This window comes from Bacillus sp. MM2020_4 (assembly GCF_011250555.1).
In the GTDB taxonomy this organism is placed as follows: Bacteria; Bacillota; Bacilli; order Bacillales; family Cytobacillaceae; genus Neobacillus.
Genome location: NZ_JAANMZ010000001.1, coordinates 230521 through 288191 on the forward strand (window position 1 = coordinate 230521; position 57671 = coordinate 288191).

A 57671-nucleotide genomic window follows, 5' to 3' on the forward strand; every position below is an offset into this window, starting at 1 on the left:
ATTCGTAAAACTTGTCGAATATTTGCTTATACATATAGAAGTATCAGATTGTATGGAGGTGGCATCAATGCCGTTAACGCCGTTAGATATTCACAATAAAGAGTTTAATAAAGGTTTTCGCGGGTACGATGAAGATGAAGTAAACGAATTTCTTGATCAGGTCATCAAGGATTATGAACTAGTACTCAGAGAGAAAAAGGAAATGGAAGAGCGTTTGAAAGATATGAATGAGCGTCTTGGACATTTTGTGAATATCGAAGAAACACTTAACAAATCAATCGTAATTGCTCAAGAAGCAGGAGAAGATGTAAAACGCAATGCTCAAAAAGAAGCAAAACTGATTATTAGAGAAGCGGAGAAAAATGCCGACCGGATTGTAAATGAGTCGCTATCGAAGGCAAGAAAGATTGCCCTGGAAATCGAGGATTTAAAGAAGCAGTCAAAGGTTTTCCGTACCCGTTTTAAAATGTTGATTGAAGCACAGCTTGATATGCTGAATACAGATGATTGGGATCATTTATTAGAATATGAAGTAGATGCAACAGAGTTGAAAATTCACCAAGAAGAAGATTCATTAGCTTGACGAATGGCGTTTTATTAGCATATAATTTTTAAACATAGTTATATAGAATGGAAATTGACGATGAAAGGGACAGTACAATTTTTCAAAGGCTTTATGAAGCGAGCCGGGGTTGGTGAAAGCCCGGTAAGGCCGAAGGATTGGAAGATCACCCTCGAGTTCCGGACCGAATCCTAATGATAAGGGCTGTAGGCTCTGGCGTGTTATTCACGTTACGAATGGTAAAGCGGATAGCCCGTTAAATATGGCTATCTATCAGGGTGGTACCGCGGGAATTAAAACCTTCTCGTCCCTTTTGGGATGAGAGGGTTTTTTTATTTGTCAAATGGTTATTCTGTTATGTATGAAGATGAAGAGGAATACAGGAGGAAAAGGAAATGGAATATAAAGATACGTTATTAATGCCGAAAACTGAATTTCCAATGCGTGGAAATCTTCCCCAAAGAGAACCTGAATTACAGGCAAAATGGGAAGAAATGAATATTTACCAACTGGTGCAAGATAGAACGAAGGGAAGGCCGATATTTGTATTACATGACGGTCCGCCTTACGCCAATGGGGATATCCATATGGGTCATGCCTTGAATAAAATTTTAAAAGACATGATTGTCCGCTATAAATCAATGAGTGGATTCCACGCCCCATATGTTCCTGGCTGGGACACACACGGATTACCTATTGAACAGGCATTAACGAATAAAGGTGTCAAACGCAAAGAAATGACGGTTGCTGAATTCCGTGAGCTTTGTACAAAATATGCACTTGAACAGATTGATAATCAACGTACTCAATTTAAGCGTCTGGGTGTTCGTGCTGATTGGGAAAATCCATACATCACCCTAAAGCCTGAATATGAGGCACAGCAAATAAAAGTGTTCGGTGAAATGGCGAAAAAGGGCTATATTTATAAAGGCCTTAAGCCTGTTTATTGGTCTCCTTCAAGTGAATCAGCTTTAGCTGAAGCAGAGATTGAATATCAAGACAAAAAATCAGCATCCATCTATGTTGGATTCAAGGTAAAGGACGGCAAGGGGGTACTTGATACCGATACACAAATTGTAATCTGGACAACGACCCCATGGACCATTCCGGCAAACCTTGGTATTTCTGTCCATCCGGATTTAACGTATGTGGTGGTTGCAGTTAACGATAAAAAGTATTTAATTGCAGAAGCACTACTAGAAGCGGTTACCAAGGAAGTTGGCTGGGAGGATACAGAGGTTGTTCAAAAGGTCAAAGGTGCAGAATTAGAAAGAATCGTTGCTGTTCATCCTTTATATGACCGTGAATCTTTAGTCATGTTAGGTGAACACGTAACTACAGATGCTGGAACTGGCTGTGTTCACACTGCACCTGGACATGGGGAGGATGACTTCTATATTGGTCAAAAATATGGTTTAGACGTCCTGTGCCCTGTAGATGATAAAGGTGTTATGACAAGTGAAGCACCTGGCTTTGAAGGATTATTTTATGATACAGCCAACAAGCCGATAGCACAGGCTTTAGAAGAGGCTGGGGCATTGTTAAAGCTTTCGTTTATTACACACTCCTATCCACATGATTGGAGAACGAAGAAACCGGTTATCTACCGTGCAACAGCTCAATGGTTTGCTTCTATTAAAGACTTCCGCGATGATTTGCTTGAAGCAGTGAAGGAAACAAAATGGGTACCTGCTTGGGGTGAAACAAGGCTATTTAATATGGTCCGCGACCGTGGTGATTGGTGTATTTCCCGTCAACGTGTATGGGGTGTACCTATTCCAGTGTTCTATGCTGAAACGGGTGAAGAGATTATTACGGATGAAACCATCGACCATGTATCAAACCTATTCAGGGAAAACGGTTCAAATATTTGGTTCGAACGTGAAGCTAAAGAATTGCTTCCTGAAGGATTTACACATCCAGGAAGTCCAAACGGGACATTTACAAAAGAAACAGACATTATGGATGTATGGTTCGATTCCGGGTCATCCCATCAAGCAGTGCTCCTTGAGAGGGAAGACTTAGTCCGCCCTGCTGACCTTTATCTTGAAGGATCTGACCAATACCGCGGATGGTTTAACTCTTCATTGTCAACTGCTGTTGCTGTAACTGGTAAAGCTCCATATAAAGGAGTTTTAAGCCACGGTTTTGCCTTAGATGGTGAAGGCAGAAAAATGAGTAAGTCACTCGGAAATACGGTGGTACCTGCGAAAGTGATGAATCAGCTTGGTGCCGATATTTTACGACTTTGGGTTGCTTCTGTTGATTATCAGGCAGATGTGCGTGTTTCTGATGCCATCTTAAAACAGGTTGCCGAGGTTTACCGAAAAATCCGAAATACATTCCGTTTCTTGCTTGGTAACTTAGCGGATTTTGATCCAACAGTAAATATGGTTGCCTATGAAAACCTGCGTAAAGTGGATCAATTTATGCTTGTAAAATTAAATAAATTGATTAAATATGTCCGCAATGCATATGAAAATTATGAATTTGCCGGGATCTATCATGCGGTCAATAATTTCTGTACTCTTGACTTAAGTGCCTTTTATCTTGATTTTGCAAAAGATGTTCTTTATATTGAGGCAGAAAATAATCATGAGCGCCGTGCAATTCAAACTGTTTTATATGAGTCATTGCTTGCTTTAACAAAGCTAGTATCGCCAATTCTTTCACATACTGCTGATGAAGTTTGGAAGTTTATCCCTAATGTTCAAGAAGAAAGTGTCCAATTAACAGACCTTCCGGAATATCAGGAGCTTGCTGATTCAGATGTTTTGGAAGAAAAATGGACGGCATTCATGAAGCTTCGCAATGATGTATTAAAGGCACTTGAGGAAGCCAGAAATCAAAAAGTAATTGGAAAATCGTTAACTGCAAAAGTTACACTTTATGTTACCGATAAATCAAAGACCCTTTTAGATACAATTGAAGAGAACTTGAACCAATTGTTTATCGTATCTGGATTTGAAGTGGCTGGAGCATATGATCAGGCTCCTGAAAATGCACTTAAATTAGATACAGCAGCTATCGTCATTACAAAGGCTGAAGGCGAAACATGTGATCGTTGTTGGATTGTGACACCTGAAGTGGGTCAAGACCCAGAACATAAAACCCTTTGTCCACGCTGTGCAGATGTAGTAAAAGGAAACTATTCACATCTAGCATAAGAAGAATGCCCTGAGTATAAAAGCTCAGGGTTTTTTGTCTTTATTATCCTCCACCGTTAATTGTTGTTGATGATGTCAAATGTTTTTCCGTGTTAGCCATTCGCGAACGGAGATAATAAGACAAATGACAAACCACGGAGGTAACAACTATGAATGCCTTGCAGGAAAAGCTGTTTTTGGAACTCCGTCAATCAAAGGAAGAGATCGAGAATTCGTTAAAAAGTAAACAAAGACAAAATTGGCTTACGATTATTTTAGAAGATGAACTAAAAGACCTTAATGCAGCTATTCAAAAGTTTGAAAATGGAAACTTTGGACAGTGTGAAATCTCCGGTGAATTGATACCGGAGGATTTATTAAAGATGATCCCCACTCTAAGGTCAATAAAGGATTCAGAGGATTTGGATTCTTATTGCAAAAAATCAGTATCCGTTTCTTTTTTATAAGGTAACATTGCCGTTTCGCGAAAAAGTATGCTAAAATGCATTAGAAGTATGTCAGGTTAAATGTTGTGGAGGTATTTCTTAGTGCTTTATTACTTAATCGCAATTTTTGTTATATTATTAGACCAAATTACTAAATGGTTAATTGTTAACAACATGTATTTAGGAGAAAGTATCCCCATCATTGATAATGTTTTGTATATTACTTCTCACCGTAACCGCGGTGCAGCATGGGGAATCCTTCAAGGTCAAATGTGGCTCTTTTATGTACTTACCATTGTAGTTATTGTGGCAATCTTGTATTACATACACAAAGCCGCAAAGGGAAAATGGTTATTAGGAGTATCGCTTGCATTTATGCTTGGAGGTGCTATCGGTAATTTTATTGATCGTGTCCTTCGGAAAGAAGTAGTCGACTTCATTCATACGTATATTTTCAGTTATAATTTTCCGGTTTTTAATATTGCAGACTCTGCACTAGTAATTGGAGTAATTTTGCTGATGATTCAAATGCTGCGTGATGAGAGAGAAACAAAGGAGAAAACGTATGGAGAAAATGGAACACACCATTCTTGAGGAACAAAAAGGAGATCGGATTGATAAGGTCATTTCTGCCCTTAATGATGAATGGTCACGGACACAAGTACAGCAATGGATTAAAGCTGGAAATATCCTTGTAAACGGACAATCCGTCAAAACAAATTATAAGTGCGGCCTGAAAGATGAAATTGAAATAACGATCCCGGATCCGGAAGAATTAGATGTATTACCTGAAAATCTTGATTTAGAAATTTATTATGAAGATAAAGATGTTTTAGTTGTTAACAAACCGAGGGGGATGGTGGTTCACCCTGCTCCGGGTCATTTGTCAGGAACGCTCGTTAATGGCTTAATGGCACATTGTAAGGACTTATCCGGTATTAATGGCGTATTAAGACCTGGCATCGTTCATCGGATTGATAAAGATACCTCAGGATTGTTAATGGTGGCTAAAAATGATCTGGCACATGAAAGTCTTGTGAATCAATTGGTGAAAAAAACGGTGACTCGTAAATATAAAGCTATTGTCCATGGGGTCATTCCCCACGACTATGGGACGATTGATGCTCCGCTTGGACGGGATACAAAAGACCGCCAAAGCATGGCAATAGTTGATAACGGAAAGCATGCAGTCACCCATTTTCAGGTACTGGATCGGTTCAAAGATTTTACATTCGTAGAATGTCAATTGGAAACAGGTAGAACTCACCAGATTCGAGTTCATATGAAATATATTGGTTTTCCACTTGCGGGAGATCCCAAATATGGTCCGAAGAAAACGCTGGATATTGACGGACAAGCATTGCATGCAGGTGTTCTTGGGTTTATCCACCCTAGAACAAACGAATATTTGGAATTTGAAGCACCACTTCCAGAGGATTTCGAACGATTGCTTGAACAGCTACAAAATAATCGTTGACGTATGCGTAAAATTACAGTAAGATAACAATAGTTTAATAAGCCTTTAATTCGGCCCCGTGAGGCTGAGAAGGAACGGTTAAAAGAATGGCTCTCCTTGTGCCTTTCTTGCATTATAACTTATCCACCTCTCACCTTCCGGCGAGAGGTTTTTATTTTTATAAAAAAGAGAAGGTGTAACATGACCCGTAAAGCACTTGTCCTTGATGAGCAGGCAATCGGAAGAGCCTTAACTAGGATTGCCCATCAAATTATTGAGAAAAATAAAGGAATCGATGATTGCATTCTTGTTGGGATACGAACACGAGGGATCTACATTGCTGAACGACTTGCGGCTAAGATTGAGGAAATTGAAGGAAAGACGATTTCTGTTGGGGAAATCGATATTACACTTTATCGCGATGATTTGACCAAAAAAACGGAGAATCAGGAACCACTTGTAAAGGGCTCGAATATTCCGGATGATATTAATAATAAAAAAGTGATCCTTGTGGATGACGTATTATATACAGGCAGAACGGTCAGAGCCGGACTTGATGCTCTAATGGATATCGGTCGGCCGGCTGTTATCCAACTTGCCGTTTTAGTAGACCGCGGGCACCGTGAGCTCCCAATTAGAGCGGATTATGTAGGAAAAAACATTCCCACTTCAAGCGAGGAAAAGGTTGTTGTTGAGTTATCGGAAGTGGATAACCTTGATCAAGTAAGTATTTTTGACAAATAAATAGCTGCCCTTTTAATTGCAGTCCCGTGAGGCTGACAAAGGGGAAAAGAGCCGTTGAATTTTTTCGTGCGCGGCATTTTCTGAACCCTCTTTGTACCTTAACGGACAATGAGGGTTTTTTTATTGAATAAAGCAGAAACTAAACCAAATAAAAATATAACAGGGGAGATTACCATGAATAACAAACCTATCCTAGACGTATCAGATAAACCAAAACTATCTCAGTGGCTTACTTTAAGTATCCAGCATTTATTCTCCATGTTTGGGGCCACCATCCTTGTTCCATATCTAGTCGGCTTGAGTCCGGCAATTGCCCTTATTTCAAGCGGGCTTGGCACTCTGGCGTTTATATTGATAACAAAAGGGAAGGTTCCGGCTTACCTAGGATCATCCTTTGCCTATATTATTCCGATCAAACTTCTTAATGAAGCTGGCGGGCCCGGTGCTGCAATGGTTGGGACATTCTTAGCCGGACTCGTATATGGAATTATCGCTCTTATTATTAGTAAGGCAGGATACCGCTGGATTATGAATCTGCTCCCGCCAATTGTAGTTGGACCTGTTATTGTAGTAATCGGCTTATCTGTTGCAAGTACAGCAGTAGGAATGGCTATGAATAACCCAGCAGGAAATTATAGTATGCTTCATTTCTCAGTTGCCTTGGTTACGCTAATTGCCACCATCATTTTCTCGATTTTTGCCAAAAAGATATTAAGCATAATCCCAATATTAGCTGGAATCATTATTGGTTACATTTACGCATTAATCGTCGGAATCGTCGATTTCCAACCGGTATTGAAGGCCGATTGGTTTGAAATGCCGGAGTTTGTCATTCCGTTTGTCACTTATAAAGTGAAAATCACTTGGGATATTTTCTGGTTAATGGTGCCAGTCGCAGTGGTTACCATCTCTGAACATATCGGCCATCAGTTAATCCTTAGTAAAGTAGTTGGGCGTGACTATATTAAAAATCCAGGCCTGCATCGCTCCATTCTTGGTGATGGGACAGCAACTATTATTTCGGCGTTGATTGGCGGACCGCCAAAAACAACGTATGGAGAAAATATCGGTGTTCTTGCCATTACTCGGGTTTATAGTGTATATGTTCTGGCAGGTGCTGCAGTTTTGGCTGTGATCTTCGGATTTATCGGAAAAATTACAGCGTTAATCCAAACGATTCCAACCCCGGTTATGGGTGGTGTATCGATCCTGCTATTCGGAATTATTGCCTCATCGGGGTTAAGAATGTTAGTCGATAGTAAAATTGATTTTGATGATAAACGAAACTTGGTTATCTCATCGGTTATTCTTGTCATCGGACTTGGCGGAGCTATTCTTAAGCTTCCATTTAAAGATATTCAAATTCAAGGAATGGCTTTAGCTGCTATCTTGGGGGTAGTGTTAAACCTTATTCTTCCTGGTAGACAACCGGTAAGTGATAATATGTTTGAAGAGGAAGTAAACGAAAACCAAAAAACTGCATAATGAGGAAACCTTTTAACTTAGTCCAGAGAGGCTTAGAAGGGTGTTAAGCTTGAACCATCCTGTTTGTGGGATGGTTTAGGCTGGAATCAAGGCACCCTGAATGTTGTTCAGGGTGCCTTTTTTATGCTAAAAACGGGAGGCGGAAAAGGATGATACATCATTTACTGACCACAAATGAATTGAAGATAGAGGAAATTTATCAACTACTTGAGGATTCTAGAAGATTTTCTGAAGGGATGGTCTGGAGGCCGGAACAGCAAATGTATGCAGCCAACCTCTTTTTTGAAGCAAGCACAAGGACAAAATGCAGTTTTGAAGTGGCGGAAAGAAGATTAGGCTTTGGGGTAATCCCGTTTGAAGTAGAAACCTCTAGTGTCCAAAAAGGGGAGACACTTTACGATACTGTCAAAACCTTGGAATCGATTGGAGTAAATGCGATCGTTATTCGCCATAAGCAGGATCGGTATTTTGACAATCTTGTTGGAAGAGTGAATATCCCGATTTTGAACGGCGGGGATGGCTGCGGGCATCACCCGACACAGTCGCTCCTTGACCTATTAACCATTCAGCAAGAGTTTGGACAATTTGAAGGCCTGAAAATTGCAATTATTGGGGATATCAGCCATAGCAGAGTGGCACGTTCTAATGCTGATGCGTTAACAAGACTTGGAGCAGAGGTTATTTTCTCTGGGCCGGAGGAATGGTTTGATTATCATAGTTTGAATTCAACAAAATTCAGGCCAATTGATGAGGCCATTAGAGAAGCGGATGTGGTAATGCTCCTTAGGGTTCAGCATGAACGCCATCAAAGGAAGGGAAGCTTCACCGCCTCCGAGTATCACCGTCAATATGGCCTTACGTTAGAAAGAGAGCGGCAAATGAAACCAAATAGCATTATTATGCATCCTGCACCAGTAAATCGGAATGTTGAAATTGCTGATAGTCTCGTAGAATGTGGGCGTTCAAGAATCTTTAAACAGATGGAGAACGGTGTATTTGTCAGGATGGCAGCCTTAAAACGCTCAATCGAAAGTTTACTAGGAGGGAATCAATATGAAACTACTTATTCAGAACGCAAAATACATAGCATCTAATGGACAATCGGATGTGACCGATCTTTTAATCGAAAATGGAATGATTACAAGACTTGAGAAGCAGATTCAAGCAGACGCTGACCGCAAAATAGACGCGGCCGGAATGATCGTCTCACCAGGATTCATCGACCTTCATGTGCATCTTCGTGAACCAGGCGGTGAGAAAAAAGAAACCATCGCAACCGGAACAATGGCAGCTGCAAAAGGCGGGTTTACCACTGTTGCCACCATGCCAAATACCCGACCGGTGCCTGACACCAAAAACAATATGGACGACTTACAAAAGCGGATTAAAGAGACGGCCAATGTTCGTGTTTTACCTTATGCTTCGATTACCACGAGACAATTGGGTCAGGAATTAACGGATTTTGAGGTTTTGAAAAATGCTGGGGCATTCGCTTTTACGGATGATGGGGTTGGTGTTCAATCAGCCAATATGATGCTCGAGGCGATGAAAAAAGCTGCCGCCATTAATATGACCATTGTAGCCCATTGCGAAGAGAATACTTTAATTAATAAAGGCTGTGTACATGATGGTTTATTCGCAAAACAGCATCATTTAAATGGAATTCCATCTGTATGTGAGTCAGTCCAAATTGCCAGAGATGTACTGCTTGCTGAAGTGACAGGGTGCCACTACCATGTTTGCCATGTCAGCACGAAGGAGTCCGTTCGAGTGATTAGAGATGCGAAGAAGGCAGGTATCCACGTGACTGCGGAAGTCACACCGCACCACCTAGTCCTCACACAAGATGATATCCCAGGACTTGATGCGAATTTTAAAATGAACCCACCGTTAAGGGATGTGGCTGATCGTGCCGCTTTAATTGAAGGACTCTTGGATGGAACAATCGATTTCATTGCTACCGATCATGCCCCGCACACGCAAGAAGAAAAAAGCGAAGGAATGGAGTTGGCACCGTTCGGAATTGTAGGATTTGAGACAGCCTTCCCGCTCCTATACACACACTTTGTGTTAAAAGGGATTATCTCTTTGGAACAATTAATTGGATTTTTAACGCATAAGCCGGCTGAAAGCTTTTCACTTCCATATGGAAAAATGGAAGTAGGAGCACCTGCTGATCTCGTTCTCTTAAATTTAGAGGCAGAGGACGAAATTAATCCCGCAAAATTTCTATCAAAAGGAAAAAATACACCATTCACTGGCTGGAAATGCAAGGGCTGGCCGGAGATGACAATTGTAAACGGCAAGATAGTTTGGGAAAAAGGAAGTGTAACAGCATGAAAGCACAGCTAATTTTAGAAGATGGAACGATCTTTATCGGAGATGGCTTTGGCAGTCATATGGATACGATTGGTGAAGTTGTTTTTAATACAGGAATGACAGGGTATCAAGAGATTCTATCAGATCCTTCCTATTGCGGGCAGATCGTTATGCTTACCTACCCGTTAATCGGAAATTACGGGATCAACCGTGATGATTTTGAATCCATTCACCCGGCGGTTAAGGGGTTTATTGTCAAAGAAGTAACGGATTTCCCTTCTAATTGGCGCAGTGAATTTACACTTGATGAATATTTTAAGATGAAAAGAATTCCCGGAATTGCTGGGATTGATACGAGGAAACTGACGAGGATTATCCGTCAGCATGGAACATTAAAAGGTGCCATTTGCAGTACCGATCGGGACCCATATGAGGTTATCAGCAGATTGAGACAGACAAAGCTTCCAATTGACCAAGTCAGAACAGTCTCAACAAAAAATCCTTATCCAAGCCCAGGTCGAGGTCATCGGATTGTTGTTGTTGATTTTGGGATGAAACATGGTATTTTGCGAGAACTGAATTTGCGTGGGTGTGATGTTGTTGTTGTGCCATACCATACAACTGCTGACGAAATTCACCAGCTAAGACCAGATGGAATCATGCTGACAAACGGACCTGGAGATCCAAAAGATGTACCTGAAGCAATTCATATGATAAAACAGGTGCTGGGGAAAATACCGATCTTTGGAATCTGCTTAGGGCATCAATTATTCGCGCTTGCGTGCGGTGCAAACACAATCAAAATGAAGTTTGGTCATCGTGGTTCAAATCATCCTGTTAAGGAATTGGCTACCGGCAAAGTGGCCATTACTGCACAAAACCACGGATATACAGTAGAGGAAGAATCATTACATCAAACGAGATTAGCGGTTACACATATAGCATTAAATGATGGATCGATAGAGGGCTTAAAACATTTAGATTATCCAGCCTTTACAGTCCAATACCATCCAGAAGCATCACCGGGGCCTGAGGATGCAAACAATTTATTTGAACAGTTACTAACCATGATTGATGCCGAGAAAGAGAAACAGGAGGGAAAAGCAGCATGCCAAAACGTACAGATATAAACTCCATATTAGTGATCGGTTCAGGACCCATTGTCATTGGTCAGGCTGCAGAATTTGATTATGCCGGCGCACAGGCATGTATCGCTTTAAAAGAGGAAGGATACCGGGTTATCCTCGTCAATTCCAATCCTGCGACCATTATGACTGACGCAGAGATGGCGGATGCGGTTTACATTGAACCATTAAACGTAGATTTCGTCAGCAGAATTATTCGTAAAGAACGACCTGATGCATTAGTCGCTACACTCGGCGGTCAGACAGGTTTGAACCTTGCCGTGGAACTTGCAAAATCAGGAGTTCTAGAAGAGTGTGAAGTTGAAATTTTAGGGACGAAACTTTCGGCAATTAATCAAGCAGAGGATCGCGAATTATTCCGCAGCTTAATGAATGAACTAAATGAACCTGTTCCGGACAGTGAAATAATCCATGAATTGGATGAAGCGAAGGCATTTGTTGAAAAAATCGGCTTCCCGGTAATTGTCCGTCCAGCCTTTACACTTGGCGGAACCGGCGGCGGGATCTGTCACGATCTCGAAGAATTAGAGGAGATTGTGACAAGCGGCCTAAAGAATAGCCCTGTACATCAATGTTTACTAGAAAAAAGTATTGCAGGCTTTAAAGAAATTGAATATGAGGTCATGCGTGATTCTGCCGATAACGCAATTGTTGTATGTAATATGGAAAATATTGACCCAGTTGGAGTTCATACTGGAGATTCCATCGTTGTTGCACCGAGCCAAACCTTAAGTGATCGTGAGTATCAGCTATTACGAAATGTTTCCCTTAAAATCATTCGTGCCTTAGGAATTGAGGGTGGATGTAATGTCCAGCTTGCATTAGATCCGGATAGTTTTAAATACTATATAATTGAAGTAAATCCAAGGGTTAGTCGTTCATCGGCACTTGCATCCAAAGCCACAGGATATCCAATTGCGAAACTGGCTGCCAAAATTGCCGTAGGCTTAACACTTGATGAGATGCTTAATCCGGTAACAGGAAAAACATATGCATGCTTTGAACCGGCACTAGATTATATTGTGACCAAGATCCCACGCTGGCCATTTGATAAATTCGAGTCAGGCAACCGCTCGCTTGGAACTCAGATGAAGGCTACGGGTGAGGTCATGGCAATTGGCAGAACCTTTGAAGAATCCTTGCTTAAAGCCATTCGTTCACTAGAAGTCGGGGTTCATCATTTTGCATTAAATGGAGCAGACAAAATTGATAATGAATTACTTGAAAAAAGAATTCATAAAGCAGGGGATGAACGTCTCTTTTATATTGCGGAAGCCTTAAAGCGAGGGATTTCGATTGATACCATTCATCAATGGAGCAAAATTGATCTCTTTTTCCTAAAGAAAATGGAAGGGATTGTGGAACTGGGAGTTAAACTTGAAGCCCATCCATTGGATAGTGAACTCCTCTACGAAGCAAAGCAAAAAGGTTTTTCCGATCATATAGTAGCGGAGCTTTGGAATAAAACAGAAATAGAAATCTATAATTTGCGCAAGGATTTAGGTATCCAGCCTGTTTATAAAATGGTAGACACATGCGCGTCAGAATTTGAGAGCGAAACACCTTATTATTATGGGACGTATGAAGAGGAAAATGAATCAGTTGTGACTGATAATACTAGTGTGGTTGTACTTGGCTCCGGACCCATCCGAATCGGCCAAGGGATTGAGTTTGATTATGCGACAGTCCATTCCGTTCAAGCAATTAAAGAAGCTGGCTATGAGGCAATTATCATAAACAATAATCCGGAAACTGTCTCAACTGATTTCAGTATTTCCGATAAGCTCTATTTTGAACCGCTGACAATTGAAGACGTTATGCATATTATCGATTTAGAAAAACCAATTGGTGTGGTCGTACAATTTGGCGGGCAGACGGCTATTAATCTAGCAGCAGATTTAGTGAAACATGGGGTAAAAATACTAGGAACAAGTCTTGAAGATGTAGACCGTGCGGAGGATAGAGATAAATTTGAACAAGCATTAGAAAAATTAAATGTACCGATGCCACTTGGGAAAACAGCCTTATCTGTTGAAGAAGCGGTCACAATCGCAGACGATATTGGTTATCCAGTTTTAGTCCGCCCATCATACGTTCTAGGCGGACGGGCAATGGAAATTGTCTATCAAAAGCAAGAATTGCTGCAGTATATGGAAAATGCCGTGAAAATTAATCCAGAACACCCAGTTTTAATAGATCGTTATTTAACAGGGAAAGAAATCGAAGTGGATGCCATTTGTGACGGGGAGAATGTATTAATTCCGGGGATTATGGAGCATATTGAACGGGCCGGGGTCCATTCTGGTGATTCCATTGCCGTTTATCCGCCGCAGACACTTTCAGATGAAGTAAAGCAAACACTTGCCGAGTATACGGAAAAGTTAGCAAAAGGATTAAATATCATTGGACTGTTAAATATTCAGTATGTCTTATCAGATGCCCAAGTCTATGTGCTGGAAGTGAACCCACGTTCAAGCCGGACCGTACCGTTTTTGAGTAAAATAACCAATGTGCCAATGGCAAAAATAGCGACAAAGGCCATTCTAGGAATATCGCTAGAAAAACAAGGATATCAGTCAGGACTTGTCCCAGAAAAAAGCGGCGTATATGTCAAAGTCCCTGTCTTCTCTTTTGCAAAACTAAAAAGTGTCGATATTACTTTAGGACCGGAAATGAAATCTACTGGTGAAGTAATGGGGAAAGATATCACGCTTGAAAAGGCATTATATAAAGGCCTAATTGCTTCTGGAATGAACGTTCAACGATTCGGTACGGTATTGTTCACCATTGCTGACAAGGATAAGGGAGAAGCTTTAAAACTTGCGGAAAGATTTGCGGCTAATGGCTACCGTCTAATGGCTACAAGCGGGACAGCTTCTGTCTTAGAGTCAGCCGGATTGAAAGTAAAGGTTGTTGGAAAAATTGGTTCAGTGGGTCAAACATTATTGGATGTCATTCATAGCGGGGACGTTCAATTTATCATCAATACGCTGACAAAAGGAAAACAGCCGGAGAGAGACGGCTTTAGAATCCGCCGGGAAGCAGTTGAAAATGGGGTCCCGTGTTTAACATCATTAGATACTGCAGATGCGATATTGAAAGTGGTAGAGTCGATGAACTTTTCCGCAGAAGCGATGGGTTCGGTAGCTAAGGAGGCAGTCCTTGTATGATGCAAAAAGAACTATGCCCCATTATCAGTCAAACAGAAATTGCTGAAGATATATTTGAACTGACGGTGAAAGCGGAATTCGTAAAGGAAATCAAAGCTCCAGGGCAATTTGTTCATATTCGAGTTGCGCGAGCCCTGGATCCGCTGCTCAGGAGACCCATCAGCATTTCATCGTTTCATTCTGAGGAACAACTGATAACCATGATTTATCGGATGGATGGCAAGGGGACTTCAAGACTTGCTGAAATGGGACCAGGGGAAGAGCTTGATATCCTTGGTCCATTAGGAAATGGCTTTCCTGTGGAAGAAATGGAACGAGGGGAAACAGCTCTGCTAGTTGGCGGGGGAATCGGGGTACCGCCACTTTATGAACTTTCCAAACAATTAAAGGCGAAAGGGATTAACGTCATACATGTTCTGGGTTTTCAAACAGAATCAGCAGTTTTTTATGAACGAGAATTTTTGAAAAATGGTGAAACGTACGTGGCTACAGTTGACGGCACCTATGGGACAAAAGGATTGGTTACAGATATCATGAGAAATTTACAGTTTGATAGTATTTATGCCTGCGGGCCCACACCAATGCTTAGAGCTCTCGAGCAACAATACCCTTTTAAAAAGATGTTTTTATCGTTAGAAGAACGAATGGGCTGTGGCATTGGTGCTTGTTTTGCCTGTGTCTGTCACAAGGCAGATGATCCAACAGGAATTTCCTATAAAAAAGTTTGCAGTGACGGACCTGTTTTCCGTGCAGGGGAGGTAGTTTTATGAACCGATTAAATGTTGCGTTACCTGGATTAAACCTAAAAAATCCAATCATGCCGGCATCAGGCTGTTTCGGCTTTGGTCGTGAATACAGTCAGTTTTATGATTTAAGTAAACTTGGAGCCATCATGATTAAAGCAACTACCGTTGAGCCGAGATTTGGCAATCCTACCCCTCGTGTCGCAGAAACGGATGCCGGGATGCTGAATGCCATTGGCCTGCAAAATCCTGGACTAGAAAAAGTCGTTTCAGAGGAATTACCGTGGCTTTCACAATTTGATGTACCGATTATGGCAAATGTTGCCGGTTCTCTTGAAGAAGATTATATTGAGGTGGCACGTGAAATCTCAAAGGCTCCTAATGTTCACGCATTGGAATTAAATATTTCTTGTCCAAATGTAAAAACAGGCGGGCTTGCGTTTGGAACCATTCCTGAAGTAGCGAAGCAATTGACTTGGAAGGTAAAAGAGGTTTCCGAGGTTCCGGTCTATGTGAAGCTGTCGCCCAATATCACTAATATCGTCGAGATGGCAAAGGCTGTGGAAGAGGGCGGGGCTGATGGCCTTACAATGATCAATACATTGGTCGGAATGAAATTAGATTTAAAAACAGGCAGACCCATTTTAGCTAACAAAACAGGGGGACTTTCCGGACCAGCGATTAAGCCAGTTGCCATTCGAATGATTTACGAAGTAAGCCAAGCCGTATCGCTGCCGATTATCGGAATGGGCGGTGTCCAATCAGCGGAGGATGTCATCGAGTATTTTTATGCAGGTGCAAGTGCTGTTGCGGTTGGAACAGCGAATTTTGTTGATCCATATGTCTGCCCAACTATCATTGAGGAATTGCCAGTACTTTTGGAAAAACTAGGATATGAACACATCAGTGAATGCAAGGGAAGGAGTTGGAAGGAACATGGACAACTCGCTTATCATCGCGCTTGATTTTGCGAATAAAAGTGAAATTGAACGGTTCTTGACACCGTTTGTGGATCGAAAACTTTTTGTTAAGGTAGGTATGGAGCTTTTTTATCAGGAAGGACCAGCCATTATTGATCAGTTAAAAAATATGGGCCACCAGATTTTTCTTGATTTAAAGCTGCATGATATCCCGAACACTGTTAAAAGTGCTATGAAGGGGCTTGCACGTTTGGAGTGCGATCTTGTAAATGTTCATGCCGCCGGAGGAAAAGAAATGATGCAGGCAGCGTTAGAAGGATTGGACACAGGGACTGCCGCAGGGCAGAAACGTCCATATTGTATCGCCGTTACCCAATTGACCAGCACTTCACAGGAGCAAATGAATAGTGAGCAGCTCATTCCAGTTACATTGAAGGAATCCGTCCTCCAATATGCTTCTTTAGCAAAAGATGCAGGTCTTGATGGGGTAGTCTGCTCGGCATGGGAATCCGCAGCCATTCATACCAAAACGGGAAACGAATTTTTGACCGTTTGCCCAGGAATTAGGATGGAATCTGACCAGGTAGGAGACCAAAAACGGGTTGCCACACCTCAATATGCCAAAGCTGCAGGTGTAAGTTCGATTGTAGTTGGACGTTCCATTACTCGGTCATCGGACCCTGTGAAAAGCTATGAACAATGGATAAATGCATGGAGGGGAATACATCAATGAAACAGAAAATAGCTGAAAAATTATTAGAAATCAATGCCGTGGCGCTAAGCCCGCAAGAGCCATTTACTTGGGCATCAGGTCTTAGGTCCCCTATTTATTGTGATAATCGCCTTACCTTGTCATTTCCCGCAGTAAGAAGGGAAATTGCTGCAGGATTGCGGAACCTAATCCTAGAAAACTTTCCGGGGACAGGAGTAATTGCCGGAACGGCAACAGCAGGAATTCCGCATGCTGCTTGGGTCAGTGAACGAATGGATTTGCCGATGTGTTATGTCCGTTCGAAAGCAAAAGGTCATGGCAAAGGAAATCAGATTGAAGGAAAAGTGGAACAAGGTCAAAAGGTTGTCGTTGTTGAAGACCTGATATCAACAGGCGGCAGTGTCATTACAGCAGTACAAGCCTTAAGAGAAGCAGGCTGTGAAGTGCTTGGGGTGGTATCTATTTTTACCTATGGGCTTGAAAAGGGAAAACAGTTACTTAATGAAGAGGGAATTAAGACATATTCGCTAACGGATTTTTCAACATTAATTGAGGTAGCCATTTCAAAAGGGTATGTAAGCTCGAAGGACCAGGAAAGTTTGCTTTTATGGAGCAAAGACCCAGCAAATTGGAGTAAACAGTTCGAAGATGTAACACTGAAATAACGAAAAAAGGATGTCCTAATCTTACCGGACATCCTTTTACTTATTTTTTCATTAATTTCAAGACCAATTCCTCATTCGGCGTAATATAAACAGTCTGCTGGTTGTCATAAATAACAAACCCTGGTTTAGCGCCGCTGGGTTTTTTTACATACCGAACCTTTGTAAAATCCACGGGCACGGAGCTGGAATTACGGGCCTTACTGTAATAAGCAGCCAACACCGCTGCCTCTTTGATTGTTTCATCAGAAGGTTCTTTACTGCGAATCACAACATGTGAGCCGGGAATATCTTTTGTGTGCAGCCAAATTTCATCCCTAGCTGCCAGCTTATTGGTCAAATAATCATTTTGCTTATTATTTTTTCCGACGATGATATCAGTGCCATCTGATGCAATAAAATGATCCAAGACTGGCTTGACATTGTGCGTTTTTTTGCCGTTTCGTTTCTTCCGTTCGCGAATATACCCGCCCTCAACAAGCTCTTCGCGGATTTCCTGAATATCCTTAGGGGAAGCCGCCTGGACTTGTTGCTGTAAGTTATCGAAGTAAGATACTTCAGCACGGGCTAGTTCGATTTGTTCTAAGACAACTGTAACAGCATTCTTCGCTTTTTGGTATTTTGAAAAATACTTTTGAGCATTTTCTGAAGGTGTCTTACGTGGATCAAGCGGAATGACAACTGTTCCACCAGATTCATCATAATAATCAAGCACTTCGATTTCCTTCATTCCTTTTTTTGCCACATAAAGATTAGCGGTTAACAGTTCTCCGTGACGCTGAAACTGCTCTGCCCGTGCGGCTTCTTTTAACGTCTCCTCAAGTTTACCAATTTTTTTCTCGTTTTTATCCTTTTCATTACTAATGAAACGTTCGATATCATTTCCTTGCTGTTTGACCCGGTCTCGTTCCGCTTTGCCAAAATAAAAACGATCAAGTAATTCGCTAAGAGTGTGAAAGGTTTTAAATTCCCCATGTAAATTCTCTAGTGGAAACAGATAAAATGAGTCCCTCCCATTAGCAGTTATAATGGTAGGAGTGATATCTTCAGCCGCTATTTTTTTTATCAAACGGACAAATGTCTCTGGCACAGTCGTTTGATTTGCAAGGCCACTTAGAAAAATAACTTCCTTAGCGAAAAGCGGCGAGATTCCGGCAAAATGCTCCACAAGCTGGCGGTCAATCTTCCCGCCAATAAAATCAATTGCCCGCAATACATCTTCTTCAACTGCCTCAAAGGGATTAATCTTGTTTTGCGCCGGCGGAAAGATGTAAGGTTGACCCGGCAAGATCGCCCTGTGACTATTCACGGCAAAAGAAACATGCTTAATACTATCAAGAATGATATTTTTCGTTTTATCAATTAATACGATATTGCTATGGCGGCCCATTATTTCAACTATTAATTGTTTATTGCTGATATCTCCTATTTCATTCCGGCCCTTTATTTCAAAAATAATCATCCGGTCGTTTTCAACTTGATATAAATCCTCTAAGATGTGGCCTTCAATGTGCTTCCGAAGCAGCATGCAAAACATTGGCGGTTCACTAGGATTATCGTAGGCTTCGTTCGTGAGCTGCACCCGTGCATAACTAGGGTGTGCAGATAACAGCAGCTTTTGGTTCACTCCGTTTGCCCGGATCGTCAGAATTACTTCGTTTTTATAGGGCTGATGAACTTTGGTGATTCGGCCGCCCTTCAAGGAACCGACAAGTTCATCGGCCATTGCTTTTGTAAATAAACCATCAAATGACATTGAAAACATCCTTTACTATCAAACTGATATAGCGTTCTACGCCCATTTTCCATACAACATATAAACTCATTATATCCTACTATGTAAAAATCTGTCCTAATTTACCCTTCAAAGACATTTTCAGATAGCATTTTTTTGGACGACCCTGAATAAGCTTTCCATAGGGCAAGTCTATTAAAGGGGGAAGTGAGATGGTCGGATGAAATTCCATGAAATGAAGATAGATCAAGTAGAAAAGGCCTTAGAAACCGACTTTTCTTCTGGATTATCACAAGAAGAAGTTAAGATGCGAATCAAACAGCATGGACTAAATGAATTAAAAGAGGGAGAAAAGCAATCGGCTTTACTCTTATTTTTTAGTCAATTTAAGGATTTCATGGTCTTGGTGCTCCTAGCCGCAACCCTAATTTCCGGGCTGCTCGGCGAATATATTGATGCCATTGCGATTATCGCGATTGTCATTATTAACGGATGTCTTGGTTTTTATCAGGAACGGAGAGCAGAGAAATCCTTGCAGGCGTTGAAAGAATTATCAGCACCACAGGTTTCGGTACTAAGGGATGGTAAATGGCTAAAAATCCCTTCGAAGGATATTGTAATGGGGGATATTTTAAAATTTGCCAGCGGTGATCGCATTGGTGCAGATGTACGGATTATTGAATCAAAAAGTTTAGAAATCGAAGAATCTGCCTTAACAGGCGAATCTGTCCCTGTTGCTAAACATATTGAAAGTTTAACCAATCCGAATCCCGGAATTGGAGATATGGAAAATACCGCCTTCATGGGCACGATGATTACAAGGGGAAGCGGGCTAGGCGTTGTTATTGCTACAGGGATGAAAACGGCAATGGGACAAATTGCCGATTTACTCCAAAATGCCGAATCCCAAGAAACACCGCTGCAGCGAAGATTAGAGCAGTTGGGGAAAATCCTCATTACTGTTGCCTTATTGTTGACAGTTTTAGTTGTCATTGTGGGGGTATTGCGAGGGCATGAATTATATGAGATGTTCTTAGCTGGTGTTTCACTAGCTGTTGCCGCTATACCTGAAGGACTCCCGGCAATTGTGACCGTAGCCTTATCTCTCGGTGTTCAGAAGATGATTAGGCAAAATGCGATTGTCAGAAAGCTTCCGGCAGTGGAAACACTTGGCTGTGCATCGGTTATTTGTTCCGATAAGACAGGGACCATGACGCAAAACAAAATGACCGTAACACATCTTTGGAGTGGCGGTCATACATGGACAGTTGATGGGGTTGGCTACCAGCCGAAGGGGAGTTTTTACCGGAATGAACGTCCGGTCGTTCCTAAAGAAGAAAAGTCATTGCAGCAAATGCTAATTTTTGGGATGTTATGCAATCATTCAGACTTGGTAGTAAAGGATGAGGATTTCATCCTTGATGGCGATCCCACGGAAGGTGCACTTTTAGTCAGTGCGATGAAGGCAGGTTTTAATCGCCCAAAATTATTAGATGAGTTTACGATCATCAATGAATTTCCTTTTGATTCTTCCAGAAAAATGATGAGTATTCACGTAAAAGACAAACAAGGGCGGCATTTCATCGTTACAAAGGGTGCACCTGACGTCATTTTAGGTATTTGTGAATCGATTCTTTGGGATGAGCGGACGCAATATTTAAATAAAGAAGCACATGAAAATGTTCAAGAAGCGATAAATGGTCTCGCTTCACAGGCGCTGAGGACGATTGCGATAGCCTTCAAGCCAGTACCGGCTAACACAGTCATCCTCAGTGAGCAGGAGGCAGAGAACAAATTAACCTTTATTGGTGTCCAGGGCATGATTGATCCGCCTAGACCTGAAGTAAGAACGGCGGTAAAAGAATGTAAGGAAGCTGGAATTAAAACGGTTATGATTACGGGGGACCACATCATTACCGCGAAAGCAATTGCTTCCCAGCTCGGAATTTTAACGAAGAAAAGTAAGGTGTTGGATGGTAAGGCATTATCTGTCATGTCGGTGGAAGAACTTGAAGAGGTTGTTGATGATGTTTCCGTCTTTGCAAGGGTTTCACCTGAACATAAGTTAAAAATAGTCAGGGCCTTGCAAAATAGGGGTCATATCGTAGCGATGACAGGGGATGGGGTAAATGACGCCCCAGCTATCAAAGCGGCAGATATTGGTGTAGCGATGGGGATAACTGGAACAGATGTTGCCAAAGAAGCCTCGGCCCTAGTGTTATTAGATGATAATTTTGCAACAATAAAGGCGGCAATTAAAGAGGGCAGGAACATCTATGAAAATATCCGTAAATTCGTTCGCTATTTGCTGGCGTCCAACGTGGGTGAAATATTGGTGATGTTATTCGCGATGCTGCTAGCACTGCCACTTCCGCTAGTTCCAATCCAAATTCTGTGGGTCAATTTGGTGACGGACGGGCTCCCAGCGATGGCACTTGGACTTGATCGTCCTGAAGAAAATGTGATGAAACGAGGGCCGCGCAGCCCGAGTGAAGGCGTCTTTTCACGCGGATTAGGCTGGAAGGTAGTATCGCGCGGATTCCTAATCGGTATTGTAACATTATTATCCTTTATCATCGTGTACCAAAATGACCAATCGCAATTGCCTTATGCGCAAACGGTTGCCTTTGCGACACTTGTCATGGCACAGCTTATTCATGTGTTTGATTGCCGTAGTGAAAAATCGGTGTTATCGCGTAACCCTTTTGGGAATAAATATCTTGTTTGGGCGGTACTTTCGTCCCTCGCATTAATGTTAGCGGTAATCTATTATCCACCATTACAGCCTGTTTTCCATACACTTCCAATTACAATAAAAGATTGGCTATTAATTATTGGACTATCCTCTATTCCAACTTTTTTACTAGCCGGAACATTTTTGTTAAGAAAAACAAAATAAAGTGTGTTATAATCCAAAAGGTAATAGAAACCATTCTATTACCTTTTTTGAGTAGGAATTAGTAAGTTTAGAATTTGAGAATTGTCCAGCTCCAGGCGCCATCGGCTAGTGTACTTCGCTCTTCTCCCTACGATAAGTCAACATCGGATCGCTACGCTCTCCGTGTTTCCTTTATCTCAGTCGAAGCGCTCCAGTCCATACGCCGATAGGCAGGCGCCTTGCGCTTTTCTTTAAGGCCGATCATCTTTCAAAGATTGGATGTGCACGTGATGGTTATAAGTATGACAGGCTTTGGCAGAGGTAAGGCTGTTTCAGGATCCTTCAGTGTGAATGTAGAAGTAAAAACAGTCAATCACCGCTTTTCTGAAATGAATATTCGCATGCCAAGACAATTGTTAAAAATAGAAGATAAAATAAAAAAGAAATTAAACGAGCATATTCGCCGTGGGCGGGTAGAGGTATATGTTAGTGTTGAAGGTGAAGGTGTCGTTACTCGTAAAGTTCACGTTGATTGGAAGCTGATCGAAGAATATTATCAGTTTATCGAGCAGGCAAGAAGCAAATATGGGATAGAAGGAACTATTACCTTACAGGATTTGCTAAATCGGACAGACCTTTTACATATTGAGGAAAGTGAAGCTGGAAATGAAGAAATTGAAGTTTTAGTTCTTTCCGCAGTCGAAGAAGCAGTGATCTTACTAAAACAAATGCGGTCGGCTGAAGGGGAAGAAATTAAAAAAGATTTACTCGCTATTACTTCCCAATTGGAAGCGGATGTATTTGAGCTTCAAAAATATGCTCCGCTCGTCGTGCAATCATTTAAGGAACGCCTAACAAAAAGGATGCATGAATTTATCAATGGACAATTGGATGAAACGCGCATTTTAACAGAAGTAGCCATTTTCGCTGATAAAGCTGACATTAATGAAGAAATTACCCGGCTGAAAAGCCATATTCAACAATTTCTCCAAACCTTAGATGACCAGGAGCCTATTGGCAGAAAACTCGATTTTATCGTGCAAGAAATGAATAGAGAAGCGAATACAATTGGTTCCAAAGCAAATGACTCTAATATAGCCAAAAAGGTTGTCGAGATTAAAAGTTTACTTGAAAAGCTAAAGGAACAGGTTCAGAATATCGAATAGGGCTTGTTTAGAAACTGTATAACACGGTCAAAATATATTACTGATGATTGGATGAATGACCATGTCGATAAAATTAATTAATATTGGATTTGGAAATATCGTTTCTGCCAATCGTATTATTTCCATTGTCAGCCCGGAATCTGCTCCAATAAAAAGAATTATCCAAGATGCCCGTGATCGGGGATCGTTAATAGATGCTACATATGGAAGACGGACACGAGCAGTAATTGTCATGGATAGTGATCATGTTATTCTATCAGCTGTACAGCCTGAAACGGTGGCACATCGCCTTACAGATCGTGAGGAAACTATTTATGAAGGGTAGGATAATTGAATGCAGGAAAAAGGATTGCTGATAGTACTTTCAGGGCCATCCGGTGTTGGAAAAGGAACGGTTCGAAAAGAAATATTTTCTCATCCCGATACGGCTTTTGAATACTCGATTTCGATGACAACCCGCTCACCACGGGCGGGGGAAGTGGACGGGGTCGACTATTTTTTCAAAACAAAAGAAGAATTTGAATATTTAATTGGACAAGGGAAGCTCCTAGAGTACGCTGAGTTTGTCGGCAACTATTATGGCACACCTGTTGATTATGTCCGAGAAACATTAGATGCCGGAAAAGATGTTTTTTTAGAAATTGAAGTGAAGGGTGCCCGCCAAGTTCGAGAGAAATTCCCTGAAGGGTTATTTATTTTCTTGATGCCGCCAAGTCTGACAGAATTAAAAAATAGAATTGTCACACGTGGGACGGAAACCGAAGACATTATCCAAAACCGGATGTTATCTGCCCGTGAAGAAATCGAAATGATGGAGCTATATGACTATGTTGTAGAAAATGATCAAGTCGAGCTCGCCTGTGAACGTGTAAGGTCCATTGTGACGGCAGAACATTGCCGTAGGGAACGTGTGGAATATCGCTATAAAAAATTGTTGGAGGTTGAATAATATGTTATATCCATCTATCGACTCATTGCTAGAAAAAATTGATTCTAAATACTCTCTTGTCTCTGTTGCAGCCAAGCGTGCACGGGTAATGTCTCAAATAAAAGATGAAAGATTGCCAAAATATGTTTCCTATAAATACGTTGGCAAGGCGTTGGAGGAAATTTATAGCGGTGAGCTTACCTATCGAATTTCTAAAGCAGATCTAAATGCTGACTAAACAGAATTGATTTGCATTAAATGTGCAAAATGAAAGAAGGACTGACAAAAAGGAAAACTCCGACATGTCAGCCTTTTTTATTTGCATTTTCCCAAATCGCTGAATATTGTCGATTTTAGGAAGGAAATAGATGAAATATGGATTACTTTCTAGCATAATAAGAAGAAAGATTATGTGGACGAGAAGTGAGGGATTTTAGGCAATGAAAATAGATAAAAAGATCTTATTATGTGTCACAGGTGGAATCGCCGTCTATAAAGCAGCTGCTTTAACAAGTAAACTTGTTCAAGCAGGAGCGCAAGTTAAGGTGATATTAAGTGAATCCGCAGAAAAATTTGTAACCCCGTTAACCTTTCAGGCATTATCCCGCCATGAAGTATTTACTAATACCTTTGATGAAAAAAATCCGCAAGTGATTGCCCATATTGATTTGGCAGATTGGGCAGATTTAATTCTTGTTGCCCCGGCAACGGCCAATACGATTGCTAAGCTCGCAGGCGGAATTGCCGACAATATGATTACGACAACACTCCTTGCTGCAACTGCACCTGTTTGGATTGCCCCTGCAATGAATGTACATATGTATGATCATCCTGCTGTGAAAAAAAACCTTGCTATTTTGGCTGAGTATGGGTACCAATTCATTGAACCGAGCGAAGGGTATCTAGCCTGCGGCTATGTTGGCAAAGGGCGCTTGGAAGAGCCGGAAAGAGTCGTAGAGTTGATTCAAGCGTCGTTTGTGAAGAATGAGCCCAAAAGCTTAACAGGGAAAACGGTGGTCGTTACCGCAGGACCAACCCGGGAGAAAATAGATCCAGTCAGATTTATATCCAATCATTCTACTGGAAAAATGGGATATGCCCTTGCGGAAGAAGCTAAAAAACAAGGCGCCCATGTTGTCTTAGTTTCCGGTCCTGTTCAAATAGCCGCCCCGGCAGGTGTGGAACTTATAAGGGTCGAAAGTGCGGAGGAAATGTTTCATGCAGTCATGGGATATTATGAAAAAGCTGATGTAGTGATAAAAACAGCTGCAGTCGCTGACTACCGCCCAAAGATCAGCTATGACCAGAAGGTGAAAAAGCAAGCGGGTGACGCAATAATTGAACTAGAAAGAACAAAGGATATTTTATTCGAACTCGGACAACGAAAAAAGAAACAGTTACTAGTGGGGTTTGCTGCTGAGACAGAAAATCTGGAAGAATACGCTAGGGAAAAATTAACAAAGAAAAATGCTGATATCATTGTTGCCAATAATGTCAAAACAGCGGGTGCTGGTTTTGGAACTGATACAAATATTGTCACTCTTTTTGAGCGTTCTGGAGCGGTGAAAGAGCTGCCAATCTTGTCTAAAATTGAGGTTGCAAAAAGAATTATCGAAGAAATTACTTCACTTATGAAGGATATGGGCGGAAATGGAAATAGCTAGTGTGATTGTCGATGTACCGACGAAACAAACGGATCGAGTGTTCGATTATATCATTCCGGAGCAATGGCGGGGAGTCATTCAACCGGGGATGAGGGTAATCGTTCCATTTGGTCCGAGAAATATCCAAGGTTTTGTCATTTCATTAAAAGCGGATTCGGAAATTGAGAAGTTAAGAGAAATACTTGAGCCGATGGATTTAGAGCCTGTTTTAAATAAAGAATTATTGGAGCTTGGCGATTGGCTCACAGATCATACTCTCTGCTTTAAAATATTTGCCTATCAAGTGATGCTGCCAGCGGCGTTAAAGGCAAAATATGAGAAAAAGGTGCAACTTGCTGCCGACGCTGTCGTTACAGACCTTCCATTGCAACTGCGGCCATTTTTTGAACATGAAGAGTTGATCGACTGGGAAGAGGCATTGTTTAATGGAATCGTTCCTTTGTTGCAAAAAGAAGCAGCAAAAGGGTTTCTTGAAGTAATTTATCTTGTCAAGGAACGGGTTAAGAAAAAACAGCAAAAGTATGTTAAACCTGCCAAGACATTAGCTGAATTAAACGAGGAGATTGACCGAATTCCGGCAAACGCGGAAAAGCAAAGGCAAATAGTACGCTTTTTTATTGAAAATTATCATGAGATTGAATTAAGGAAGCTAGTTTCTGAAGTGAAGACATCAACCTCAACCGTAAAAGCCCTTGTTGAAAAAAAGCTCTTGACGGAATTCGAATTGGAGGTCTATCGCAATCCTTTCGCAGATCGTACCTTCGAACGAACGAAACCATTACCATTAACCGAGGCACAGCAAGAAGCAATTGGGCCCATTCTTGATGCGATTGAACGGAATCAACACGAGGTGTTTTTACTTTATGGGGTAACTGGAAGCGGTAAAACCGAGATTTACTTACAATCCATCCAAGAAGTTATCGAAAAAGGAAAGGAAGCCATCGTTCTCGTTCCGGAAATTTCACTCACTCCGCAGATGGTCAACCGTTTTAAAGGAAGATTTGGCGACTTAGTGGCAGTATTGCACAGTGGCTTATCAGCAGGTGAAAAATATGATGAGTGGCGCAAAATTCAACGTAAGGAAGTAAAAGTAGCGGTTGGAGCAAGATCGGCGATTTTTGCCCCATTTGAAAACATCGGGATCATGATTATCGATGAAGAGCACGAAACAAGCTACAAACAGGAAGAAATGCCGCGCTATCATGCTAGAGACGTGGCGATTGAGAGGGCATTAAATTATAATTGTCCAGTGGTGCTAGGAAGTGCTACTCCCTCGCTTGAATCCTTTGCCAGAGCACAAAAAAAGGTATACCATTTATTATCTCTTCCTAACCGGATGAATAATCAGAGTCTTCCTTCAGTGGAAATTATTGATATGCGTGAGGAACTGCGTGAGGGGAATCGTTCCATGTTTTCCCGGAAGTTGTTTGAAATGTTGAAGGATCGAATCGAGAAAAAGCAACAATCTGTTTTATTTTTAAATAAACGCGGCCATTCTTCGTTTGTCATGTGCAGGGACTGCGGATATGTGATGAATTGCCCAAACTGTGACATATCACTGACCTACCATCGAGTAAATGAGCAGATGAAATGTCACTATTGCGGGTATGAAAGTTATGTACCAAAGTATTGTCCTGAATGTAATAGTGAATACATCCGTTATTTTGGTACTGGAACTCAAAAGGTAGAGGAAGAACTTGGAAAGATCCTTCCGGAGGCACGGGTGATTCGCATGGATGTTGACACCACAGGACGAAAGGGTTCACACGAGAGATTATTAACTGATTTTAAGGATGGAAAAGCAGATATTTTATTAGGAACGCAAATGATCGCAAAAGGATTGGATTTTCCAAACATAACATTAGTGGGTGTGCTTTCTGCTGATACGATGTTGCATTTACCAGATTTCCGAGCGTCGGAAAAGACCTTCCAGCTCTTGACACAGGTGAGCGGACGGGCTGGAAGGCACAAGCTTCCTGGAGAAGTCATCATTCAAACCTATACACCGGAACACTATAGCGTGGTGCTTGCGGGACGGCAAGATTATGATCTTTTTTATCAGCAGGAAATGATGATTCGAAAAACCCGCCAATATCCGCCCTTCTATTATCTATCGCTCATAACAGTAAGTCATGAACAGCTCATCACGGTTGTGTCGGAAATGGAGAAAGTGGTGAAACACATTCAATCGCACGTTTCATCAGGAACGGTCGTTTTAGGACCTGCAGCCTCCCCCATCCCTAGGATAAATAATAGATATCGCTATCAATGTCTGATAAAATACAAACGGGAACCAAACTTGACAAAAATACTAAAAACGATCCTTGATCAATACCAAAAAGATACGAAAAGTGGTTTGCAGGTTTCAATTGATGTAAACCCGTTTATCTTAATGTAATCTGGGAAAAAATATTCCTATAAAATATATAATAAAAACGCCTTTTTAACTAGAATGGCATAAACGGAGGAACAGAATTGGCGATACGCAAAATTGTCATCCATCCTGCCGACATCCTTGAACAGGAATGCAAGGCAGTGGAGAAATTTGATAAAAAATTAGCGAAAACACTTGATGATATGTACGATACGATGATTGAATATGATGGTGTTGGACTTGCTGCCCCACAAATTGGGCTTGATGCCAGAATTGCCATTGTTGATATAGATGATGAAATGGGAACAATCGAAATGATAAACCCGCGGATTATTGAAACCTCGGGGGAGCAGACAGGCCCAGAGGGCTGTTTAAGCTTTCCGGATCTATTCGGTGAAGTAACGAGACCAAATTTTGTGAAGATTGAAGCCTATAATCGTAAAGGCAAAAAGTATTCACTTGAGGCTGAGGGTTTCCTAGCTAGGGCAATCCTCCATGAAATCGATCATCTTGACGGTATTTTATTCACCACAAAAGTTACCAGATACTTAGAGGAAGATGAGTTAAAAGGAGTAGAAAGTGAATGACGAAAATTGTTTTTATGGGAACCCCTGATTTTTCCGTACCTGTCTTACAGCAAATTATACTCGACGGCTATGAGGTCATCGGTGTTGTTACCCAGCCTGACAGACCGGTAGGAAGAAAAAAAGTATTAACACCACCACCCGTGAAGGTGGAGGCATTAAAACATGGGATCCCTGTCTTTCAACCTGAAAAAATCCGTCAAGATGAAGAGCTGGAGAAAATCCTTTCCTTACAACCCGATTTAATTGTTACCGCTGCATTTGGGCAAATTTTGCCAAAAAAACTGCTAGATGCACCTAAATTTGGGTGTATTAATGTGCACGCATCATTGTTACCAGAGCTTCGCGGTGGTGCCCCAATCCATTACGCCATCATGCAAGGGAAAAGGAAAACGGGTGTCACCATTATGTATATGGTCGAAAAATTAGATGCTGGTGATATGTTAACTAGTGTGGAGATCCCAATTGCTGAAGACGATAATGTGGGGACCCTTCATGAAAAATTAAGTGCTGCAGGTTCACAATTATTATCAGAAACCTTGCCGCTTTTATTGGCAGGCCGTCTTACTCCAAAACCACAAAACGGAATGGAAGCAACCTTTGCCCCAAATATAAAGCGTGAGCAGGAAAAAATTGACTGGACAAAAGCTGGTGAAGAGATCTATGACCATGTCCGCGGATTAAATCCTTGGCCAGTTGCATTTACCACAATGGAGGGCAATGTCATAAAAATATGGCAGACTGAAAAAGTGGCGGGAATGGAAGGTCAAGAGCCTGGAACCATTGTAAAAATAGAACCAGATGGCTTTACGGTAAGCACGGGCAATGAAACAGCGATAAAAATCATTGAGCTTCAGCCATCCGGAAAAACAAAGATGCGGACAGAACAATTTTTACGGGGTGCGGGTTCAAAAATTTCAGTAGGCGGAAGACTAGGAGAATAAGATGACTTCAACAAAAAATAATGTACGTGCCATCGCAATGGATACCTTGGTTGCGATTGAGAAAAATCAATCCTACAGCAATTTGCTGCTTAATAATGTGATTGAAAAAAATGAATTGTCCGCAATCGATGTCGGCTTACTTACAGAGTTAACATATGGAACATTACAACGACGCATGGCGCTAGACTTCTTTTTAAACCCATTCATCAAGGATAATAAAAAGCTGGCAAATTGGATTCATCATCTGCTTAGAATGACACTATATCAAATGGTGTACCTAGATCGAATTCCGGACCGGGCTGCGATATACGAAGCGGTGGAAATTGCCAAGAGCCGCGGACATAAAGGAATCGCCAGTTTGGTAAATGGTGTGCTAAGAAGTATTCAAAGAGAAGGGCTTCCATCATTAAGTGAAGTTTCAGACCCCATCGAAAGATTATCACTTGAAACCAGTCACCCTCATTGGCTAGTTACGAGATGGGTGAATCAATTTGGTTTTAAAAAAACGAAAGAAATGTGTGAAATTAATTTAACCGCACCAATGCAAACTGCAAGGGTGAATTTGACGAAGATTTCTAGAGATGAATGTGTGGCGATTCTTGAGGAAGATGGGTTTCAAATTGAGAAAAGTCCAATCATTCCGGAGGCGATCAGGTCGTTAAAAGGAAATTTAGCCTCCACTATTGCCTTTAAATATGGAATGTTAACGATTCAGGATGAAAGTTCGATGCTTGCCGCCTATGCATTAGGTTCAACAGAAGGGGAATTCGTCCTGGATGCTTGTGCAGCCCCTGGAGGAAAAAGTACGCATATTGCGGAAAAACTACAAAATACTGGTGAAGTAATTTCCGTTGATCTTCATCAGCACAAAGTAAAATTAATCAATGATAATGCCCGTCGATTAGGGTTATCAAATATCAAAACAAATGTATCTGATTCCAGATTATTGCGGGAAAAGTTCAAAGATGAGACATTTCATCGAATTCTCCTTGATGCTCCGTGCTCAGGCCTTGGTGTAATGAGAAGAAAGCCCGACATGAAGTATACCAAGACAGAAAAGGATTTAGAGCGGTTACGAACGATACAACAAAATCTATTAACATCCGTTGCGCCTTTATTGAAAAAGGGCGGTATCCTTGTGTATAGTACATGTACAGTTGATAAAGAAGAGAATGATAATACGGTAAAAACATTTTTACAAAATAATCCGGGATTTGAAGGGGATTTATCATTCAAAAATCGGATGCCAGAGGCAGTGCAGCCATTGATAACAGGCTTCGAGCTCCAAATATTTCCTCAAGATTTTGGATCAGACGGTTTTTATATAGCAGTATTAAGAAAAGCGTAAGCGCCTTGACCAGGGGCTTATGACCCCGAGCCCCTAGGCACTGAAGCTAGACACTAGAAAGAAGGTATAACTATTGGAACAATTAAATACAACTGAGACGAACACAACTATGGACATAAAGAAAAAATCAATTTACTCACTGGAACTTCACGAATTAAAGGACTGGTTATCGGAGAATGGGGAAAAGCCTTTCCGTGCTGAACAAATCTTCGATTGGCTATATAAAAAAAGAATCATTTCTTTCGAAGACATGAGCAATTTAGCGAAAGGTTTGAGAGACAAGCTATCCAGCCAGTTTCAGATTACTACCCTGGATACAGCCATTCAACAAACATCTTCCGATGGCACGATTAAATTTTTATTCGAGCTTCATGATGGTTACTCAATCGAAACCGTGCTCATGCGCCATGATTATGGGAATTCCGTTTGTGTGACAACCCAGGTTGGCTGCCGGATTGGCTGTACTTTCTGCGCCTCGACACTTGGCGGATTAAAAAGACATTTAGAGGCAGGAGAAATTGTTGCCCAGGTGGTGAAAGTTCAGCAAGCACTCGATGAAACAAATGAACGGGTTGATTCCGTGGTCATCATGGGGATTGGCGAGCCGTTCGATAACTATGACAATATGCTTTCCTTTTTGAAAATTATCAATCATGACAAAGCACTAAATATTGGCGCGCGCCATATTACTGTTTCGACAAGTGGAATTGTCCCGAAAATTTATCAATTTGCTGATGAAAATACACAAATAAATTTTGCTATTTCCTTACACGCTCCGAATACTGAATTACGCTCAAGATTAATGCCAATTAATAAAGCATATAAACTTGATGACTTAATGAAGGCAGTACGATATTATATCGATAAGACAGGTCGAAGAATTAGCTTTGAATACGGTCTATTTGGCGGTGTAAATGATTCTACCGACCACGCGGAAGAATTAGCAGATCTTTTAAAAGGAATTAAATGTCATGTAAATCTAATTCCGGTAAACTATGTTCCTGAAAGAGATTATGTACGTACACCAAAGGATAAAATATTTGCATTCGAAAAAACATTAAAAAAACGTGGTGTAAATGTGACGATTCGCCGCGAGCACGGTCATGATATTGATGCAGCATGTGGACAACTTCGTGCGAAGGAGCGAAAAGAGGAGACGAGGTAATGAGTGTGAAGGCTGTTTTTAAAACGGATCAAGGAAGAGTTCGTCAAAATAATGAGGACAGTGGTGGGACGTTTGTCAATAAGGATGGTTATCGCCTTGCTATCGTAGCAGATGGTATGGGCGGTCACCGAGCCGGTGATGTGGCAAGTAAAATGAGCGTTACTCACTTGCAAGAGTCTTGGGAGCAAACAGAAGGAATTATTACTGCAGATGATGCTGAAAAATGGCTTAGAACACAAATTTTTGAAGTGAATCAACTCGTATTTGACCATGCAAATAACAATGTAGAATGTGATGGGATGGGTACAACAATTGAAGCAGTGATTGCAACCAATCACTTTGCTACAATTGCCCATGTCGGTGACAGCCGTTGTTATATTTTCAATGATAGTGGGTTTCAGCAGTTGACTGAGGACCATACACTTGTAAATGAATTAGTACGTACAGGACAAATCACCAAAGAAGACGCTGAGCATCACCCACGGAAAAATGTGATTTTACGTGCCATTGGTACCGAACAAGATGTAAAAATTGATACCAAAACAATCATTTTTGAGGAAGGAGATATCCTTCTACTATGTTCTGATGGATTGTCGAATAAGGTAAAAGAAGAACAAATGATTTCTATTCTTCAATCTGAAGACAGTCTGGAGCAAAAGGCTTTATCACTAATTAACGGAGCAAATGAAAATGGTGGAGAAGACAACATCACCCTTATCATACTAGAGTTTGATGATGATAGTGAAAGAGGGTGAAGATAAATGTTAATTGGGAAAAGAATTAGCGGTCGCTATAAAATATTGGAAATGATTGGCGGAGGCGGCATGGCAAATGTCTACTTAGCCCATGATATGATTCTTGACCGCGATGTTGCAGTAAAAATGCTTCGTCTTGATTTTGCAAACGATGATGAGTTCATCCGCAGATTCCGCCGTGAAGCACAATCGGCGACAAGTCTTGCTCATCCAAATATTGTTAATATATATGATGTAGGCGAAGAAAATGATCTATATTATATTGTAATGGAATTTGTTGATGGTCAGACCCTTAAACAATACATACAGCAAAATTCTCCTCTCCGAGTGGAAGATACTATTGGAATCATGAGACAGTTAACATCAGCTATTTCTCATGCCCATCAGAACCATATAATCCATCGTGATATTAAACCACATAATATTTTGGTTGATCACGACGGTAAAGTAAAAGTCACGGATTTTGGTATTGCCATGGCGCTAAGTGCGACGAGTATCACGCAAACCAATTCCGTCCTGGGTTCTGTTCATTATTTATCACCTGAACAAGCAAGGGGCGGGATGGCAAACAGAAAGTCTGATATTTATTCATTGGGGATTGTGATGTTCGAGTTATTAACGGGCAGGCTTCCATTTTCCGGTGAGTCGGCCGTGTCGATTGCCTTAAAGCATCTTCAATCAGAAACCCCATCTGTAAGAAGATGGAATCAGAACATACCTCAAAGTGTTGAGAATATTGTCTTAAAGGCAACCGCAAAAGATCCATTCCATCGCTATAACAGTGTAGAAGAAATGGAAGAGGATCTACGAACAGCACTTGATTTAGAAAGGATGGACGAACCCAAGTTTGCCATTCCTATTGATAATGAAGCGACAAAGGCAATTCCGGTAATAACCGATCACCATCCATTAAAAAATTTAGATGAAACATTAGTCCATAGCACTGAAAAACCCGCGACTAATTTGAACGACGATGGAAAAAAAGGAAATAAAAAAAATAAAAGTAATAAAAATAACAAAAAAAGAAAAAAGTGGCCGATGGTTCTACTATCTATCTTCTTCGTTCTTGTCATTCTGGGAACGTTATCTTTTCTATTTTTACCTGGATTGTTATCTGCAAAGGAAGTAAAAATACCGGATATAAGTGGCATGAATGTGGATGATGCTATTTCTAAGCTTAAGCTAAAAGGATTATCTCCTGGTAAACAAGTTGAAATTACCGATGAAAATATGAAAGCGGGAAAAGTGATTAAAACAATTCCTGAAATAGGCAGTACGGTCAAAGAAAATGCGAAAATTACCTTGTACGTCAGTTCAGGTAAGGAAAAATATGAACTATCTGATTATGTAGGCCGGCAATATGAGGACGTAATTCGTCTACTTGATAACCAGAACTTTAAAGATATAAAGAAATTAGAGAAGAATGATGAAAGTGAGCCGGGGACGATTATCAGCCAAACACCAATAGCTGGGGAAAAAGTGGTTCCTGAAGAGACCGTATTAGAGTTTGAGGTCAGCATAGGACCTGAAAAAATTGTCTTAAAGGATTTATCACAATACAGTTTAAAAGGTGCACAAGATTATGCCTCATTAGTCGGACTGACTTTAGTGGTTACAGAAGAGAAATTCGATGAAAAGATCCCTGCCAATATGATTATTTCGCAAGCGCCTGCTCAGGGAACGGAATTGGTCAAAGGGGACAAGGTGACTGTTGTTATTTCAAAAGGTCAAGAACCACCTAAGAAAGTCACCAGGGATGTAACAATTCCTTATAAACCACCGTTGACAGGTGAACCTGGTCAGAAACAAGAAGTGGTCATCTATATTGAGGATATGAATCATAGCATGACAGGTCCAGCCGAAACATTTTCGATTGTGGAAAATACAGTTAAAAAAATTGACCTTCTGATTCCGTATGGAAAAAAGGCTGGCTATCGAGTTATGGTAGGGACCGAGGTTATAGCAGAAGAGGTCATTAATTATGCCGATGCAGAATAAAGAAAATAAACCGAAAGGCAAGGAGTGTGGCTATGCCTGAAGGAAAAATTGTCAAAGCACTAAGTGGTTTTTATTATGTTCTTCAAGATGAGAACCTAATCCAATGTCGGGGAAGAGGCGTTTTCAGAAAGAACAAAATCACGCCACTTGTAGGTGACGAAGTTGTTTTTCAAGCCGAAAATGATCTGGAAGGATATATTTTAGAAGTGAAAGAACGAAAAAATGAGCTAATCCGACCACCGATTGCAAATGTGGATCAGGCCATTCTCGTTTTTTCAGCTGTAGAGCCAGATTTCAGCACAGTTTTATTGGATCGTTTTCTTGTATTGGTTGAATTCAATCATATCGAACCACTAATCTGTATTACTAAGATGGATCTTACGAATCATGATCAAAAGGAGCAAATTTCTTCATACGCAAAGCAATATAAAAGTGCAGGTTACGAGGTTATACTGACCTCATCAGAAACCGAATCAGGAATTGAATTATTAAATCCACATATAGAAAATAAAATCTCGGTCTTTGCCGGTCAGTCAGGTGTAGGAAAATCTTCTTTATTAAATGTATTAAGACCAGACCTTGAACTTAAAACAAATGATATTTCCTCTCATCTTGGCAGAGGTAAGCATACGACAAGACACGTGGAGCTTATTAAGATTGGAAATGGACTGATTGCGGATACGCCCGGATTTAGCTCACTAGAGTTTACAAGCATCGAAGCGGAGGATTTGACGTATTGTTTTCCCGAATTACAAAAGGCTAGTGAAAATTGTAAATTTCGTGGCTGCTTACATGTGACTGAACCAAAATGTGCTGTAAAGTCAGGAGTGGAATCAGGTGAAATCCCCACTTACCGGTATGAACATTATGTAGATTTCCTGCAGGAAATAAAAGATAGAAAGCCGAGGTATTAACAATGGTGAAAATAGCACCTTCCATCCTTTCAGCCGATTTTTCAAAATTGGGAGAAGAAATTATTGCTGTTGAAAAAGCGGGGGCTGACTACATTCATATTGATGTCATGGATGGTCATTTTGTACCGAATATCACGATTGGTCCGCTTATTGTCGACGCAATTCGTCCGCTAACGAAGCTGCCGTTAGACGTGCACTTAATGATTGAAAACCCAGATCAATATATCGAGGCATTTACAAAGGCTGGTGCAGACTATATCACTGTCCATGTGGAAGCATGTCGGCACCTCCACCGAACCATCCAAAATATCAAATCCTATGGGATTAAAGCGGGTGTAGTTTTAAATCCAGCTACTCCGGTGGAAACCATCCAACATGTAATCGGTGATATTGACATGGTGCTGCTGATGTCAGTCAATCCTGGTTTTGGCGGCCAAAAGTTTATTCCTGAAGTCCTGCCGAAAATAAGAAAAGTAAAAGATATGGCGGATCAAGAAGGACTTGTTATTGAGATTGAAATAGATGGTGGAGTAAATCCGGAAACAGCGAAACAATGCATTGAAGCGGGTGCAAATGTCCTCGTTGCAGGCTCAGCTATTTATAATCAACCGGATTATGAAACAGCCATTTCACTAATTAGAGGATAAAGCCGGCTAAGATAGCTGGCTTTTCTTATTACAGAAGGAGTAAGTCTAATGATTATAAATATACTTGCTGGAGGGCCTGAAGAGCTACTGCCTGATTTGACTGATTATATGGAGGATAACGCTATCTGGGTCGGTGTTGACCGAGGTGTCTTTCATTTGTTAAAGAGAAGTATCAAACCAGAGATTGCATTTGGTGATTTTGATTCCGTTTCAAAAGATGAATTGAGGTTCATTGAAGAACAAGTGGCAGAGATGAAGCGGTATAATCCAGAAAAAAACGAAACGGATATGGAGCTTGCCCTAAATTGGGCATTGGAGCAGAAACCGAGCATCATCCGCCTATTTGGAGCTACCGGCGGCAGACTCGATCATTTATTGGCAAATGTACACCTTTTGCTCGTTCCGCTTAAAGGAAAGCATCCGACTAATGTCTATTTAATTGATCGGAATAATGTTGTCTTTTTGAAGGAACCAGGCAGTTATTCCATTGAAAAAATAAAATCAAAAAAATATATTTCCTTTGTACCTTTAACCCTTGATGTCAGCGGCATTACACTAATGGGGTTTAAATTCCCCCTTAAAAATCAGCATATTTCACTTGGATCGACACTATGTATTAGTAATGAACTTATTAGTGAATATGGTACTTTTTCATTTTCCGAAGGCATATTAATAGTGATAAGAAGTCACGATTAATAGGCATGACTTTTAGGTACTGATCTCGTCAGTTCGAATAAAATGTAAAGTAATTTGAATAAGCAGGGGAGATTTTTGAGGAGGGACAGTTATGAAATTTTATACAATTAAACTGCCAAGATTTTTAGGCGGACTTGTCCGAGCGATGATTGGTGCATTTAAGAAAAACGAATAGAGAATAGTCAAAGGCTTGCACCCATTCACATATGGGTGCTTTTTATTTGGAGAATATGAAAAAGAAAAGACACCCTTAAAAAGGATGCCCATTCTTATTGTCTAGCACAAGCAGCTCAGGTTTTGGCGCTTGTGCTTTTCTAATTATACGCGCTCAACTTTACCGGATCTTAACGCTCTTGCAGAAACCCAAACACGCTTAGGCTTTCCGTCAACAAGAATACGTACTTTTTGTAGGTTAGCACCCCATGTACGCTTATTAGCGTTCATAGCGTGAGAACGTGCGTTACCAGTTGTTGTTTTCTTTCCAGTTACTACACATTTACGTGGCATAATGATTTCCCTCCTTAACTACCAAAAGCTGTATAAAGCTCTCATTTAAGCTGCTTCATCTGAATATAGAAAATTGTTTTTGCAAATTTTCTAGACTTGAGATACTTTAATAATTTATCATACAACGAATCTGAATGCAATACTTGTAACTAAACCTTTCAAGAAAAAAGCCTTGACATAGGTTATTATCAATACTCTAATTGTAAAAAGAAAGGTATGACTTTTAAAATTGGGTTGACTATAGTAAAATGACTGTAGTCAAGGAGCAATTTTTCAGGAGGGGGAACGTTTCATGTCCATTGAATTAAAAACACAGTACGGACAAATTGATATTTCAAACGAAGTAATTGCAACGATTGCTGGTGGTGCAGCAATCGAATGTTATGGAATCGTCGGAATGGCCTCTAAGAATCAAATCAAAGATGGGATTACTGAGATACTAAGAAAAGAAAACTTTACTCGAGGCGTGATCGTGCGCCAGGAAAATGAGGCATTACATATCGATATGTACATTATTGTCAGCTATGGAACGAAAATTTCCGAAATTGCCCACAACGTGCAATCAAAGGTTAAATACACCCTAGATAAGACAGTTGGACTTGCCGTTGACTCGGTTAATATTTACGTTCAGGGAGTTCGTGTGACGAACCCGTAGTGAGGAGGAAAGTTTGTGTCAATTACAGCATTAGATGGAAAACGTTTTGCAGAAATGATCATTCAAGGTGCCAATCATTTGACGGCAAATGCAAAAATGGTTGATGCGTTAAACGTTTTTCCTGTGCCCGACGGAGATACTGGAACAAATATGAATTTATCAATGACCTCCGGGGCGAAGGAAGTAAAGAATAACGTTCAGGAACATATTGGTAAAGTAGGGATAGCCCTGTCTAAAGGCTTACTTATGGGAGCACGAGGAAATTCGGGGGTTATTCTTTCCCAGTTATTCCGAGGTTTTTCAAAGGCAGTCGAAGCTAAGGCGAAAATTACCGGGAAGGATTTTGCCGGAGCCTTGGAAGCAGGAGTAGAAACTGCCTATAAAGCTGTTATGAAGCCTGTCGAAGGAACCATCTTAACAGTTGCTAAGGATTCTGCTAAGAAAGGTGTTCAGGCTGCCCAAAATTCAGATGATATAATCGTCATAATGGAAGAAGTAGTAAAAGAAGCGAAAGCATCGCTCAAGCGGACACCCGACTTACTTCCTGTTTTAAAGGAAGTCGGCGTTGTTGATAGCGGCGGGCAAGGACTTGTGTTCGTTTATGAGGGCTTTCTTGCCGTCCTTAGGGGAGAGGAGCTCCCGGAATCATCGGACCTGCTTCCTACTATGTCAGAAATGGTTAATGCCGAACACCACAAAAGTGTTCAAGGTCATATTAATACTGCGGATATTGTATTTGGATATTGTACAGAATTTATGGTCCGGTTTGAGGCGGAAAAAACAGCTATACACCCATTCAATGAAGGGGTTTTCCGGAATGATTTAAGTCATTTAGGTGATTCTTTATTGGTTATTGCCGATGAAGATGTGGTCAAGGTTCATATTCATTCCGAGCAGCCGGGTGAAGTATTATCATACGGTCAGCGTTATGGTAACTTAATTAATATGAAGATTGAAAACATGCGCCAGCAGCATACAAATATTGTGGGTGAAACGCATACTGCTTCAGGCACTGTACGTCCTGAACCACGAAAAGAACTGCAGGAATATGGAATTGTCACGGTATCCATGGGTTCAGGTATTGCGGAGTTATTTAAGAGCATTGGAGCCCATGCTGTCATTGAAGGCGGTCAAACGATGAATCCAAGTACGGAAGACATAGTGAAGGCCGTAAAGGAAGTCCATGCCAAAAAGGTATTTATCTTACCAAATAATAAAAATATTATTATGGCCGCAGAACAGGCTAAAGATGTGGCAGATGAAGATATTTATGTCATCCCGTCTAAAACGGTCCCACAGGGTCTATCAGCACTACTTGCATTCAATCCTTCGGCGGATGTGGATGTAAATGAAGTGGCAATGAAGGATGCATTACAGCATGTGAAAACAGGCCAAATTACCTTTGCTGTCCGCGATACCTCAATCGATGGCCTAGAAATTGAAAAAGATGATTTCATGGGCATTTCCGAGGGTAAAATCGTGGTGAAGAACAAAGATAAAGGGAAAGTGGCAGAAGACCTTTTAACAAAAATGCTGGATGACGATTCCGAAATCTTAACCATCATCTTTGGTGAAGATGTGACAGATGAAGAGGTACAAAGTCTTACACAATTTGTGGAAGAAAATTATGAAGATGTGGAAATTGAAGTTCATAATGGTGGGCAGCCATTATATTCATTTATCTTTTCAATTGAATAAGGAACGGCTAAAATAGAAGGGGGACTTTCCTAGTCAAACCCTTCTTTTTTATTTTTACATATCGAATGACTAATATAGATTAATTATTTTGCAAAGGGAGAGAGACGTGTGTTCGATCATCTAAACCAATCAGTTATAGCATTAAAGGGAATTGGGGAAGAAACGGCTGAAGCCCTTGCAGAAATGAATATCTTTACGGTTCAGGATTTATTGGAATATTTCCCTTACCGTTATGAGGACTATTCACTAAAGGATTTAACGGAAGTAAAGCATGATGAAAAAGTGACGGTAGAGGGGAAGGTTCATAGTGAGCCTTCTCTTAGCTATTATGGAAGAAAGAAATCGAAGCTGATGCTTCGGCTTTTTGTAGGGTCCCACTTAATTAAAGTGGTTTTCTTTAATCAGCCATATTTGAAAAATAAAATAAATATAAATGAAACAATCACGGTAACAGGCAAATGGGACGCCCATCGCGGGACGATTACAGCGAATGAAGTTCATGCGGGTACGAATGCCAAGATAAAAGATTTTGAACCAGTATACTCGTTAAAGGGAAAAATAACGACTAAGGGAATGCGGAAATTTATTCATCTTGCCTTTAGTCAGTATGGTCAATTCATTGAGGAGACGCTTCCAGTACCTTTAATACAGAGCTACCGGCTTTTAAACCGATATGAAGCCATTAAAATCATGCATTTTCCAAGCAGCCCGGAGGATGTGAAACAGGCAAGGCGACGTTTTGTCTATGAGGAATTCCTCCTGTTTCAATTAAAAATGCAGGCATTACGGAAATTTGAACGAGAGCACTCCCCCGGCCTCATGCAAAAATACGATTTGCCTAAATTATTGGAGTTTATCGACAGTTTACCCTTCCCGTTAACAAATGCTCAAAAAAGGGTTGTAAATGAAGTGTTAGCTGAACTAAAATCCCCCTATCGCATGAACCGGCTATTGCAAGGTGATGTAGGTTCAGGGAAAACAGTTGTAGCGGCAATAGGTCTGTATGGGTCTGTGACAGCAGGATACCAAGGGGCTCTATTGGTTCCCACTGAAATCTTGGCTGAACAGCATGCAGAATCATTAAAAGGATTATTAGACCCCTTTACTATAAGATGTGAGCTTTTAACAAGTTCCGTAAAAGGGAAACGGAGACGAGAAATCCTTCAAGACTTAGCAGATGGAAAGGTTGATATTTTAATCGGGACACATGCCCTAATTCAGGACGAAGTTACCTTTAAAAAACTTGGCTTTGTCATTACCGATGAACAGCATCGCTTTGGTGTGGAACAACGAAGGGTCTTGCGGGAAAAGGGGGAAAATCCCGATGTCTTGTTTATGACCGCGACACCGATTCCTAGGACACTGGCGATTACCGTTTTTGGCGAAATGGATGTCTCCATCATCGATGAGATGCCGGCCGGCAGAAAGTCGATTGAGACATACTGGGCAAAACCGGAAATGCTGGAGCGTGTTCTTGCTTTTGTTGAAAAAGAATTAATAAAGGGGCATCAGGCCTATGTCATTTGCCCGTTAATTGAGGAGTCCGAGAAACTTGAAGTGCAAAATGCTATTGATGTACATACAACGTTAAGCCAGTATTTTCAAAATCGCTATCAAGTGGGACTCATGCATGGCCGCTTAACATCAGAGGAAAAGGAGACAGTCATGAAGGCATTTAGTACCAATGAAGTGCAAGTACTTGTTTCCACTACTGTTGTAGAAGTAGGGGTGAATGTACCAAATGCCACCATGATGGTGATTTATGATGCTGAAAGATTCGGACTATCCCAGCTTCACCAGCTGCGTGGACGGGTGGGTCGTGGAAGCGAACAATCGTATTGCATTTTACTGGCAAGTCCAAAATCAGAAGTAGGCCAGGAGCGAATGAGGATCATGACGGAAACAAATGATGGCTTTGTTTTAAGTGAAAAGGATCTGGAACTAAGGGGACCGGGAGACTTTTTTGGAAAAAAACAAAGTGGTGTTCCGGAATTTAAAGTAGCTGACATGGTTCATGATTACCGTGCACTTGAAACAGCAAGGAATGACGCTGCTAAATTGATTCAGTCAGAGACCTTTTGGACGGCACCAGAATACGTACATTTAAGAAAAAGTCTAGAAATATCTGGTGTTTTAGAAGGGGAAAAGCTGGATTAAACTACTAAAAATAATTATTTAAAAGATACTAAGCAGGAAAGGCAGATGGCAGATGTCGAAATTTATCTTGCAATCTGCTTTTTTAAATTTTATACTACTCTTAGTACCTAGTCATAAGATCTCGGACGGTGTGAAAAATCATGAGAAGAAGTAAAAAGGAACGTCAACACTTATTAACCACTACCATTAAGGATAATCCCTTTATAACAGATGAGGACCTAGCGGAAAAATTTCAAGTGAGTGTCCAAACCATTCGTCTTGATCGTTTGGAATTATCGATTCCTGAGCTCCGTGAACGAATCAAAACTGTTGCGGAGAAACGTTTTGAAGACGAAGTTCGCTCGTTACCACTTGAAGAAGTTATTGGAGAAATCATTGATATAGAATTAGACCAAAGTGCGATTTCCATTTTTGATGTAAAGGAAGAACATGTCTTTAAGCGAAATAAAATTGCCAGGGGACATCATGTATTTGCTCAAGCAAATTCCCTTGCAGTAGCTATAATAAATGATGAACTGGCACTAACAGCAAAAGCAAATATCCAATTCATTCGTTCAGTCAATTTGAATGAGCGGGTTATAGCGAAAGCTAGAGTAACAAAAATCGATGATTATGCCGGAAGGACGTTTGTCGAAGTGAAAAGTTACGTAAATAATGAACTTGTTTTTACCGGAGAATTGGAAATGTACCATTCGAAAAATCGCTAAAGGATGAGATGAATGAAACTAGCAATTGATGCAATGGGCGGAGACAATGCCCCCAAGGAAATCGTATTGGGCGCAATGAAAGCTGTTCAAGCTTTTTCTGATATACATATTACACTTGTTGGAGACGAAAATAAAATTAATGAAACGCTAACAAGTCACGAGAAAATTACAGTTTTACATACAACAGAGATGATTCTCGGTACAGATGAGCCTGTAAAAGCTGTTCGCCGCAAAAAAACGGCTTCCATGGTGTTAGCAGCACAGCAAGTAGCCGACGGAGCTGCTGATGCCTGTATCTCTGCCGGGAATACGGGTGCATTAATGGCAGCAGGACTATTTGTGGTTGGAAGAATTAAAGGAATTGATCGGCCTGCATTAGCACCAACGCTGCCAACCATTGGCGGTGAAGGTTTTCTCCTTCTGGATGTAGGTGCAAATGCCGATGCAAAGCCAGAACATCTTCTGCAAAATGCGATAATGGGTTCCATTTACAGCGAAAAGGTAAGAGGGATTGAAAGACCAAGAGTAGGCCTTTTAAACATTGGGGCGGAAGAAAAGAAAGGGAACGAATTGACGAAAAACACCTTTGAACTTTTAAAAATAGCCGATTTGAATTTTATTGGCAATGTAGAAGCAAGGGATTTACTTGAAGGTGTTGCTGATGTTGTCGTAACCGATGGGTTCACGGGGAATATGGTGTTAAAAACAATTGAAGGCACGGCACTTTCGATGTTTAAAATGTTAAAAACTGCTTTAATGAGTAGTTTTACAAGTAAATTAGCTGCGGCAGTCCTAAAGCCAAATCTAATGACATTGAAAAACACGATGGACTACTCAGAATATGGCGGTGCAGCTCTTTTTGGGTTAAAAGCGCCAGTCATAAAGGCTCATGGGTCTTCGGATGCACAAGCCATCTTTAGTGCCATCAGGCAAACACGGGAAATGGTAAGTCACAATGTTGAGGATTTAATGAAACAAGCAGTTGAGGAATCTCATACTGTTAAAATAGAAAAGTAAAAGGGGTGCAGTATGTATGGGAAAGATCGCATTTGTGTTTCCGGGACAAGGGTCACAGACAGTTGGAATGGGTAAGGAATTGGCAGAAAAACACCCTGAAGTAATGGAATACTTTTCAAAAGCAGACAAAAAGTTAAATGTGCCATTAAGCAAGTTGATTTTTGAAGGACCAAAGGAAGAATTGACCATTACATATAATACCCAGCCAGCATTGTTAACAACAAGTTTGGCTATATTAGATTACTTTGGCAAATCCGGTGTGAAAGCTGATTTTGTTGCCGGGCATAGCCTTGGAGAATATTCAGCACTTGTAGCAGCAGGTGTATTATCGTTTGAAGATGGTGTGTATGCTGTTAGAAAACGCGGAGAGTTTATGGAAAATGCCGTCCCAAATGGGGAAGGCTCCATGGCAGCTGTGTTAGGTTTAGACCGCGATGCCCTTGCGGCTGTTGCTAAAGAAGTCAGCGAATCTGGTTTTCCTGTCTCGTTAGCTAATTTAAATTGTCCAGGACAAATTGTCATCTCCGGATCTCGAAAAGGAGTAGAACGTGCAAGTGTGAAAGCGAAAGAGGCCGGGGCAAAAAGAGTATTGCCATTAGATGTCAGCGGCCCTTTTCATTCAACATTAATGAAACCAGCTGCAAATGAATTACTCGCAGTTTTAGATGGGATTGAAATGAAAGATGGCACCATTCCAGTTGTGGTGAATGTAACAGCGGAACCTGTAAACGCAGCTGCGGAAATTAAGGACAAATTAATTGAACAACTTTACTCCCCAGTATTATGGGAGGACTCGGTTGTAAAAATGGTTGACCTCGGGGTCGATACATTCATTGAAATTGGCCCTGGTAAGGTTCTATCGGGCTTAATTAAAAAGATTAATAAGACAGTTAAAACGTTTGCAGTTTCGGACGAGGAAAGTGCTCAGACAGTCATTGAAGCATTAAAGGAGGGGAACCTATGAATTTAATAGGGAAAGCAGTTTTGGTAACAGGTGCTTCACGGGGAATTGGCAGAGAAATTGCCCTTGAACTTGCAAGACAGGGTGCAAATGTGGCTGTTAATTTCTCAGGCAGTGAAGCAAGCGCAAATGAAGTAGTGGATGAAATAAAAGCGCTTGGCAGGGAAGCATTTACAGTAAAATGTAATGTAGGAAATACCGAAGAAGTCACAGAAATGGTAAAGGCTGTGATTGAACAATTTGGTAAGCTTGATATCCTTGTGAATAACGCCGGCATCACAAGGGATAATTTGTTAATGAGAATGAAGGAACAAGAATGGGATGATGTTCTCAACATTAACCTAAAAGGGGTTTTCCTTTGTACAAAAGCCGTCACTAGGCAAATGATGAAGCAGCGCGTGGGCCGGATCATTAATATAGCCTCCATTGTTGGGGTAAGTGGCAACCCGGGGCAAGCGAATTATGTGGCTGCAAAGGCTGGTGTTATTGGTTTAACCAAAACCACGGCTAAAGAGTTAGCATCAAGAAATATTACTGTGAATGCTATAGCTCCAGGCTTTATAACGACCGATATGACTGATAAATTACCTGAAGACGTAAAAGCAGAAATGTTAAAACAAATTCCTTTAGCAAGATTAGGGGAACCTAAAGATATTGCAAAAATGACAGCATTTCTTGCTTCCGATGATGCATCCTATATCACGGGGCAGACACTTCACATTGATGGTGGAATGGTCATGTAAATTGAAATGCGAAAGCGCCTTGGCGCTGAAGCTAGACACTGTTCAAAGTTCAATGAAATTATATTATATTCATGGTATATTATTTTTTTGAAATACTCTATAATAGCTTGAGGGGAGGTGAGCAGGCATGGCAGAGGTATTAGAACGTGTTACAAAAATCATCGTTGATCGCTTAGGCGTTGATGAATCTCAAGTTAAGCTTGAAGCTTCATTTAAAGATGATCTTGGCGCTGATTCCCTTGACGTAGTAGAACTAGTTATGGAATTAGAAGATGAGTTCGATATGGAAATTTCTGACGATGATGCTGAAAAAATCAACACTGTTGGTGATGCTGTTAATTACATAAATAGCAGTAAGTAATCTCGTTTGAATAATTCGTAAAGCTCCGTTTTCAAACGGAGCTTTATTCTGTAAAATAGAACTTGGCAGCTTTTTAGGTCCTGCCAAGTTTCTTTGCGTATTTAAAGAAACGTATTTAAACAATGGTTCGGAAGTTGGTAAATTACATGCAAGGTGGAGACATTATGCGCAAGAACAATAAGGAAAAAGAGTTAAATAATCGCGCAAAGGAAAATCTTTTTAAAGATTTTCAGGAGTCAATCGGATTCAAGATTGATAACGAAAAATTATTAAAACAAGCTTTTACTCATTCATCTTATGTGAATGAGCATCGCAGAAAGCCTTTCGAAGATAATGAAAGACTTGAATTTTTAGGAGATGCAGTTCTTGAACTTACGGTTTCTCAATTCCTCTTCAAAAAATACCCTATGATGACGGAAGGCGAATTGACGAAATTACGTGCCGCCATTGTTTGTGAACCGTCACTAGTAGGCTTTGCAAATGAACTCGAATTTGGGAAACTTATTATGCTCGGTAAAGGCGAAGAAATGACAGGGGGACGTGAGCGTCCTGCCTTACTTGCAGACGTTTTTGAAGCATTCATTGGGGCTCTATATTTGGACCAGGGGATTGAAAAAGTGATTGGATTCCTCGAAAAGGTTGTCTTTCCTAAAATAAATGCTGGTGCTTTTTCTCATGTGATGGATTTTAAAAGCCAATTACAGGAACTCATTCAACGGGATGGAACCGGCTTGATTGAATATCGCGTGCTTCAGGAAAAAGGCCCAGCCCACAATAAGGAATTTGTATCAAGAGTATCCTTAAATGGTGAAGAATTAGGGATTGGGACAGGAAAGTCCAAGAAAGAAGCCGAACAGCATGCTGCCCAGATGGCACTTGGCGTATTAAAAGCAAAGACAACCTAGAAATGACAAATGTTTGCAGGAGAAATCCCCGTGCAGCATAGGGAGGATAATTTAATGTTTTTAAAAAGGTTGGACATTATTGGCTTTAAATCTTTCGCTGAACGGATTGAAGTTGATTTTGTTCCGGGAGTAACGGCGGTAGTGGGGCCAAATGGCAGTGGAAAAAGCAATATCACGGATGCCATCCGTTGGGTTTTGGGTGAACAATCTGCCAAGTCTCTTAGAGGCAGCAAAATGGAAGATATCATTTTTGCCGGAAGCGATTCCAGAAAGGCCCTTAATTATGCTGAAGTAACGCTAACATTGGACAATACGAACCAAGGGTTAGGGTTGGACTTTCATGAAGTTAGTGTGACAAGAAGAGTTTCACGCTCGGGTGAGAGTGAATTTTATATCAACAAACAGCCTTGTCGGCTAAAGGATATCATCGATTTATTTATGGATTCTGGTCTTGGCAGAGAAGCATTCTCGATCATTAGCCAAGGAAAAGTCGAAGAAATATTAAACAGTAAGGCAGAAGACCGACGGACCATTTTTGAAGAGGCCGCAGGTGTATTAAAATACAAAAACCGCAAGAAAAAAGCAGAGGTGAAATTATTTGAAACCCAGGATAATTTAAACCGGGTGAATGATATTTTACACGAACTTGAAAGCCAAGTGGAACCACTTAAAATTCAGGCATCAATCGCAAAAGACTTTTTAGAGAAAAAAGAAGAACTTGAAAAAATTGAGGTTGCTCTCACAGTTTTTGAAATTGAGGATCTGCATCGTACGTGGGAAAATCTGTCAAAGTTATTAGAGGAACATCAACAGGAAGAGCTGAATCTATCCTCTGGACTTCAAGTAAAAGAAGCAAAGATTGTAGAAACAAGGGATAAGATATCAGCATTAGATGAATCGATAACCGACCTGCAAAACGTTCTTCTTCATGCAAGTGAGGATCTGGAAAAGCTGGAGGGGCGGAAAGAGGTTTTAAAGGAACGTAAGAAAAATGCGGCCCAGAATAAAGAGCAATTAAAAGTGAATATTGCAGAATATACAGAGCGAATCAGCCATTTGAGGAAGAATCGCGATCTACAATCTGAAACGTATACATTGCTGGGTGAACAAGTAAAAAAATTGCAGGTAGAGTTAAAAAATAAACAAGAGAACCTGCAATTATTTACTGAAAATATTGAAGAAAAAATTGAAAGCTTAAAAAGTGAATATATCGAGTTGTTGAATGATCAAGCTAGTGCTAAAAATGAAATAAAATACATTGACCAGCAATTGGAGCAGCAGGATAGAAAGAGCTCACGTCTTGATGCGGAAAATGATAAATATCTTCAGGAGCGTCAGATTGCCTTAGGGAAAAAAGGAGAGATTCTGGCCGGCTTAGATGGTATTCAAACGGCTATAGCTAAACAGGTGGAGTCCTTTCATGAACAGCAACGGAAGCTTGAATCGGTAAAAAACAATTACCAAAAGCAAGAAAAGACGTTGTATCAAGCATATCAGCTACTTCAGCAAGCAAAGTCCAGAAAAGAATTGCTTGAGGAGATGGAAGAAGACTATGCAGGCTTTTTCCAAGGGGTTAAAGAAGTGCTTAAGGCCCGCGAGAATAAGCTAAAGGGAATTGAGGGGGCCGTTGCCGAGCTGGTAACAGTACCGAAAGAATACGAAACTGCACTTGAAACCGCCTTTGGCGGTGCACTTCAGCATATTGTTGTCGACACTGAGCAAAATGCAAGAACAGCAATCCAATATTTAAAACAGCATGCATTTGGAAGAGCCACCTTTTTACCGTTAAGTGTCATAAAAGGAAGACCCTTATCTCCGGCACAGCTGTCAGCTATTCAAAATCATCCATCCTTAATCGGACCAGCGGTTAAACTTGTTACATTTGACCAAAAGTATGCAGAGGTGATAAGTAACCTTCTTGGTAACGTTGTCATTGCGAAAGACCTCAAAGGTGCTAATGAGATAGCGAAAATCCTTCAGTACCGTTCAAGGCTGGTAACAGTGGATGGTGATATCGTTAATCCTGGCGGATCGATGACAGGTGGTGCCACAAAACAAAAATCATCTTCCTTGTTAACTAGAAAAGGAGAGCTTGAGAATTTAAAAGAAAAGCTCGTAGTGATGGAAGGAAAAACGACTGACCTAGAGCGAATCGTAAAGGCATTAAAAGAAGATTGCCAAAGGTCAGAAGTTCAACTTGATAAGATTCGTCAGACCGGTGAGCAATTGAGACTCCGTGAGCAGGCGGTGAAGGGTGATCTCAGGGAGGCGGAACTGAGTGAGAAGAATATCAATGAACGCTTGGCAATTTACGACCTCGAAAAAGGACAATTTACAGATGAAAAGGAAACATTAGGAAAGAGAAAAATAGAATTATCAGAAGCAATAAAAAGGTACAAAGTTACAATTGATAACCTTGATGCCGAAATTGTTAGACTTACGGAACAAAAGACAATTAATCTAACATCAAAAGAAAATCTCACAAACGAAATCAATGAATTGAAGATTGAATTTGCTTCCAAAAACGAGCAATTTACAAATGCGAAAGATCGCTTTGCTCTGATAAACGAAGACTTATTAGAAAGCGAGCAGAAGCTGACAATATATACGGAAGACCTTGACTTGCTAACATCTGAGATGACGAGCAGTTCATCAGGAGAGGAACAGATAGAAGCGGCTGCAAAACGTAAGCAGCAGGACAAAGAAGCTACCTTACAGTTAATAACTGCAAGAAGGCAGGAACGGTTATCATTGCAAGATTCCTTGGAGGATGCAGAGCTAGATGCGAAGGAACTTAAGAGACTCCATAAGGGAATGATTGTCGTCCTAAAGGATGAGGAAGTGAAAATAAACCGTTTAGATGTAGAACTTGAAAATCGCCTCAGTCACTTAAGGGAAGAATATCTTCTATCGTTTGAGGGGGCTAAGGAACAGTATCCATTAATGGTTCCGGTTGAGGAGGCAAGGAAAAAGGTCAAACTAATCAAACTTACGATTGAAGAACTTGGGAATGTCAATCTTGGGTCCATTGAGGAATATGAACGTGTCTCTGAACGGTATGAATTCTTACATGAACAAAAGACAGACCTCCAAGAAGCAAAAGATACCCTTTTCCAAGTCATAGAAGAAATGGATATAGAAATGAAAAAGCGGTTTGAGCAAACCTTTGAGGGAATTCGGGAACATTTCGAACCAACATTCCGTGCCTTGTTCGGTGGGGGGAGAGCGGATTTAGTGTTAACCGTCCCCCAAGATTTATTAAATACAGGTGTGGAAATCGTCGCCCAGCCTCCTGGGAAAAAGCTGCAGAACCTTGGGTTGTTATCGGGTGGAGAGCGTGCCTTAACAGCTATAGCCTTATTATTTTCAATCTTAAAGGTTCGTCCTGTTCCGTTCTGTATTCTTGATGAAGTCGAGGCAGCCTTGGATGAAGCCAATGTCTTTCGCTTCAGTCAATATTTAAAACGATATAGCACCGAAACTCAATTCATCGTGATTACTCACCGAAAAGGGACAATGGAAGAAGCGGACGTTCTTTACGGGGTCACGATGCAGGAATCGGGCGTTTCAAAGCTTGTATCTGTTCGCTTAGAGGATACAAAGGAGTTAGTCGAATCATAAAAGTAGGAAGTGAAAAGATGAGTTTCTTTAAAAAATTAAAAGAAAAAATTACAAAACAGGCGGATACGGTAACAGAAAAGTTTAAGGAAGGTTTGACAAAAACAAGAGACAATTTTTCCGGAAAAGTAAATGATCTTGTCGCCAGGTACCGCAAAGTTGATGAAGACTTTTTTGAAGAATTAGAGGAAATACTCATTCAAGCGGATGTTGGTTTTGATACGGTGATGCAGCTGATTGATGAACTTAAGATGGAAGTGAAACGGAAGAACATCCAGGAACCTGAAGAGGTTCAAAGTGTGATCTCAGAGAAGCTTGTCGAGATCTATAATGCCGGTGAAGGACAATCATCAAAAATAAACATCCAAGAAGAAGGACTGACAGTTATTCTGTTCGTTGGGGTTAATGGCGTGGGAAAGACAACAACCATTGGCAAGCTTGGACATAAATTCAAGAGTGAAGGTAAAAAAGTATTGATGGCAGCTGGTGACACCTTTCGGGCTGGAGCCATTGAGCAGCTTGAGGTATGGGGCGAACGGGTGGGTGTTGAAGTGATTAAGCAGGCAGAAGGCTCCGACCCTGCTGCGGTCATGTATGATGCCATCCAAGCGGCTAAATCCCGAAAAGTGGATATTTTGTTGTGCGATACAGCGGGGCGTTTGCAAAACAAAGTAAATTTAATGAAGGAGCTTGAAAAGGTAAAGCGTGTGATTGAAAAGGAAATTCCCGGGGCTCCGCACGAAGTAATTCTCGTACTGGATGCTACCACGGGTCAAAATGCGCTGATTCAGGCAAAAACATTTAAAGAAGCAACAAATGTAAGTGGGATTGTCCTCTCAAAACTAGATGGGACAGCTAAAGGCGGCATTGTTCTAGCCATCCGCAATGAATTGAAAATCCCTGTTAAATTCGTTGGACTTGGTGAAAAGATGGATGACCTACAGGAATTTGACGCAGAAAAATACGTGTACGGGTTATTTGCTGACCAAATTGAAGAGTCCGAATAAGGATGTAAAGGTATTTCCTTGACAGACCCAGTCTAACCTTGTAAACTTACAAATGTAAAGGCTTTTCACTTAACAAAGGTATCAGGAGGGAAAACCGCATGATGCTTGAAAAGACAACACGAATGAACTATTTGTATGATTTTTATTATTCGTTGTTAACGCCAAAGCAGCAAAGCTATATGTCTCTCTATTACTTAGATGATTACTCATTGGGTGAAATTGCCGAGGAGTATGATGTAAGCCGCCAGGCCGTTTATGATAATATAAAGCGGACGGAAGCAATGCTTGAGGAGTATGAGGAAAAGCTGTTATTATTTCAGAAATTTCAAGAGCGCTCAAGTCTGTTAAGACACGTGAAAGAATTGCTTAAAGAGGAGAGCCCTTCACGGCAGGCAATGTTAGAAACGGTTACTGAGCTTGAGAAATTAGATTAGGAGGCGGCACGCATGGCGTTTGAAGGATTAGCCGACCGACTGCAGAATACAATCCAAAAAATCCGCGGAAAAGGGAAGGTCTCTGAAGCGGACGTAAAAGAAATGATGCGTGAGGTGCGTCTTGCTTTACTTGAGGCAGACGTTAACTTCAAGGTCGTCAAAGATTTTGTGAAAAAAGTCAGTGAACGGGCCATTGGGCAAGAAGTACTGAAGAGCCTAACTCCAGGACAGCAGATCATTAAAATCGTTAATGAGGAATTGACTGCATTAATGGGAGGAGAGCAAAGCAAGATTGCTGCATCGAATCGTCCGCCAACTGTTATTATGATGGTAGGATTGCAGGGTGCCGGTAAAACAACAACAACCGGTAAGCTTTCGCTGTTGCTTCGTAAAAAGTATAACCGGAGTCCGTTGCTTGTTGCAGCCGATATCTATCGTCCTGCCGCAATCAAACAGCTTCAAACACTTGGTAAACAATTGGACATGCCAGTATTCTCTCTTGGAGATCAAGTGAGCCCGGTTGAAATTGCTCAGCAAGCAATTGCGAAAGCAAAAGAGGACCACCATGACTATGTCTTGATCGATACGGCCGGAAGACTTCACGTTGATGAAGCCTTAATGGGCGAGTTAAAGGATATTAAAGAACTCACCAAACCGGACGAGATTTTCTTAGTTGTCGATGCCATGACAGGTCAGGATGCCGTTAATGTTGCTCAAAGCTTTAATGAACAGCTGGGTTTAACCGGGGTTGTTTTGACGAAACTTGATGGTGATACAAGGGGTGGGGCCGCACTCTCGATTCGCGCTGTTACACAAACACCGATTAAATTTGTCGGTCTAGGCGAGAAAATGGATGCACTCGAACCATTCCACCCGGAACGAATGGCCTCAAGGATATTAGGCATGGGCGATGTGCTTACACTCATTGAAAAAGCCCAGGCAAATGTCGATGAACAAAAAGCGAAAGAACTAGAACAAAAAATGCGGACAGCCACTTTTACGCTGGAAGACTTTTTGGACCAGCTCGGTCAAGTTCGCAATCTAGGCCCACTTGATGAATTACTAAAGATGATGCCGGGTGCAAATAAAATCAAGGGTTTGAATAATCTGCAAATTGATGAAAAACAGATTGCTCATGTTGAAGCCATTATTCAATCGATGACAAAGGCCGAAAAGAATAATCCTGAAATTCTAAATGCGAACCGCAAACGGAGAATTGCTAAAGGCTGCGGGCGTCCTGTTACTGAAATCAACCGCTTATTAAAGCAATTTGAAGATATGAAGAAAATGATGAAGCAAATGACAGGCATGAATCCTAAAGGATCAAAAGGGAAAAAAGGCGGCTTTAAATTTCCGTTTAAACCTTTTTAGGACGAAAAGCGGAAGCGCCTTGATTAGGGGCGCTGCAGCTGGACATTTCTCAAAGTTATTTTTCACTGTAAAGAAAAAACACTTTACAAACTATAAAAGAATTGATATTATACTATCTTGTGTGAAACTATTCGGAGGTGCTTATTTAAAATGGCAGTTAAAATTCGTTTAAAACGTATGGGAGCTAAAAAAACTCCTTTCTATCGTATTGTAGTAGCAGATTCTCGTTCTCCTCGTGACGGACGTTACATTGAGATCGTTGGAACATACAATCCTGTTACACAACCAGCTAAAGTTGAAATCAACGAAGAATTAGTTCTTAAATGGTTAAAAGACGGTGCGAAACCATCTGATACAGTTCGTAACCTTTTCTCAAACCAAGGCATCATGGAAAAATTCCATAATGCAAAATTAGGCAAGTAATCGTAGGAACGATGAAAGAACTAATCGAAACGATCGTAAAGCCCCTTGTTGATTTTCCCGAGGATGTCCATATTGGCGTCATAGAAGACGACAGCCGGGTAACCTTTCATCTTTCTGTTAATAAAACAGATATGGGTAAAGTTATTGGTAAACAGGGGCGTGTTGCAAAGGCCATTAGAACTGTTGTTTATGCAGCAGGATCATCACAACAAAAGAAAATATTTTTGGAAATTGGTGAATAGCTTTTTGCATCTAGATAAAAGGGAGGGATTATTTCCTCTCTTTTTTGCTATACAAAATGCAAAGGGAGGGTCTTGTATGCAAATGATCCAAACGGTCGTGGTAAAGCAAATATTAACAGAAAATAGTAAACAACAATTATTAAATACGTATCAGTCAAGAAAGCTGCAGCTTCAGAAAGAATGCGATCAGCTGCAATTCGAGCAGAAACGGTTAGAAGTAACAAAAACCTTTTCACCGGGAACATTAAAAAAACAGTTTGAAAAAGAAATTCAAATGCGCAAAGAAAAAATTAAGCTTGTTGAGTTTCAAATCGAACAACTACATATCCTACCATTAGGTAGTGAATTAACCGAAAAAGAAGTTCAAGTCCTAGTGGAGATAAGGGTAGGCGATATCTGGGATGAAAGGATTGGCCAGTCTGCCATCATTATTAAAGATGGGATTATTGAGGAAATTAGATAGTGGGTGGAAAAAACATGGAAAAATGGTTTAATGTTGGTAAGATCGTGAATACCCAAGGGATAAAGGGTGAAGTAAGAGTTATTTCAAAAACAGATTTCCCTGAGAAACGCTATAAGGCAGGAAATGTTCTCTATTTATTTATGCCAAATTCGAGCAAGCCTATTGAGCTTACAGTAAAAAGTCATCGAACACATAAAAATTTCAACTTACTTACCTTTGAAGGATTCACTAATATTAATGAAGTTGAGAAGTTTCGTGACGGTATTCTAAAAGTACCTGAAACACAATTAGGTACATTAGAAGAAGATGAATTTTATTACCATGAAATTATTGGCTGCCTTGTTGCTACTGTCCAGGGTGAGGAGATCGGAAAGGTGACTGAAATTCTTTCACCAGGCGCCAATGATGTTTGGGTTGTTAAAGGAAAGGGAGGCAAAGAACAGTTAATCCCTTATATTCATGATGTCGTCAAAAAAGTAGATGTAAAAGAGAAGGTTATCTTAATTGAACCGATGGAAGGATTACTTTCATGATGCAGATTGACATCCTTACCATATTTCCGGAAATGTTTTCTGGGGTTCTGGGACAATCCATGCTGCATAAAGCCGCGGAAAAGTCTGCCGTCCATTATAACGTCGTGAACTTTCGTGACTTTGCTGACAACAAACATTCCACTGTGGATGATTACCCTTATGGCGGTGGAGCCGGGATGGTATTAAAGCCACAGCCAATATTTGATGCTGTTACCGCTCTAAAGGAGAAGGCTGAAAGCAAACAACCACGTGTTATATTGCTTTGCCCGCAGGGAGAACGCTATGATCAAAAAAAGGCAGAGGAATTGGCGAAGGAAGAACATTTGATCTTTATTTGTGGTCATTATGAGGGATATGACGAACGAATTAGGGAATATGTTGTGACGGATGAAATATCAATAGGTGATTATGTTTTGACGGGTGGGGAACTTGGTGCCATGGTCGTGGTAGATAGCGTTGTCCGCCTCCTGCCAGAGGTGCTTGGCAACCAAGAATCCCATATGAAGGACTCATTCAGTACGGGGTTGCTTGAACACCCGCATTACACTAGGCCTGCGGATTTTCGCGGAATGAAAGTGCCTGATGTATTACTGTCAGGAAACCATAAGTTTATTGAGGAATGGCGCAATAAGGAAGCATTAAGACGTACCCTTCTAAGAAGACCAGATTTATTTGATAAAATTGAACTCACACCTGAGCAAGAAAAATGGCTAAAAGAAGTAAAAAAAGATGTATAGTAATATTGCGGGCCTGTAATAATTATGGTATGATACTACTTGTGACTTAAGCTGATACGTTTCAGTTGTGGTCTTATAACGATGTTCCGCTGCAATGGAAAAGGCAAAAATGTGCATGAGCGTCTGTTGGAAGGAGTTGAAAACGATGCAACAATTAATTAAAGAAATCACACAAGAACAACTTCGTACTGATCTTCCTAGTTTCCGTCCTGGTGACACTGTACGTGTACACGTGAAAGTTGTCGAGGGTACTCGTGAACGGATTCAGTTATTTGAAGGTGTTGTGATTAAGCGTCGTGGTGGTGGAATTAGCGAAACTTTCACAGTTCGTAAAATTTCTTACGGAGTAGGCGTTGAGCGTACTTTCCCTGTACACACACCAAAAATTGCGAAGCTTGAAGTACTTCGCCGCGGTAAAGTCCGTCGTGCTAAGCTTTACTACTTGCGTAACCTTCGCGGTAAAAAAGCAAGAATTAAAGAGATCCGCTAATAAGAAAAGAGAAGAGCTTGCCCGGCAAGCTCTTTTTTTATACATATCTCTTAAAGTGTATAAAAAAATTTTGATCCCATCGTGTTAAATAGGTTTAAGTTATGTAAAATAGTCTATATAAATAAACACTTTTTATTAGTGATTGGTGGGGATAGTATGACAAAAAAGAAGAATGAACTATGGGAATGGACGAAAGCCCTATTGATTGCAGTAGCACTGGCAGCAGTCATCCGCTATTTTCTGTTTGCGCCAATAGTGGTGGATGGCTTATCGATGATGCCGACATTGAAGGACCAGGACCGCATGATAGTCAATAAATTCAGTTATGAAATTGGCCAGCCGAAACGATTTGATATCATCGTCTTTCATGCTCCGGAGAAAAAGGATTACATAAAGCGTGTGATTGGGCTTCCGGGGGATACGATTGAATATAAGGATGATACGTTATATGTGAATGGTAAGGCATATAAAGAGCCTTATTTGAATGAATATAAGAAGCAAGTTGAGGACGGTCCTTTGACGGGTTCGTTTACCTTGGAAGAAAAAATCGGCCGAAAAACTGTGCCAAAGGGTGAATTGTTTGTCATGGGTGATAATCGCCGTTTCAGCAAAGACTCAAGGCATATTGGAACCGTACCGATGAGTAAAGTAATCGGTAAAACAAACGTGGTCTACTGGCCGATAAAAGACGCACATATTGTAAAAGTGAAATAGTTTGGGGGTGTCACCTTTGACGATCCAATGGTTTCCTGGCCATATGGCCAAGGCTCGCAGAGAGGTCACGGAAAAATTAAAACTAGTCGATATCATTTTTGAATTAGTCGACGCGAGAATTCCATATTCATCAAGGAATCCGATGATTGACGAAATTATCCAGCATAAACCAAGACTTGTCCTTTTAAATAAAGCAGATATGGCTGACCCATCCGTAACAAAGGAATGGATTTCCTATTTTGCAGATAAAGGTATTAAAGCACTTGCAATCAATTCTCAGGCTGGAGAAGGAATGAAGAATATTGTCCAAGCCTCACATGAGATTCTTAAAGAGAAGTTTGATCGGTTAAAAGCAAAAGGGGTAAACCCAAGGGCCATTCGTGCCATGATTGTCGGGATCCCAAACGCGGGTAAATCGACACTAATTAACCGTCTTGCTAAAAAGAATATTGCTAAAACAGGAAATACCCCTGGGGTAACGAAAGCACAACAATGGATCAAAGTAGGCAAAGAGATGGAATTGCTGGATACTCCGGGGATTTTATGGCCGAAATTCGAAGATCAAGAAGTGGGCATGAAACTGGCCATTACAGGGGCAATTAAAGATACATTATTAAATTTG

The 57671-nt window shown here is 40.9% G+C and carries 55 protein-coding genes and 1 other annotated feature (1 of these 56 running past the window's edge); of the genes, 53 read left to right on the plus strand and 2 right to left on the minus strand.

All coding sequences use genetic code 11. The features are described from left to right. Positions 1-67: 67 nt before the first annotated feature. The 15 genes from G6554_RS01200 (at position 68) to pyrE (ending at position 17513) form a co-directional block, all read left to right on the plus strand. Entirely contained in the window at positions 68-583 is a 516-nt protein-coding gene (locus G6554_RS01200; protein WP_166237906.1) for a DivIVA domain-containing protein, read from the plus strand. Positions 584-634: 51 nt separating this feature from the next. Beyond that, positions 635-877 (plus strand) — a binding site (T-box leader). Between the two features lie 80 nt (positions 878-957). Beyond that, entirely contained in the window at positions 958-3729 is a 2772-nt protein-coding gene (ileS, locus tag G6554_RS01205) for an isoleucine--tRNA ligase (protein ID WP_166237908.1), read from the plus strand. A 149-nt stretch (positions 3730-3878) separates the two neighbouring features. Further along, the gene (locus G6554_RS01210; RefSeq protein ID WP_166237910.1) at positions 3879-4175 is read left to right on the plus strand and encodes a hypothetical protein; all 297 of its coding nucleotides are present in this window, start codon (positions 3879-3881) and stop codon (positions 4173-4175) included. A gap of 60 nt (positions 4176-4235) precedes the next feature. After that, positions 4236-4748, plus strand: a complete 513-nt coding sequence (gene lspA, locus G6554_RS01215; RefSeq protein ID WP_207627474.1) for a signal peptidase II — start codon at positions 4236-4238, stop codon at positions 4746-4748. Next, a complete protein-coding gene (locus tag G6554_RS01220; RefSeq protein ID WP_166237914.1) occupies positions 4720-5631 on the plus strand; it encodes an RluA family pseudouridine synthase in 912 nt (303 codons plus the stop codon). Before lspA ends, G6554_RS01220 begins: the two co-directional genes overlap by 29 nt. Positions 5632-5811: 180 nt before the next feature. Then, positions 5812-6354: a bifunctional pyr operon transcriptional regulator/uracil phosphoribosyltransferase PyrR gene (gene pyrR / locus G6554_RS01225; RefSeq protein ID WP_166237916.1), complete on the plus strand. Its 543-nt coding sequence runs from the start codon at positions 5812-5814 to the stop codon at positions 6352-6354. Positions 6355-6528: 174 nt separating this feature from the next. Then, positions 6529-7839 carry a solute carrier family 23 protein gene (locus G6554_RS01230; protein ID WP_166237918.1) on the plus strand — a complete coding sequence of 437 codons (1311 nt, stop codon included), beginning with the start codon at positions 6529-6531 and terminating at the stop codon, positions 7837-7839. A gap of 152 nt (positions 7840-7991) precedes the next feature. Then, positions 7992-8933, plus strand: coding sequence for an aspartate carbamoyltransferase catalytic subunit (locus tag G6554_RS01235; protein WP_166238136.1), 942 nt, complete (start codon positions 7992-7994; stop codon positions 8931-8933). Then, positions 8893-10179 (plus strand): dihydroorotase, encoded by a 1287-nt coding sequence (locus tag G6554_RS01240; RefSeq protein WP_166237920.1) that lies wholly within the window; start codon positions 8893-8895, stop codon positions 10177-10179. The genes G6554_RS01235 and G6554_RS01240 overlap by 41 nt, the downstream gene beginning before the upstream one ends. Further along, on the plus strand, positions 10176-11288 hold the full coding sequence (locus G6554_RS01245) for a carbamoyl phosphate synthase small subunit (RefSeq protein WP_166237922.1): 1113 nt from the start codon (positions 10176-10178) through the stop codon (positions 11286-11288). Before G6554_RS01240 ends, G6554_RS01245 begins: the two co-directional genes overlap by 4 nt. Continuing rightward, positions 11267-14473 carry a carbamoyl-phosphate synthase large subunit gene (carB, locus tag G6554_RS01250; protein WP_166237924.1) on the plus strand — a complete coding sequence of 1069 codons (3207 nt, stop codon included), beginning with the start codon at positions 11267-11269 and terminating at the stop codon, positions 14471-14473. The genes G6554_RS01245 and carB overlap by 22 nt, the downstream gene beginning before the upstream one ends. Further along, positions 14470-15243 carry a dihydroorotate dehydrogenase electron transfer subunit gene (locus G6554_RS01255; protein WP_166237926.1) on the plus strand — a complete coding sequence of 258 codons (774 nt, stop codon included), beginning with the start codon at positions 14470-14472 and terminating at the stop codon, positions 15241-15243. Before carB ends, G6554_RS01255 begins: the two co-directional genes overlap by 4 nt. Further along, positions 15240-16181: a dihydroorotate dehydrogenase gene (locus G6554_RS01260; protein ID WP_166237928.1), complete on the plus strand. Its 942-nt coding sequence runs from the start codon at positions 15240-15242 to the stop codon at positions 16179-16181. Before G6554_RS01255 ends, G6554_RS01260 begins: the two co-directional genes overlap by 4 nt. Next, the gene (gene pyrF, locus G6554_RS01265) at positions 16153-16869 is read left to right on the plus strand and encodes an orotidine-5'-phosphate decarboxylase (RefSeq protein WP_166237930.1); all 717 of its coding nucleotides are present in this window, start codon (positions 16153-16155) and stop codon (positions 16867-16869) included. Before G6554_RS01260 ends, pyrF begins: the two co-directional genes overlap by 29 nt. Next, the gene (gene pyrE / locus G6554_RS01270) at positions 16866-17513 is read left to right on the plus strand and encodes an orotate phosphoribosyltransferase (protein WP_166237932.1); all 648 of its coding nucleotides are present in this window, start codon (positions 16866-16868) and stop codon (positions 17511-17513) included. The genes pyrF and pyrE overlap by 4 nt, the downstream gene beginning before the upstream one ends. A 40-nt stretch (positions 17514-17553) precedes the next feature. Here the strand turns inward: pyrE and G6554_RS01275 are convergent, their stop codons facing one another. Continuing rightward, positions 17554-19266, minus strand: coding sequence for an Rqc2 family fibronectin-binding protein (locus G6554_RS01275; protein ID WP_166237934.1), 1713 nt, complete (start codon positions 19264-19266; stop codon positions 17554-17556). Positions 19267-19465: 199 nt separating this feature from the next. Here G6554_RS01275 and G6554_RS01280 point away from each other — a divergent pair, with 199 nt between their 5' ends. From G6554_RS01280 to spoVM, 17 genes are all read left to right on the plus strand, one after another. After that, positions 19466-22144: a calcium-translocating P-type ATPase, SERCA-type gene (locus G6554_RS01280; protein ID WP_166237936.1), complete on the plus strand. Its 2679-nt coding sequence runs from the start codon at positions 19466-19468 to the stop codon at positions 22142-22144. 269 nt (positions 22145-22413) lie between these two features. Beyond that, positions 22414-23289, plus strand: a complete 876-nt coding sequence (locus G6554_RS01285; RefSeq protein WP_166237938.1) for a YicC/YloC family endoribonuclease — start codon at positions 22414-22416, stop codon at positions 23287-23289. Positions 23290-23350: 61 nt separating this feature from the next. Then, positions 23351-23614: an extracellular matrix/biofilm regulator RemA gene (gene remA / locus G6554_RS01290; RefSeq protein ID WP_166237940.1), complete on the plus strand. Its 264-nt coding sequence runs from the start codon at positions 23351-23353 to the stop codon at positions 23612-23614. Between the two features lie 9 nt (positions 23615-23623). Beyond that, positions 23624-24238: a guanylate kinase gene (gmk, locus tag G6554_RS01295; RefSeq protein WP_166237942.1), complete on the plus strand. Its 615-nt coding sequence runs from the start codon at positions 23624-23626 to the stop codon at positions 24236-24238. A gap of 1 nt (position 24239) precedes the next feature. Continuing rightward, positions 24240-24455 (plus strand): DNA-directed RNA polymerase subunit omega, encoded by a 216-nt coding sequence (gene rpoZ / locus G6554_RS01300; protein WP_007086307.1) that lies wholly within the window; start codon positions 24240-24242, stop codon positions 24453-24455. A gap of 202 nt (positions 24456-24657) precedes the next feature. Beyond that, a complete protein-coding gene (coaBC, locus tag G6554_RS01305; RefSeq protein ID WP_166237944.1) occupies positions 24658-25881 on the plus strand; it encodes a bifunctional phosphopantothenoylcysteine decarboxylase/phosphopantothenate--cysteine ligase CoaBC in 1224 nt (407 codons plus the stop codon). Continuing rightward, the gene (priA, locus tag G6554_RS01310; RefSeq protein ID WP_166237946.1) at positions 25868-28279 is read left to right on the plus strand and encodes a primosomal protein N'; all 2412 of its coding nucleotides are present in this window, start codon (positions 25868-25870) and stop codon (positions 28277-28279) included. Before coaBC ends, priA begins: the two co-directional genes overlap by 14 nt. A gap of 77 nt (positions 28280-28356) precedes the next feature. Next, positions 28357-28842, plus strand: a complete 486-nt coding sequence (def, locus tag G6554_RS01315) for a peptide deformylase (protein WP_166237948.1) — start codon at positions 28357-28359, stop codon at positions 28840-28842. Continuing rightward, complete coding sequence (fmt, locus tag G6554_RS01320; RefSeq protein ID WP_166237950.1) at positions 28839-29783, plus strand: methionyl-tRNA formyltransferase; 945 nt, start codon at positions 28839-28841, stop codon at positions 29781-29783. Before def ends, fmt begins: the two co-directional genes overlap by 4 nt. Before the next feature lies 1 nt (position 29784). Next, on the plus strand, positions 29785-31131 hold the full coding sequence (gene rsmB / locus G6554_RS01325) for a 16S rRNA (cytosine(967)-C(5))-methyltransferase RsmB (protein WP_166237952.1): 1347 nt from the start codon (positions 29785-29787) through the stop codon (positions 31129-31131). Positions 31132-31204: 73 nt separating this feature from the next. Next, positions 31205-32296 (plus strand): dual-specificity RNA methyltransferase RlmN, encoded by a 1092-nt coding sequence (gene rlmN / locus G6554_RS01330; protein ID WP_481747889.1) that lies wholly within the window; start codon positions 31205-31207, stop codon positions 32294-32296. Positions 32297-32301: 5 nt separating this feature from the next. After that, entirely contained in the window at positions 32302-33051 is a 750-nt protein-coding gene (locus G6554_RS01335) for a Stp1/IreP family PP2C-type Ser/Thr phosphatase (protein ID WP_166238140.1), read from the plus strand. Between the two features lie 6 nt (positions 33052-33057). After that, positions 33058-35049: a Stk1 family PASTA domain-containing Ser/Thr kinase gene (gene pknB, locus G6554_RS01340; RefSeq protein ID WP_166237954.1), complete on the plus strand. Its 1992-nt coding sequence runs from the start codon at positions 33058-33060 to the stop codon at positions 35047-35049. 32 nt (positions 35050-35081) lie between these two features. After that, entirely contained in the window at positions 35082-35963 is an 882-nt protein-coding gene (gene rsgA / locus G6554_RS01345) for a ribosome small subunit-dependent GTPase A (protein WP_166237956.1), read from the plus strand. 2 nt (positions 35964-35965) lie between these two features. After that, positions 35966-36610, plus strand: coding sequence for a ribulose-phosphate 3-epimerase (gene rpe, locus G6554_RS01350; RefSeq protein ID WP_166237958.1), 645 nt, complete (start codon positions 35966-35968; stop codon positions 36608-36610). Positions 36611-36658: 48 nt separating this feature from the next. Then, a complete protein-coding gene (locus G6554_RS01355; protein ID WP_166237960.1) occupies positions 36659-37306 on the plus strand; it encodes a thiamine diphosphokinase in 648 nt (215 codons plus the stop codon). A 91-nt stretch (positions 37307-37397) separates the two neighbouring features. After that, entirely contained in the window at positions 37398-37481 is an 84-nt protein-coding gene (spoVM, locus tag G6554_RS01360; RefSeq protein ID WP_007087787.1) for a stage V sporulation protein SpoVM, read from the plus strand. 143 nt (positions 37482-37624) lie between these two features. Here the strand turns inward: spoVM and rpmB are convergent, their stop codons facing one another. Beyond that, entirely contained in the window at positions 37625-37813 is a 189-nt protein-coding gene (rpmB, locus tag G6554_RS01365) for a 50S ribosomal protein L28 (RefSeq protein WP_007087786.1), read from the minus strand. A gap of 292 nt (positions 37814-38105) precedes the next feature. On the opposite strand from rpmB, the gene G6554_RS01370 reads away from it, so the two are divergent. The 21 genes from G6554_RS01370 to ylqF all read left to right on the plus strand — a co-directional run. Next, a complete protein-coding gene (locus G6554_RS01370) occupies positions 38106-38468 on the plus strand; it encodes an Asp23/Gls24 family envelope stress response protein (RefSeq protein ID WP_007087784.1) in 363 nt (120 codons plus the stop codon). A 15-nt stretch (positions 38469-38483) separates the two neighbouring features. Further along, positions 38484-40166 carry a DAK2 domain-containing protein gene (locus G6554_RS01375; protein WP_166237962.1) on the plus strand — a complete coding sequence of 561 codons (1683 nt, stop codon included), beginning with the start codon at positions 38484-38486 and terminating at the stop codon, positions 40164-40166. A 108-nt stretch (positions 40167-40274) separates the two neighbouring features. Continuing rightward, the gene (recG, locus tag G6554_RS01380) at positions 40275-42323 is read left to right on the plus strand and encodes an ATP-dependent DNA helicase RecG (protein WP_166237964.1); all 2049 of its coding nucleotides are present in this window, start codon (positions 40275-40277) and stop codon (positions 42321-42323) included. Between the two features lie 140 nt (positions 42324-42463). Then, positions 42464-43030, plus strand: coding sequence for a transcription factor FapR (fapR, locus tag G6554_RS01385; RefSeq protein ID WP_166237966.1), 567 nt, complete (start codon positions 42464-42466; stop codon positions 43028-43030). 12 nt (positions 43031-43042) lie between these two features. Next, positions 43043-44047: a phosphate acyltransferase PlsX gene (plsX, locus tag G6554_RS01390; RefSeq protein WP_166237968.1), complete on the plus strand. Its 1005-nt coding sequence runs from the start codon at positions 43043-43045 to the stop codon at positions 44045-44047. A 16-nt stretch (positions 44048-44063) separates the two neighbouring features. Next, a complete protein-coding gene (gene fabD / locus G6554_RS01395) occupies positions 44064-45011 on the plus strand; it encodes an ACP S-malonyltransferase (RefSeq protein ID WP_166237970.1) in 948 nt (315 codons plus the stop codon). Continuing rightward, on the plus strand, positions 45008-45751 hold the full coding sequence (gene fabG, locus G6554_RS01400; RefSeq protein WP_166237972.1) for a 3-oxoacyl-[acyl-carrier-protein] reductase: 744 nt from the start codon (positions 45008-45010) through the stop codon (positions 45749-45751). Before fabD ends, fabG begins: the two co-directional genes overlap by 4 nt. A 127-nt stretch (positions 45752-45878) precedes the next feature. Next, positions 45879-46112 carry an acyl carrier protein gene (acpP, locus tag G6554_RS01405; protein ID WP_166237974.1) on the plus strand — a complete coding sequence of 78 codons (234 nt, stop codon included), beginning with the start codon at positions 45879-45881 and terminating at the stop codon, positions 46110-46112. A gap of 164 nt (positions 46113-46276) precedes the next feature. Beyond that, complete coding sequence (gene rnc, locus G6554_RS01410) at positions 46277-47017, plus strand: ribonuclease III (RefSeq protein ID WP_166237976.1); 741 nt, start codon at positions 46277-46279, stop codon at positions 47015-47017. Between the two features lie 54 nt (positions 47018-47071). Then, positions 47072-50638 (plus strand): chromosome segregation protein SMC, encoded by a 3567-nt coding sequence (smc, locus tag G6554_RS01415; protein ID WP_166237978.1) that lies wholly within the window; start codon positions 47072-47074, stop codon positions 50636-50638. A 17-nt stretch (positions 50639-50655) separates the two neighbouring features. Continuing rightward, the gene (ftsY, locus tag G6554_RS01420; protein ID WP_166237981.1) at positions 50656-51642 is read left to right on the plus strand and encodes a signal recognition particle-docking protein FtsY; all 987 of its coding nucleotides are present in this window, start codon (positions 50656-50658) and stop codon (positions 51640-51642) included. Positions 51643-51743: 101 nt separating this feature from the next. After that, entirely contained in the window at positions 51744-52076 is a 333-nt protein-coding gene (locus G6554_RS01425) for a putative DNA-binding protein (RefSeq protein ID WP_166238142.1), read from the plus strand. A gap of 12 nt (positions 52077-52088) precedes the next feature. Then, the gene (ffh, locus tag G6554_RS01430; protein ID WP_166237983.1) at positions 52089-53447 is read left to right on the plus strand and encodes a signal recognition particle protein; all 1359 of its coding nucleotides are present in this window, start codon (positions 52089-52091) and stop codon (positions 53445-53447) included. 150 nt (positions 53448-53597) lie between these two features. Beyond that, entirely contained in the window at positions 53598-53870 is a 273-nt protein-coding gene (rpsP, locus tag G6554_RS01435; protein ID WP_007087771.1) for a 30S ribosomal protein S16, read from the plus strand. Positions 53871-53881: 11 nt separating this feature from the next. Then, on the plus strand, positions 53882-54112 hold the full coding sequence (locus G6554_RS01440; RefSeq protein WP_166237985.1) for a KH domain-containing protein: 231 nt from the start codon (positions 53882-53884) through the stop codon (positions 54110-54112). Positions 54113-54188: 76 nt separating this feature from the next. Next, positions 54189-54575 carry a YlqD family protein gene (locus G6554_RS01445; RefSeq protein WP_166237987.1) on the plus strand — a complete coding sequence of 129 codons (387 nt, stop codon included), beginning with the start codon at positions 54189-54191 and terminating at the stop codon, positions 54573-54575. A gap of 14 nt (positions 54576-54589) precedes the next feature. Beyond that, positions 54590-55108 carry a ribosome maturation factor RimM gene (gene rimM / locus G6554_RS01450; protein WP_166237989.1) on the plus strand — a complete coding sequence of 173 codons (519 nt, stop codon included), beginning with the start codon at positions 54590-54592 and terminating at the stop codon, positions 55106-55108. Beyond that, complete coding sequence (gene trmD, locus G6554_RS01455; protein WP_207342957.1) at positions 55108-55845, plus strand: tRNA (guanosine(37)-N1)-methyltransferase TrmD; 738 nt, start codon at positions 55108-55110, stop codon at positions 55843-55845. The genes rimM and trmD overlap by 1 nt, the downstream gene beginning before the upstream one ends. A 145-nt stretch (positions 55846-55990) precedes the next feature. Beyond that, positions 55991-56335 carry a 50S ribosomal protein L19 gene (gene rplS / locus G6554_RS01460; protein ID WP_007087766.1) on the plus strand — a complete coding sequence of 115 codons (345 nt, stop codon included), beginning with the start codon at positions 55991-55993 and terminating at the stop codon, positions 56333-56335. 156 nt (positions 56336-56491) lie between these two features. Then, the gene (lepB, locus tag G6554_RS01465; protein ID WP_166237993.1) at positions 56492-57049 is read left to right on the plus strand and encodes a signal peptidase I; all 558 of its coding nucleotides are present in this window, start codon (positions 56492-56494) and stop codon (positions 57047-57049) included. Between the two features lie 16 nt (positions 57050-57065). Continuing rightward, positions 57066-57671: the 5' portion of a ribosome biogenesis GTPase YlqF gene (gene ylqF / locus G6554_RS01470; RefSeq protein ID WP_166237995.1), read on the plus strand. 267 nt of this gene lie beyond the right edge of the window; only the first 606 of its 873 coding nucleotides appear in the window; it begins with the start codon at positions 57066-57068; its stop codon lies beyond the right edge, outside the window.

Excerpts from the sequence above, each read along its gene's own strand:
- G6554_RS01200 (WP_166237906.1), top strand. The coding sequence starts at position 68 with ATGCCGTTAACGCCGTTAGATATTCACAATAAAGAGTTTAATAAAGGT.
- ileS (WP_166237908.1), top strand. The coding sequence starts at position 958 with ATGGAATATAAAGATACGTTATTAATGCCGAAAACTGAATTTCCAATG.
- G6554_RS01210 (WP_166237910.1), top strand. The coding sequence starts at position 3,879 with ATGAATGCCTTGCAGGAAAAGCTGTTTTTGGAACTCCGTCAATCAAAG.
- lspA (WP_207627474.1), top strand. The coding sequence starts at position 4,236 with ATGTTGTGGAGGTATTTCTTAGTGCTTTATTACTTAATCGCAATTTTT.
- G6554_RS01220 (WP_166237914.1), top strand. The coding sequence starts at position 4,720 with ATGGAGAAAATGGAACACACCATTCTTGAGGAACAAAAAGGAGATCGG.
- pyrR (WP_166237916.1), top strand. The coding sequence starts at position 5,812 with ATGACCCGTAAAGCACTTGTCCTTGATGAGCAGGCAATCGGAAGAGCC.
- G6554_RS01230 (WP_166237918.1), top strand. The coding sequence starts at position 6,529 with ATGAATAACAAACCTATCCTAGACGTATCAGATAAACCAAAACTATCT.
- G6554_RS01240 (WP_166237920.1), top strand. The coding sequence starts at position 8,893 with ATGAAACTACTTATTCAGAACGCAAAATACATAGCATCTAATGGACAA.
- G6554_RS01245 (WP_166237922.1), top strand. The coding sequence starts at position 10,176 with ATGAAAGCACAGCTAATTTTAGAAGATGGAACGATCTTTATCGGAGAT.
- carB (WP_166237924.1), top strand. The coding sequence starts at position 11,267 with ATGCCAAAACGTACAGATATAAACTCCATATTAGTGATCGGTTCAGGA.
- G6554_RS01255 (WP_166237926.1), top strand. The coding sequence starts at position 14,470 with ATGATGCAAAAAGAACTATGCCCCATTATCAGTCAAACAGAAATTGCT.
- G6554_RS01260 (WP_166237928.1), top strand. The coding sequence starts at position 15,240 with ATGAACCGATTAAATGTTGCGTTACCTGGATTAAACCTAAAAAATCCA.
- pyrF (WP_166237930.1), top strand. The coding sequence starts at position 16,153 with ATGGACAACTCGCTTATCATCGCGCTTGATTTTGCGAATAAAAGTGAA.
- pyrE (WP_166237932.1), top strand. The coding sequence starts at position 16,866 with ATGAAACAGAAAATAGCTGAAAAATTATTAGAAATCAATGCCGTGGCG.
- G6554_RS01275 (WP_166237934.1), bottom strand. The coding sequence starts at position 19,266 with ATGTCATTTGATGGTTTATTTACAAAAGCAATGGCCGATGAACTTGTC.
- G6554_RS01280 (WP_166237936.1), top strand. The coding sequence starts at position 19,466 with ATGAAATTCCATGAAATGAAGATAGATCAAGTAGAAAAGGCCTTAGAA.
- G6554_RS01285 (WP_166237938.1), top strand. The coding sequence starts at position 22,414 with ATGGTTATAAGTATGACAGGCTTTGGCAGAGGTAAGGCTGTTTCAGGA.
- remA (WP_166237940.1), top strand. The coding sequence starts at position 23,351 with ATGTCGATAAAATTAATTAATATTGGATTTGGAAATATCGTTTCTGCC.
- gmk (WP_166237942.1), top strand. The coding sequence starts at position 23,624 with ATGCAGGAAAAAGGATTGCTGATAGTACTTTCAGGGCCATCCGGTGTT.
- rpoZ (WP_007086307.1), top strand. The coding sequence starts at position 24,240 with ATGTTATATCCATCTATCGACTCATTGCTAGAAAAAATTGATTCTAAA.
- coaBC (WP_166237944.1), top strand. The coding sequence starts at position 24,658 with ATGAAAATAGATAAAAAGATCTTATTATGTGTCACAGGTGGAATCGCC.
- priA (WP_166237946.1), top strand. The coding sequence starts at position 25,868 with ATGGAAATAGCTAGTGTGATTGTCGATGTACCGACGAAACAAACGGAT.
- fmt (WP_166237950.1), top strand. The coding sequence starts at position 28,839 with ATGACGAAAATTGTTTTTATGGGAACCCCTGATTTTTCCGTACCTGTC.
- rsmB (WP_166237952.1), top strand. The coding sequence starts at position 29,785 with ATGACTTCAACAAAAAATAATGTACGTGCCATCGCAATGGATACCTTG.
- pknB (WP_166237954.1), top strand. The coding sequence starts at position 33,058 with ATGTTAATTGGGAAAAGAATTAGCGGTCGCTATAAAATATTGGAAATG.
- rsgA (WP_166237956.1), top strand. The coding sequence starts at position 35,082 with ATGCCTGAAGGAAAAATTGTCAAAGCACTAAGTGGTTTTTATTATGTT.
- rpe (WP_166237958.1), top strand. The coding sequence starts at position 35,966 with ATGGTGAAAATAGCACCTTCCATCCTTTCAGCCGATTTTTCAAAATTG.
- G6554_RS01355 (WP_166237960.1), top strand. The coding sequence starts at position 36,659 with ATGATTATAAATATACTTGCTGGAGGGCCTGAAGAGCTACTGCCTGAT.
- spoVM (WP_007087787.1), top strand. The coding sequence starts at position 37,398 with ATGAAATTTTATACAATTAAACTGCCAAGATTTTTAGGCGGACTTGTC.
- rpmB (WP_007087786.1), bottom strand. The coding sequence starts at position 37,813 with ATGCCACGTAAATGTGTAGTAACTGGAAAGAAAACAACAACTGGTAAC.
- G6554_RS01370 (WP_007087784.1), top strand. The coding sequence starts at position 38,106 with ATGTCCATTGAATTAAAAACACAGTACGGACAAATTGATATTTCAAAC.
- fapR (WP_166237966.1), top strand. The coding sequence starts at position 42,464 with ATGAGAAGAAGTAAAAAGGAACGTCAACACTTATTAACCACTACCATT.
- plsX (WP_166237968.1), top strand. The coding sequence starts at position 43,043 with ATGAAACTAGCAATTGATGCAATGGGCGGAGACAATGCCCCCAAGGAA.
- fabD (WP_166237970.1), top strand. The coding sequence starts at position 44,064 with ATGGGAAAGATCGCATTTGTGTTTCCGGGACAAGGGTCACAGACAGTT.
- fabG (WP_166237972.1), top strand. The coding sequence starts at position 45,008 with ATGAATTTAATAGGGAAAGCAGTTTTGGTAACAGGTGCTTCACGGGGA.
- acpP (WP_166237974.1), top strand. The coding sequence starts at position 45,879 with ATGGCAGAGGTATTAGAACGTGTTACAAAAATCATCGTTGATCGCTTA.
- rnc (WP_166237976.1), top strand. The coding sequence starts at position 46,277 with ATGCGCAAGAACAATAAGGAAAAAGAGTTAAATAATCGCGCAAAGGAA.
- smc (WP_166237978.1), top strand. The coding sequence starts at position 47,072 with ATGTTTTTAAAAAGGTTGGACATTATTGGCTTTAAATCTTTCGCTGAA.
- ftsY (WP_166237981.1), top strand. The coding sequence starts at position 50,656 with ATGAGTTTCTTTAAAAAATTAAAAGAAAAAATTACAAAACAGGCGGAT.
- G6554_RS01425 (WP_166238142.1), top strand. The coding sequence starts at position 51,744 with ATGCTTGAAAAGACAACACGAATGAACTATTTGTATGATTTTTATTAT.
- ffh (WP_166237983.1), top strand. The coding sequence starts at position 52,089 with ATGGCGTTTGAAGGATTAGCCGACCGACTGCAGAATACAATCCAAAAA.
- rpsP (WP_007087771.1), top strand. The coding sequence starts at position 53,598 with ATGGCAGTTAAAATTCGTTTAAAACGTATGGGAGCTAAAAAAACTCCT.
- G6554_RS01440 (WP_166237985.1), top strand. The coding sequence starts at position 53,882 with ATGAAAGAACTAATCGAAACGATCGTAAAGCCCCTTGTTGATTTTCCC.
- G6554_RS01445 (WP_166237987.1), top strand. The coding sequence starts at position 54,189 with ATGCAAATGATCCAAACGGTCGTGGTAAAGCAAATATTAACAGAAAAT.
- rimM (WP_166237989.1), top strand. The coding sequence starts at position 54,590 with ATGGAAAAATGGTTTAATGTTGGTAAGATCGTGAATACCCAAGGGATA.
- trmD (WP_207342957.1), top strand. The coding sequence starts at position 55,108 with ATGCAGATTGACATCCTTACCATATTTCCGGAAATGTTTTCTGGGGTT.
- rplS (WP_007087766.1), top strand. The coding sequence starts at position 55,991 with ATGCAACAATTAATTAAAGAAATCACACAAGAACAACTTCGTACTGAT.
- lepB (WP_166237993.1), top strand. The coding sequence starts at position 56,492 with ATGACAAAAAAGAAGAATGAACTATGGGAATGGACGAAAGCCCTATTG.